The organism is Deltaproteobacteria bacterium, assembly GCA_005879535.1.
GTDB lineage: Bacteria > Myxococcota > Myxococcia > Myxococcales > 40CM-4-68-19 > 40CM-4-68-19.
This window is the reverse complement of sequence record VBKI01000080.1, coordinates 1-54,404: the sequence shown is the minus strand read 5'-3', so window position 1 is coordinate 54,404 and position 54,404 is coordinate 1. Positions and strand designations below refer to the sequence as shown.

Annotated in this window: 53 protein-coding genes; 25 read left to right on the top strand and 28 right to left on the bottom strand. The window is 69.1% G+C overall.

Annotation, left to right across the window (positions count from 1 at the left end; genetic code table 11):
- Window positions 1-318: 318 nt before the first annotated feature.
- Genes E6J58_18755 through E6J58_18720 form a run of 8 tightly spaced genes read right to left on the bottom strand, consistent with a single transcriptional unit; the run spans window position 319 to window position 6,969 of the window.
- Window positions 319-675, bottom strand: a complete 357-nt coding sequence (locus tag E6J58_18755; protein ID TMB34458.1) for a hypothetical protein — start codon at window positions 673-675, stop codon at window positions 319-321.
- Complete coding sequence (locus E6J58_18750; GenBank protein ID TMB34457.1) at window positions 668-1,066, bottom strand: hypothetical protein; 399 nt, start codon at window positions 1,064-1,066, stop codon at window positions 668-670. The genes E6J58_18755 and E6J58_18750 overlap by 8 nt, the downstream gene beginning before the upstream one ends.
- Before the next feature lie 29 nt (window positions 1,067-1,095).
- Window positions 1,096-1,554 (bottom strand): cupin domain-containing protein, encoded by a 459-nt coding sequence (locus E6J58_18745; protein ID TMB34456.1) that lies wholly within the window; start codon window positions 1,552-1,554, stop codon window positions 1,096-1,098.
- The gene (locus tag E6J58_18740; protein TMB34455.1) at window positions 1,551-2,657 is read right to left on the bottom strand and encodes an Mrp/NBP35 family ATP-binding protein; all 1,107 of its coding nucleotides are present in this window, start codon (window positions 2,655-2,657) and stop codon (window positions 1,551-1,553) included. The genes E6J58_18745 and E6J58_18740 overlap by 4 nt, the downstream gene beginning before the upstream one ends.
- Before the next feature lie 35 nt (window positions 2,658-2,692).
- Window positions 2,693-4,288 carry a D-aminoacylase gene (locus E6J58_18735; GenBank protein ID TMB34454.1) on the bottom strand — a complete coding sequence of 532 codons (1,596 nt, stop codon included), beginning with the start codon at window positions 4,286-4,288 and terminating at the stop codon, window positions 2,693-2,695.
- Window positions 4,285-5,343 carry an RNA 3'-terminal phosphate cyclase gene (locus E6J58_18730; protein TMB34453.1) on the bottom strand — a complete coding sequence of 353 codons (1,059 nt, stop codon included), beginning with the start codon at window positions 5,341-5,343 and terminating at the stop codon, window positions 4,285-4,287. Before E6J58_18730 ends, E6J58_18735 begins: the two co-directional genes overlap by 4 nt.
- A 40-nt stretch (window positions 5,344-5,383) precedes the next feature.
- Window positions 5,384-6,235, bottom strand: coding sequence for a radical SAM protein (locus E6J58_18725; GenBank protein ID TMB34452.1), 852 nt, complete (start codon window positions 6,233-6,235; stop codon window positions 5,384-5,386).
- On the bottom strand, window positions 6,232-6,969 hold the full coding sequence (locus tag E6J58_18720) for an SDR family oxidoreductase (protein TMB34451.1): 738 nt from the start codon (window positions 6,967-6,969) through the stop codon (window positions 6,232-6,234). The genes E6J58_18725 and E6J58_18720 overlap by 4 nt, the downstream gene beginning before the upstream one ends.
- A gap of 18 nt (window positions 6,970-6,987) precedes the next feature.
- Here E6J58_18720 and E6J58_18715 point away from each other — a divergent pair, with 18 nt between their 5' ends.
- The 6 genes from E6J58_18715 to E6J58_18690 all read left to right on the top strand — a co-directional run bounded on the left by E6J58_18715 (window position 6,988) and on the right by E6J58_18690 (window position 12,590).
- Window positions 6,988-8,238, top strand: a complete 1,251-nt coding sequence (locus E6J58_18715) for an anion transporter (GenBank protein TMB34450.1) — start codon at window positions 6,988-6,990, stop codon at window positions 8,236-8,238.
- A 92-nt stretch (window positions 8,239-8,330) separates the two neighbouring features.
- Window positions 8,331-8,924: a sigma-70 family RNA polymerase sigma factor gene (locus E6J58_18710; GenBank protein ID TMB34463.1), complete on the top strand. Its 594-nt coding sequence runs from the start codon at window positions 8,331-8,333 to the stop codon at window positions 8,922-8,924.
- Window positions 8,921-9,415, top strand: a complete 495-nt coding sequence (locus E6J58_18705; GenBank protein ID TMB34449.1) for a hypothetical protein — start codon at window positions 8,921-8,923, stop codon at window positions 9,413-9,415. The genes E6J58_18710 and E6J58_18705 overlap by 4 nt, the downstream gene beginning before the upstream one ends.
- Before the next feature lie 3 nt (window positions 9,416-9,418).
- The gene (locus E6J58_18700) at window positions 9,419-10,816 is read left to right on the top strand and encodes a hypothetical protein (protein ID TMB34448.1); all 1,398 of its coding nucleotides are present in this window, start codon (window positions 9,419-9,421) and stop codon (window positions 10,814-10,816) included.
- A 53-nt stretch (window positions 10,817-10,869) separates the two neighbouring features.
- A complete protein-coding gene (locus E6J58_18695; protein ID TMB34447.1) occupies window positions 10,870-11,838 on the top strand; it encodes a hypothetical protein in 969 nt (322 codons plus the stop codon).
- Window positions 11,835-12,590, top strand: a complete 756-nt coding sequence (locus E6J58_18690; protein ID TMB34446.1) for a hypothetical protein — start codon at window positions 11,835-11,837, stop codon at window positions 12,588-12,590. Before E6J58_18695 ends, E6J58_18690 begins: the two co-directional genes overlap by 4 nt.
- 77 nt (window positions 12,591-12,667) lie before the next feature.
- Here E6J58_18690 and E6J58_18685 read toward each other — a convergent pair whose 3' ends face one another.
- The 15 genes from E6J58_18685 to mutS all read right to left on the bottom strand — a co-directional run bounded on the left by E6J58_18685 (window position 12,668) and on the right by mutS (window position 29,085).
- Window positions 12,668-14,509, bottom strand: a complete 1,842-nt coding sequence (locus E6J58_18685; GenBank protein TMB34445.1) for a cyclic nucleotide-binding domain-containing protein — start codon at window positions 14,507-14,509, stop codon at window positions 12,668-12,670.
- 40 nt (window positions 14,510-14,549) lie between these two features.
- Entirely contained in the window at window positions 14,550-15,386 is an 837-nt protein-coding gene (locus E6J58_18680; GenBank protein TMB34444.1) for an rRNA pseudouridine synthase, read from the bottom strand.
- Entirely contained in the window at window positions 15,387-16,292 is a 906-nt protein-coding gene (gene scpB, locus E6J58_18675; protein TMB34443.1) for an SMC-Scp complex subunit ScpB, read from the bottom strand. It abuts the gene before it with no gap.
- Window positions 16,276-17,085, bottom strand: coding sequence for a segregation/condensation protein A (locus E6J58_18670; GenBank protein TMB34442.1), 810 nt, complete (start codon window positions 17,083-17,085; stop codon window positions 16,276-16,278). Before E6J58_18670 ends, scpB begins: the two co-directional genes overlap by 17 nt.
- Complete coding sequence (gene trpS / locus E6J58_18665; GenBank protein TMB34441.1) at window positions 17,082-18,110, bottom strand: tryptophan--tRNA ligase; 1,029 nt, start codon at window positions 18,108-18,110, stop codon at window positions 17,082-17,084. Before trpS ends, E6J58_18670 begins: the two co-directional genes overlap by 4 nt.
- A gap of 87 nt (window positions 18,111-18,197) precedes the next feature.
- Window positions 18,198-19,082 (bottom strand): site-specific tyrosine recombinase XerD, encoded by an 885-nt coding sequence (gene xerD / locus E6J58_18660; GenBank protein TMB34462.1) that lies wholly within the window; start codon window positions 19,080-19,082, stop codon window positions 18,198-18,200.
- A gap of 29 nt (window positions 19,083-19,111) precedes the next feature.
- Window positions 19,112-19,747 carry a threonylcarbamoyl-AMP synthase gene (locus tag E6J58_18655; GenBank protein ID TMB34440.1) on the bottom strand — a complete coding sequence of 212 codons (636 nt, stop codon included), beginning with the start codon at window positions 19,745-19,747 and terminating at the stop codon, window positions 19,112-19,114.
- A 161-nt stretch (window positions 19,748-19,908) separates the two neighbouring features.
- Window positions 19,909-20,265 (bottom strand): general stress protein B, encoded by a 357-nt coding sequence (locus tag E6J58_18650; protein TMB34439.1) that lies wholly within the window; start codon window positions 20,263-20,265, stop codon window positions 19,909-19,911.
- Between the two features lie 73 nt (window positions 20,266-20,338).
- Complete coding sequence (locus E6J58_18645; GenBank protein ID TMB34438.1) at window positions 20,339-20,596, bottom strand: hypothetical protein; 258 nt, start codon at window positions 20,594-20,596, stop codon at window positions 20,339-20,341.
- A gap of 20 nt (window positions 20,597-20,616) precedes the next feature.
- A complete protein-coding gene (locus tag E6J58_18640) occupies window positions 20,617-21,045 on the bottom strand; it encodes a general stress protein B (GenBank protein TMB34437.1) in 429 nt (142 codons plus the stop codon).
- An 11-nt stretch (window positions 21,046-21,056) separates the two neighbouring features.
- Window positions 21,057-21,302, bottom strand: a complete 246-nt coding sequence (locus E6J58_18635) for a hypothetical protein (protein TMB34436.1) — start codon at window positions 21,300-21,302, stop codon at window positions 21,057-21,059.
- 206 nt (window positions 21,303-21,508) lie between these two features.
- Complete coding sequence (gene glnD / locus E6J58_18630) at window positions 21,509-24,187, bottom strand: [protein-PII] uridylyltransferase (GenBank protein TMB34435.1); 2,679 nt, start codon at window positions 24,185-24,187, stop codon at window positions 21,509-21,511.
- A 222-nt stretch (window positions 24,188-24,409) separates the two neighbouring features.
- On the bottom strand, window positions 24,410-25,495 hold the full coding sequence (locus E6J58_18625; protein TMB34461.1) for an N-acetylmuramoyl-L-alanine amidase: 1,086 nt from the start codon (window positions 25,493-25,495) through the stop codon (window positions 24,410-24,412).
- Between the two features lie 619 nt (window positions 25,496-26,114).
- The gene (locus tag E6J58_18620; GenBank protein ID TMB34434.1) at window positions 26,115-26,387 is read right to left on the bottom strand and encodes a hypothetical protein; all 273 of its coding nucleotides are present in this window, start codon (window positions 26,385-26,387) and stop codon (window positions 26,115-26,117) included.
- Window positions 26,388-26,502: 115 nt separating this feature from the next.
- Complete coding sequence (gene mutS / locus E6J58_18615; protein ID TMB34460.1) at window positions 26,503-29,085, bottom strand: DNA mismatch repair protein MutS; 2,583 nt, start codon at window positions 29,083-29,085, stop codon at window positions 26,503-26,505.
- Window positions 29,086-29,188: 103 nt separating this feature from the next.
- Here mutS and E6J58_18610 point away from each other — a divergent pair, with 103 nt between their 5' ends.
- Genes E6J58_18610 through E6J58_18600 form a run of 3 tightly spaced genes read left to right on the top strand, consistent with a single transcriptional unit; the run spans window position 29,189 to window position 34,141 of the window.
- Window positions 29,189-31,879: a hypothetical protein gene (locus E6J58_18610; GenBank protein ID TMB34433.1), complete on the top strand. Its 2,691-nt coding sequence runs from the start codon at window positions 29,189-29,191 to the stop codon at window positions 31,877-31,879.
- Window positions 31,880-31,891: 12 nt separating this feature from the next.
- Window positions 31,892-33,592, top strand: coding sequence for an AarF/ABC1/UbiB kinase family protein (locus E6J58_18605; protein TMB34432.1), 1,701 nt, complete (start codon window positions 31,892-31,894; stop codon window positions 33,590-33,592).
- Between the two features lie 12 nt (window positions 33,593-33,604).
- Window positions 33,605-34,141, top strand: coding sequence for a redoxin domain-containing protein (locus E6J58_18600; GenBank protein TMB34431.1), 537 nt, complete (start codon window positions 33,605-33,607; stop codon window positions 34,139-34,141).
- A gap of 75 nt (window positions 34,142-34,216) precedes the next feature.
- On the opposite strand, the gene E6J58_18595 is transcribed toward E6J58_18600, so the two are convergent.
- Window positions 34,217-35,017, bottom strand: a complete 801-nt coding sequence (locus tag E6J58_18595) for a hypothetical protein (protein ID TMB34430.1) — start codon at window positions 35,015-35,017, stop codon at window positions 34,217-34,219.
- Window positions 35,018-35,100: 83 nt separating this feature from the next.
- Between E6J58_18595 and E6J58_18590 the strand changes: the two genes are divergently transcribed.
- From E6J58_18590 to E6J58_18555, 8 genes are all read left to right on the top strand, one after another.
- Window positions 35,101-35,844: a response regulator gene (locus E6J58_18590; GenBank protein TMB34429.1), complete on the top strand. Its 744-nt coding sequence runs from the start codon at window positions 35,101-35,103 to the stop codon at window positions 35,842-35,844.
- Window positions 35,845-35,949: 105 nt separating this feature from the next.
- Window positions 35,950-37,719, top strand: a complete 1,770-nt coding sequence (locus E6J58_18585) for a sensor histidine kinase (protein ID TMB34428.1) — start codon at window positions 35,950-35,952, stop codon at window positions 37,717-37,719.
- The gene (locus E6J58_18580) at window positions 37,716-38,441 is read left to right on the top strand and encodes a HAMP domain-containing histidine kinase (protein ID TMB34427.1); all 726 of its coding nucleotides are present in this window, start codon (window positions 37,716-37,718) and stop codon (window positions 38,439-38,441) included. The genes E6J58_18585 and E6J58_18580 overlap by 4 nt, the downstream gene beginning before the upstream one ends.
- Window positions 38,438-39,376, top strand: a complete 939-nt coding sequence (locus tag E6J58_18575) for a FecR domain-containing protein (GenBank protein ID TMB34426.1) — start codon at window positions 38,438-38,440, stop codon at window positions 39,374-39,376. Before E6J58_18580 ends, E6J58_18575 begins: the two co-directional genes overlap by 4 nt.
- Window positions 39,373-41,196 carry a hypothetical protein gene (locus E6J58_18570; GenBank protein TMB34425.1) on the top strand — a complete coding sequence of 608 codons (1,824 nt, stop codon included), beginning with the start codon at window positions 39,373-39,375 and terminating at the stop codon, window positions 41,194-41,196. The genes E6J58_18575 and E6J58_18570 overlap by 4 nt, the downstream gene beginning before the upstream one ends.
- Window positions 41,183-43,798: a hypothetical protein gene (locus E6J58_18565; protein TMB34424.1), complete on the top strand. Its 2,616-nt coding sequence runs from the start codon at window positions 41,183-41,185 to the stop codon at window positions 43,796-43,798. The genes E6J58_18570 and E6J58_18565 overlap by 14 nt, the downstream gene beginning before the upstream one ends.
- A gap of 50 nt (window positions 43,799-43,848) precedes the next feature.
- The gene (gene lexA, locus E6J58_18560; protein ID TMB34423.1) at window positions 43,849-44,529 is read left to right on the top strand and encodes a transcriptional repressor LexA; all 681 of its coding nucleotides are present in this window, start codon (window positions 43,849-43,851) and stop codon (window positions 44,527-44,529) included.
- A gap of 39 nt (window positions 44,530-44,568) precedes the next feature.
- Window positions 44,569-44,781, top strand: a complete 213-nt coding sequence (locus E6J58_18555; GenBank protein TMB34422.1) for a hypothetical protein — start codon at window positions 44,569-44,571, stop codon at window positions 44,779-44,781.
- Window positions 44,782-44,793: 12 nt separating this feature from the next.
- Here E6J58_18555 and E6J58_18550 read toward each other — a convergent pair whose 3' ends face one another.
- The 3 genes from E6J58_18550 to E6J58_18540 form a co-directional block, all read right to left on the bottom strand.
- Window positions 44,794-44,976 (bottom strand): hypothetical protein, encoded by a 183-nt coding sequence (locus tag E6J58_18550; protein ID TMB34459.1) that lies wholly within the window; start codon window positions 44,974-44,976, stop codon window positions 44,794-44,796.
- A 14-nt stretch (window positions 44,977-44,990) separates the two neighbouring features.
- On the bottom strand, window positions 44,991-45,248 hold the full coding sequence (locus E6J58_18545) for a hypothetical protein (GenBank protein ID TMB34421.1): 258 nt from the start codon (window positions 45,246-45,248) through the stop codon (window positions 44,991-44,993).
- Window positions 45,249-45,350: 102 nt separating this feature from the next.
- The gene (locus E6J58_18540; protein TMB34420.1) at window positions 45,351-45,836 is read right to left on the bottom strand and encodes a response regulator; all 486 of its coding nucleotides are present in this window, start codon (window positions 45,834-45,836) and stop codon (window positions 45,351-45,353) included.
- Between the two features lie 76 nt (window positions 45,837-45,912).
- Here E6J58_18540 and E6J58_18535 point away from each other — a divergent pair, with 76 nt between their 5' ends.
- The 6 genes from E6J58_18535 to E6J58_18510 all read left to right on the top strand — a co-directional run bounded on the left by E6J58_18535 (window position 45,913) and on the right by E6J58_18510 (window position 51,623).
- On the top strand, window positions 45,913-47,010 hold the full coding sequence (locus E6J58_18535; protein ID TMB34419.1) for a helix-turn-helix domain-containing protein: 1,098 nt from the start codon (window positions 45,913-45,915) through the stop codon (window positions 47,008-47,010).
- 44 nt (window positions 47,011-47,054) lie between these two features.
- Window positions 47,055-47,771 (top strand): molybdate ABC transporter substrate-binding protein, encoded by a 717-nt coding sequence (gene modA / locus E6J58_18530; GenBank protein ID TMB34418.1) that lies wholly within the window; start codon window positions 47,055-47,057, stop codon window positions 47,769-47,771.
- Window positions 47,768-48,556 carry a molybdate ABC transporter permease subunit gene (modB, locus tag E6J58_18525; protein TMB34417.1) on the top strand — a complete coding sequence of 263 codons (789 nt, stop codon included), beginning with the start codon at window positions 47,768-47,770 and terminating at the stop codon, window positions 48,554-48,556. Before modA ends, modB begins: the two co-directional genes overlap by 4 nt.
- Complete coding sequence (locus E6J58_18520) at window positions 48,549-49,256, top strand: ABC transporter ATP-binding protein (protein TMB34416.1); 708 nt, start codon at window positions 48,549-48,551, stop codon at window positions 49,254-49,256. Before modB ends, E6J58_18520 begins: the two co-directional genes overlap by 8 nt.
- A gap of 70 nt (window positions 49,257-49,326) precedes the next feature.
- A complete protein-coding gene (locus E6J58_18515) occupies window positions 49,327-51,240 on the top strand; it encodes a PAS domain-containing sensor histidine kinase (protein TMB34415.1) in 1,914 nt (637 codons plus the stop codon).
- Window positions 51,237-51,623 carry a response regulator gene (locus E6J58_18510; GenBank protein ID TMB34414.1) on the top strand — a complete coding sequence of 129 codons (387 nt, stop codon included), beginning with the start codon at window positions 51,237-51,239 and terminating at the stop codon, window positions 51,621-51,623. The genes E6J58_18515 and E6J58_18510 overlap by 4 nt, the downstream gene beginning before the upstream one ends.
- Here E6J58_18510 and E6J58_18505 read toward each other — a convergent pair.
- Window positions 51,580-52,557, bottom strand: a complete 978-nt coding sequence (locus tag E6J58_18505) for a TerC family protein (GenBank protein TMB34413.1) — start codon at window positions 52,555-52,557, stop codon at window positions 51,580-51,582. The genes E6J58_18510 and E6J58_18505 overlap by 44 nt on opposite strands.
- A gap of 122 nt (window positions 52,558-52,679) precedes the next feature.
- On the opposite strand from E6J58_18505, the gene ychF reads away from it, so the two are divergent.
- Both ychF and E6J58_18495 read left to right on the top strand, forming a co-directional pair.
- The gene (gene ychF / locus E6J58_18500) at window positions 52,680-53,705 is read left to right on the top strand and encodes a redox-regulated ATPase YchF (protein ID TMB34412.1); all 1,026 of its coding nucleotides are present in this window, start codon (window positions 52,680-52,682) and stop codon (window positions 53,703-53,705) included.
- A 114-nt stretch (window positions 53,706-53,819) separates the two neighbouring features.
- A partial coding sequence (locus tag E6J58_18495) for a hypothetical protein (protein TMB34411.1) occupies window positions 53,820-54,404 on the top strand: 585 nt, incomplete at its 3' end.

Genomic DNA, 54,404 nt, shown 5'->3' with positions numbered 1-54,404 from the left:
TGAACCACATCATGCGGCGACGCGGCAGCGTGTTCGACGACCATTATCACTCGCGCCTGCTGCGATCGCCGACCGAGTTGGTGAGCGCGATCGCATACGTTGTTGGAAACCACGAGCATCATTACGGCCCTTCCCGCGGCGTCGACCCGTACTCGTCCCTCGCCTGCGATCCAGCCCGAGTTCTCGCAAAGCCCAAGACATGGCTGATCCGCACCGGCTGGCGGCGCGCCCGGGTGAGGTCGCCGTGGCTGCAACGCTGGCGCACAATCCGCGAAACGGCCGATTTCTCGGACGTCCTCAGCGCCGCAGCTTGACGCGTTACTCCGCCCGCACCCGCGCTGGCGACTCCGTCGCCAGCTGCACTCGCGCCACGCTGCGCCTCGAAGGCTGCTTCGCGTACGCGAGGTTCGTCTCCACCTCCGCTTCGCCGGGCGCCGCGTGGACGATGAGCTCCACGGTCGCCGGCGCGCCTTCCGCTCCATACCGAACTTCATGCCGCGCCAACGCGTGACCGCCGCGGCGGACGATCACGTCGACTTCAGTGACGTCGCCTGGCATCACCGCTGTCAGGTCAACGGCCAGCCTGAGGTCGCGCGGGCGCCGGAGCTGTGACCACAACAGAAGGCCGCCACCCAACACCGCAAGGAAGAGCAGGCGCGGAGCGAGCTTACGCATCGCCTCCTTCGGGCTCCTTCTTCCTCGATTTCACCTTCGCCTTCAGCGCCGCATCGCCGCTCGGCTTGAGCTGGATGGTGGCGTTCACCTCCAGCGTGACGCCGTTGAGCAGCTTCCAGATCTCCCGGCGCAGCGTCTCGCTCTCCAGGAACCGGCGGACTTCGTGCGTGACCACCCGCGCTACCTCGCTGCGCGTCTTGTCCGCCTGGGCGATGAGGAAGGCCAGGGCGTCCTTGGGCATCTTCATGTCGCCGACGAGGTTGCGGATCCCCTCCTCGGTCATGAACAACGCACCCACGCCGGTGAGGACCGCGCGGCGCACGATGTCGGGAACGATGCCGGACAACTTCTTCATCTCCTCGGGTGGGAGATCGTCATCCTCTTCCGGCATGCTCGGCCCTCCGAAATGCGTCGCGCCCATCACTTCTCGCCATCGTAGTAGTCGACGGCGTCGCCTTGGCGGTGCACCGACATGATCCCATGACCGCGGGCCAGGACGCCGACCTTCCGCGAATCCGGATAGACGGCTACTTCGGGTTCCCGCATGGTGGAGATCGCGAGGTACCGCAACGGGGCCTGCGAGCGGTTGATGATCTGGTGCCCCGGAGGCCCCGGTGGAAACGTGACGTAGTCCCCCGCGCGCAGTGAATGCTCCTCCTCGCCCAACCGCAGAGTGCCTTCGCCCTCGAGGACGAACACGGCCTCGTCGTTCGCGAGATGGAAATGGAACGGAAATGCCTTCTGGCCCGGCTGCAACTCGAACCAGCTCGCGCCGATGCCCTTTCCACCGGCGGCTGCGCCGAGCCGCTTTCGCCGGAAGGCGAAGCCGCCCTGCTCCACGATCTGGTCGTCGCACTGCACCAGCGAGGTCTTGTTCACGCTTTCTTCCCCAGTTGCACGAGAGGTTTCTGCCCGCGCGGGACCGCGGTCATGTTCGCGAGCGCGACCCGGTCGGCAACGTTCTGCGCGATCCGCGTGAGCGCCTGGGCTTCGGGAAGACCGGGGTCGGCGGCGACCACGGGCCGCCCGTCGTCGCTTCCGACACGGATCGCCGGATTGATGGGAACTCGCCCGAGGAACGGCACTCCCAGCTTGGCGGCGGCCTGCTCCGCGCCACCCTTGGAAAAGATGTCGGTCTCATGGTGGCAATGGGGACAGACGAACCCGCTCATGTTCTCCACGAACCCCAGCACCGGGATGTTCACCTTGTCGAACATCGTCTTCGCCTTGATGGCGTCGGCCAGGGCCACGTCCTGCGGCGTGGTCACTACCACCGCGCCGCTGACGCTGACCTGTTGCGCGATGGTGAGCTGGATGTCGCCGGTGCCGGGCGGCAGATCGAGGATCAGGTAGTCCAGGTCACCCCAGCGCACGTCGCGCAACAACTGCACCAGGGCGCCGTGCAGCATCGGGCCCCGCCAGATCATCGCCTGATCGGGATCGACGAAGAACCCGATGCTGATCACCTTCACACCGAACGCGGTGAGCGGGACGACGCTCTTGCCGTCTTCGCTGGTCGGACGCGCGCCGAACAGGCCCATCATCAGAGGCAGCGACGGGCCGTAGATGTCGGCGTCCAGCAAGCCGACCTTGCACCCCAGATTCGCCAGCGCGACGGCGACGTTGGCGGAGACCGTGCTCTTTCCCACCCCGCCCTTGCCGGAGCCGACCAGGACGACGTTCTTCACCGAAGGGACGAGATCGTTGGGATTGTGCTGCTTGGCGGGCGAGGGGCGGACGTTCGCTCCGAACGCCACCTCCACGCGCGGAAGCTGCAGCGGCGAGAGCATGGCCCGCACCGCTTCCTCGATCCGCGCCTTGTGCGGCGAGGCCGGCGTCGGCAGCTCGACGCGCACCCGCACGCCTCCGCCGTCGAGCATCTCGGGATGCTTGAAGTACCCGAGCTCGGACATCGGCCGGCCGGACGAGGGGTCCTTGAGATCCTTCAGCGCTGAAAGAACCTGCTCCGCCGTTACGCCCATAGGGCGCCGGAATGTGCGCGGCGCGCCGGGTCAAGTCAAGGCGAGTGGAGGAGCGGCCGGCCGGGACGTTCCTTCGTGCGCTTCCCGTTGTCGAGGACGAGCCGTCCGTTCACCGCCACGTACGGAATACCTTCCGGATACGCCATCGGTTTCTCGAACGTGGCGGTATCCCGGATGGTCGCGGGATCGAACACGACCAGGTCCGCCTTCATGCCCACCCGGATCAACCCGCGATCCTGCAGCCCCAGCCGGCGCGCCGGCAGGGAGGTCATTTTCCGGACCGCCTCCTCGACCGTGAACAAGCGCTCGTCGCGCGCGTAGTGGCCGAGGATCCGGGCGGTGCTGGCGAACGCGCGCGGATGGGCGCTTCCTTCGGCCGCGAACGGACCGTCGATCCCCATCCCGCCGTAGTCGGTGTCCATGGCCACCCAGGGTTGCGAAAGGCCGACCTTCACGTCGTCCTCGCTCATGCCGAAGCGCGCCACGCCGATGGAGGCCCGATCCAGCGCGACGAGGTCGACGAGCGCCTCGGCAGGCGTCTTTCCCAGATCGCGCGCAGCCGCGTCCAGCCGCTTGCCGACGTGCTTCTTCACCTCCGGGTTGACGGCGGAGAGCAGAAGGATGTCCTCCGGGTGGAGATCGGGCTCGATCTCCGCGATCATCTTCGCCCGCTGAGCCGGATCGCGGATGCGCGCCAACATCGCGTCCACTCCGCCCTCGTGCGCCCAGTCCGGGATCGTCGCGTCCAGCCCGTTCGCGCTCGCGATCCAGGGATACATGTCGGCGGTGACGTCGAGCCCGGCTGCCCGCGCCGCCTCGATCCGGCCTACGACCTCCTTCATCCGGCCCCAGTTGGCGCGCCCGGAGACCTTGAGATGCCAGATCTCCACCGGCACTCGCGCCTCGCGGGCAATGGTGAACGCCTCGTCGAGCGCGTCGCCGATCCTCTTCGACTCGCTCCGGATGTGACTCGCGTAGATCCCGCGGTGCTTCGCCGCCACCTTGGCGAGGGCGATCAGCTCCGGAGTACGGGCGAAGCTTCCCGGCTGGTAGATGAGGCCGGTCGAGACGCCGAACGCGCCCTGCCGCATCGCTGTCTGCACCAGCCTCTGCATCCTCGCCAGCTGCTTCTCGTCGGGCTGCACGTCCTTGAATCCGAGGACGATCCCGCGCACCTGCCCCGCGCCGACCAGCACCGCTTCGTTGATGCTCGGGCGGGCCTTGCGCAGCCGTCGGAAGTATCCGGAAAGATCCGTCCAGTCGATCTTCAGCTTGTACTTGCGGAGCCAGGGCTCCTGCTCGTGGATCCAGGCGGCATTCATCGGCGCCGGCGAGATGCCTTCGCCGGTCAGCTCGGTGGTGATCCCCTGGCGGACCTTCGACTCCTCGCGGGGATCGATCAGCACGTTGAGCTCGCTCTGCCCGAGGAGATCTATGAACCCGGGCGCGATCGCCAGATCCCGCAGCTCGACCCGCCGTTTCGTCTTTTCCCGAGAAAGATCGCCGACGGCGGCGATGCTGTCGCCGCGGATCCCGACGTCCGCCCGGAACCACGGCGACCCGGTCCCGTCGACGACGCGCCCGCCGGAGAGGATCAGATCGAAGACCGCCGCGCAGAGCAGCGCGATCATGCCTGCGGCGCCACCGCCACCACACCCTCTTCTCCCTCGGCTCCGTCCACCACGGCGCGCACCGGCAGCGCCTGGCGCACCGTGGTGGCGAGCTGCAGCAGCGAGCCGGTCACCTCGCTGGTCGTGTAATGACAGCTCGGCGGCGTTCCGGCGCGGGCGCCCAATCCTCCGGCGCAGAGAACTGCGGGAAGCAGCAGCCTCTCCGCCATCACGGAGTCCAGCGCCCCGCGCCGCTCGAGGAAGCGCGACAGCCGCTCCGCGACCCGGTCGCCCTGCTCCGGTCCAACCAGCGCCGGCGCCTGACCGAGCGCGGAAACGGTGACCACGCTGTTCTCGAACTCCGCAGTCGCCGTGATGGCCCAGCGGCTGCGCGCCGTCGAAGACGACGGCAGGGGCAACGGGACCCGCTCCGCCTCGGCGATGACGCCCCGGCGCCGCATCGCGCGCACGACCTGCTGCGCCGCTTCCTGCGCCGCCTCGTAGCGTCCGCCACCCACGGCCGCCACCACGGTGACCTGGCGGAGAATTCCGCGATGCACCGCGCGGAATGCGGTGAGCGCGGGCGCGGGATCGAGCAACGCGACGATCTCGCCTTCGTCGGTCCCGAATCCTGCCTGGGTAAGCTCCAGGCGGATCTTCAGACCGAAGCGCGCCGCACACGGCGCCCATCCGAGCCGCAGATCGTGGAAGGTGGGAGCGCCCTCGCCGTGGTTCGGTCCGCGCAGGCGAAGCTCGCTCGGCTTGCCGAGGAGCGCAAGGGGCCAGGAGAGCGTCCAGAGAGCGCGGGCGACGGCGCCGGCATGCGGCAGCTCGAGCAGGTGGACCCCGGCGCGCGGACGCGGCAGCGTCAGCTCGATCTCGCCCTCGGCGGAGAGCTGCTCGCGCGCCGGTTCGCCGTCGCCGCCGAGCTTCACCGCCGCTACCGCCAGAGCCAGGTCCGCGTCGGTCAAGGGACCGCGCAGCCGCAGCGGAACACCCGTCGCCAGCGCGAGGCCAATCGCACCGTCGAACACCGCCTGCGCCGGACGTTCGCCGAGCTCCAACGTGCCCCGCATTCAGACGGACTCTATCGCGCCTTGCGCAATCGACAAGGCGTCAAACCGGCCTGCCGTCCATCAGGATGTGGCGCAGGCCGGCGGATCGGGCCGCTTCAATCGCGCCAGAAACTTCCCGGTCGGTCACTCCGCGGGCAATGACCGGGAAGCGCGAGCCGCGATACAGAGGACGATACTGCGAAAGGACGTTGACGCAGATCGCCTTTGACACGGCGGCGATGCGCGGCATCAGCTTTTCCGGTGCCGCCACGCCGGCGGGCAGGACGAGATGGCGCACGATCACCTTGGTTTGCCGGTGCATCTCGCGCAGCGACGCCTCCAGGGCGGCGGTGTATCGGGTACAACCCGAGAGCTCGTAAGCCGCGGCATCGTCACCATATTTTGCGTCGGGGAGATAGACGTCGACGACGCCGTCCAGGAGCCGCAGCGCCTCGACGCTCTCGTATCCACCGCAGTTCCACACCACGGGCAGCGAAAAGCCGTGCTCTGCGGCGATTGCGAGCCCTTCCAGCAACACCGGCAGGACATGCGTGGGCGTGACGAAGTTCGCGTTCGCGGCCCCGGCCTTCTGCAGATCGAGGAGGATCGCGGCGAGCTGCGCGGGAGAAGCGCGCACCGCGTCGCGCCTCTCCAACGAGAACGACCAGGTCTCGCAGGTCTGGCAGGCGAGGTTGCAGCCTGCGATCAGGACCACCCCGGATGGAACCAGCTCGGGCTCTTCTCCGTAATGGACCCCGGCGCCGGCGAGCGAAAGCCCGTCGTCCTCCTGGCAGACGCCGGCAGGGGCCGAGGTCCGATCGACGCCGCAGAGATGGGCGCAGAGATCGCAGCGCGCGTAGTGCCGGCGGGCTTCCGCGGCGCGAACGCGCAGCTCCTTGGACGAGAGCCTCACGTCGGCCTCATCTGGCCCCGAGGAACGACCAACAGCGCTCCGCCGGAGATGCAGAGATCCTGTCCGATGCAGTGCGAGGAGGCATCGCTCGCCAGCCAGAGCGCGGCGTTGACCACGTCGTCCACTTCCGCGACCCGGTGGTTCGGGATCGTCGGCACCAGCGCGGGCCCGATCCGCCGCAGGGAATCCTCCGCCATCGGCGTGCGCACCCATCCGGGAGACACGAGGTTGACGCGCACCTTCGGCGCCAGCTCGACGGCGATGGACATCATCATCGACTGCAGCGCGCCTTTCGACGCGGCGTAGTGCGAGTGGCCGGGCTCGCCGCGTTGTCCGGCGGTGCTGCCGATGAAGACGACGTTCTTCAGGCCGGCCGGGAGCAGCTCGCGCACCAGGTAGAAAGCCGAGAACACGTTGACGCGAAACATCTCCTCGAGCGTCACCGCCTGGATCCTGCCGATCGCGCCCCCGTTGTAGATGCCGGCCGAGTGCACGAGCAGGTTCACCTCGCCGAGCTTCTCGCGGGCGGCGCGGACAGCATCGACGCAGCCCTGCTCGGTGCCGAGATCGGCACGCACGGCGAACGTTCTGGCAGGCGGCTCGTGCGTCCGGTGGTGCGCCGCGACGCGCGCGCCCTGCGCCACCAGCGCCTCGGCGATGCCGCGGCCGATGCCGCTGGAGGCGCCGGTGACCAGCGCCGTCCGCCCCGCCAGGTCCGGGTACGTCGGAAACATTGCCCATTCTTCGCACACATGGTTCAGCTACGCGAGGTGCTCGCAGCGCTGATCATCTTCGTCGCGACGTACCTGTTCCTCGCCGGCGCGGAGCTGCCGTTCCTGAAGCTCGATCGGCCCGGAGGAGCAGTCGCCGGCGGGGTGGCGATGGTCGCGCTCGGCGTCCTCACGCCGGCACAGGTCTACCGGGACGCGATCTCCTGGGACACGCTCGTCCTGCTGCTCGGCATGATGGTGATCACCAGCGTGATGGCGCGCGCAGGAATCTTTCGCTGGATCGCCTGGGTCGCGCTGCGCCGCGCGCACGGTCCCCGCGCGCTGCTCGCGGTGCTCGTGCTGGTCGCGGGAACGCTCTCGGCGCTGCTGGTGAACGATACCGTCTGCGTGATGTGCACGCCGTTGGTGGTCGCCCTCGTCGAGGCGGCGGCCCTTCCCGCGCTCCCCTATTTGCTCGGGCTTGCGTTTTCGTCCAACGCAGGATCCGTCGCGACGCTCACCGGCAATCCGCAGAACATGCTGATCGGCACCCTGAGCGGCATTTCCTACGCGCAGTTCAGCAAAGCGCTGCTGCTCCCGGCGCTGCTCTCGCTCGCCGCCGTTCTCGCTGTGCTGCTGGTCGCGTTCCGGCGGGACCTTTCCTGGAAGCGCATCTCCGTCGACGTGCCGGCGCCGCCGCTCGATCGAAAGCTGGCGCTGCTCTGCACCGCCGGACTCGCGTTCGTTCTCGCCGGCTTCCTGCTCGGGTACGACCTCGCCTGGACCGCGATGACGGGAGCCGCGCTCCTGCTCGCGCTCTCCCGCCAGCCGCCGAAGGAAATGTTCGCGCAGGTCGACGGGACCCTCTTGCTGTTCTTCGCCGGACTCTTCGTGGTCACCCACGGCGTTGCCCAGGCAGGGATCGCCGAGCGTATCCATTCGGCTCTTGCGCCCGCGCTCGGCTCTGACGCGACGCAGCAGACGGTCCGCTTCGGAGTGTTCACCGTGGCCGCCTGCCAGATCGTCAGCAACGTGCCCTTCGTTCTCCTCGCGGCGCAGTGGGTGCGGAAGCTCGCCGATCCGCATCTCGGCTGGCTGTCGCTCGCGCTGGTCTCGACGCTCGCCGGCAACCTCACTCCCGTGGCCTCGGTCGCGAACCTGATCGTCCTCGAACTTGCGGGAGACAAAGGGAAAATCCCGTTCTTGCGCTTCCTCTGGCTGGGTGCGTTATGCACCTTCATCCCGCTGGCGGTGGGGGTCGGTTGCCTGCTGGTCGAGCGGGGTTACTTCTGAAGTGAAATACTCCCCTCCTGACGGCCGTAGAAGGCCCTGTGGACACGGCACTCGCGCTTCCCTTGCCCTTGACCTTGGCGCCCGGAACTGAGCTGGTCCGCTCCGCCTGCCCCGCCGACGAGGCGGAGTGGGCGCGCGCCGCCGCCGGCGGTGACAAGGCCGCGTTTGCGCGCCTGGTGGAGAAGCACAAGCAGTCCATCCACGGTCTCTGCTTCCGGCTCCTCGGCGGAGGCGAAGAGGCGCGCGACGCTGCCCAGGAGGCGTTCGTCCGCGCCTACACCGGCATCCGCGATTTCGATCCGCGCCAGCCCTTCGCCGCCTGGGTCCTGCGAATCGCGCGGAACCACTGCATCGATCTCCTCCGCCGCCGCCGGCCGATGCTGACGCTGGCCGCGGAAGGCCGGAGCGACGAGGGACCCGAGACCGGCGTCGCTCCGGAGCTTCCCGACCACTTCGCCGTCTCCGGCGAGCAGCGGGTCCAGGAAGAGGAAGCGCAGCGCGACCTGGAGCGCGCCGTCGCCGCGCTGCCGCCGCGCTACCGCGAGGTGATTGCGCTCTTTCACATCCAGCATAAAAGCTACGTCGAGATCGCGCAGGCGCTGGGGGTGCCGATGGGCACCGTCATGACCTGGTTGCACCGCGCGCGCAAGGAGCTGAAGGCGCAGCTGTCGGAGCACCTCTCATGAATCACCTCACCGACAATCAGCTCCAGTCGCTTGCCGACGGCACGCTGCGCGGGCCCGAGGGCTTCGCCGCGCGTGAGCACTGCGACGCTTGCGAGCAGTGCGGCGCGGAGCTGTCCGTCTACTCTGCGCTCACCACCCGGCTCTCCGCGCTGACGGACCCCGAGGTGCCGGCAGACTTCACCGCCACCGTCCTCGCCGCCGTGGAAATGCGCGAGGCGCAGCTCGTCACCCGCCGCCACACGCTGCTCGCCGCCATCCCGGCGTTCGCGCTCGCCCTCTTCGCCATCGTGGGGTGGGCCCTGAACGCCCAGGTCAATCATCTGATCGACGGCGTTTCCGCGGCTCGCACCATCTGGGTCGCGCTGAGCCCGGTCTTCGACGCCGTCCGCGTGCCGCTCGGGATCGGCGCTTTCGTGTTCCTGGCCGTGGTGCTCACCGCCCTCTCGCGGACGCTCAAGCCGGCCTACGCGCGCATTGCCGCGAAGTCCTGATCGATGACCGGACTTTTGCTCAGCGTTCTCCTGGCCCACGGCGGGTTCTTTGTCGAGCATTTCGGAGACCGTGCCGTCGGACGGGTGGTAGGCCGGATCGCGGACCGCGTGCTCACCGTCCACGTCACCAGCCCTGACGAGGAAGCCTCCGGAGACGCGGAAGCGGAAGCCGACGCGGAAGCGGATTCCGACGACCTGGAAGTCCTGCCTCCCGTTCCGCCGGTCCCTCCCGTTCCGCCGGTCCCGCCGGTACCTCCGCGCGTCAAGAGGTTCTCCCCCCAAAGCGCGCGTGAGCTTCCCCACTTCACGGAGAAAGGCCGCAACGTCCCCACGGCGCAACTGCTGCACCGCATCGCGGAGACCGCGGGCTGGACGATGACCCTGGTGGGGTCTCCCAAGGATCGCATCGACGTCGACATCCAGGACGCCGATCCGCGCGAGGCGCTGCGCCAGGTGCTGAAGCAGAGCGGCGCGATGGGCGTCCTCAAGAACGACAAGCTGGTGGTGGTGGCCACGCCCGACGCTGGCGGCGCCGCCGGGATGCTGATCGAGAAGATGTCATCGCGGCAGCGCGTGCTCGGCGAGCATCGGGGCATCGTGAAAGGCGGCAAGCGGAACAGCCGCGACGTGGTCCGCGTGTTCCAAGGCGACATCGCTGTCCAGCAAGGGCAGATCGTCCAAGGCGACGTCGTCTGCGTGGGCGGTTCCATCGAGTTGGAACCCGGCAGCGTGGTCCAGGGCGATGCGGTCGCCGTTGGCGGCAGCGTCACCGTCAACCAGGGCGCGCTGGTGATGGGCCAGGCGGTGGCGGTGCTCGGATCCGTCGACGTGGAGCGCGGCGGCCAGGTGATGGGCGAGCACGTCCAGGTAGGGCTCGGGAAGATGCTTTCCGGCTCCCGTCATCGGGGATGGCGGACCGGACTTGGGCCGTTCGGGTTCTTCCCCACGATCGCGTTGTTCGCGCTCATATACCTGATCGGGCTCGTGGTCCTGCGGATGTGGCCGGAGCGGATCCGCAACGTCGGGTTTGCCATGTTCGAAAGCCCGGTGCGCAGCTTCACCGTCGGCTTCCTCTGCTGGCTGCTGCTTCTCCCGCTCATCGTGCTGCTCGCGATCAGCATCGTCGGGATTCCGCTGATCCCGTTGCTTCCGGTGATCATCTTCCTCAGCATCGTGATGGGGCTGTCTTCGTTCGCCCTGCGAATCGGCGAGTCCCTGCCCGCAGGCCCCGGCCAGCGGTTCGTGGCTCCTGCCGCGCTCGGAATGGGAATGGCAGTGCTGCTCCTCGTTGCCTTCGTTCCCTGGCTGGGCGTCTCCATCCTCGCGCTGTTGCAGTTCTTCGCCCTGGGCGCCGCAGTCGGTTCGCGCTTCGGCCGCGCCCTCCCACCCCACACTGCCTGAAAACCAAAAACCTTCATTGATCTGAAGCCGTAGAGCGCCGAAACTGCGCGTGGATGCGCTCCAGAATCTCCGGATTGATCCTCCTTGCGATGATGGCATGTCGCGAGAAGGTGGTCGCTCCTGTTGCGCCGCCGACGACGCCTGTTCCGGGACGGCAGGTGTCGGCGCTGCGGAGCGACCCGGCCTGCGCGGCGCCCTTCGATGCTCCCGGCGCGCGCGAGAAGCTCCGGACCGCGACCGGTGAGCTGAAGATCGGCGTGCTGGCTGGCCTGAAGGATGCGGACGAGGAGAACGTCGCCTTCATCCGCAAGCTCGTCGCCGAGCTGAAACGGCGAGGTGCCGAGGCGCTGATCGCCGACGGCGACCTGGGCGACAATCCGGACGAACAGGAGACCCTTCTCGGATCCCTGGCGGAGAGCGGGCTCCCCGTCCTTGCCATCGCGGGCAACCGCGAGGTGCGCTCCGAGCTCGATGCGGTCGAGGCCGAGCTGCGCAAGAAAGGCTCGCGCATCGTCGACCTCTCCCATACGCGGATCGCCGATCTGGGAGATGCGACCGTCGTCGGCCTCCCCGGAGCGTTCGAGCGGCGTCAGCTGCACTCCGAGGGCGCCTGCGTGTACGTGCAGAAGGACATCGAAGCGGTTTCCGCCGCCCTGGACCGCGTCACCGCTCCCGCGATCTTCGTGGCATCGATTCCGCCGCGCGGGCAGGACGTGCGCGCGCTCGACGTCAGCGACGGCCAGAATCTTGGCGACCCCCGGCTCTCGCAGCTCCTGCAAAAGGCGCAGTTCGGCATCTTCGGACAGGTTTGGGAATCCGGCGGTCGCGCCGTCGACGGGCGCGGCGCCCCGGTGCCACCGAAGACCGAGGTTGCGCAGCTCTACCTGAACCCGGGCGCCGCGGACCGGACGCCCTGGCCGATGGCCGACGGCTCGACCGTGGCAGGCCAGGCGGCGCTGTTGACCGTGCACGGGCGCAAGGCCGCCTGGGAGCCGGTGCGCATCGCGGAGGAAAAGCGATGAGCGGGAAGCTCGGCGACATCCTCATCTCGCGCGGAGTGATCGACTCGGAGAAGCTGATCGCCGCCCTCAGCGACCAGCGCGCTTTCGGCGGGAAGCTGGGGCAGACGCTTGTCGATCTCGGCTACGTCAGCGAGGACGACTTGATGATCGCCCTCTCCGAGCAGCTCGGGCTCGACGTCGTCGACCTCGACGGCACCGAGGTTCCTTCCCGCGCCCTGCGCTGCTTGCCGGTCGACGCCTGCGAGCGGTACGGCGTTTTTCCCCTCGAAGTGAACGAGCGCGAGCGCGTCCTGCGCGTCGCCACGGCGGAGCCCGATCGGCAGGCCCTGCAGGAAGTGGCGCGGATCTGCGGTTACGCGCTGGAGCCGGCACTCGCCTCGATGAGCAGCATCGAGCGCGCGATGCGCAGGTATTACTTCGGCGAGCGGGTCCCGCGCCCGCGCCTCGGCGAGCCGCTCTCGGCGATTCCCGACATCCCGCTGGGCGCGCCGCGGCCGCGATCGGTGCCGGACCGCACGGCCGAGGCGGAGTTTCCGGAAGCGATGCTGGAGCCGGACGACGAGGATCAGATCGCGATCATCGCTCCGGACGGCGCGTCGCAGAACGCGCTGGAGGAGCTGAAGGCGCTGATCATCCGGTTGGAGCGGACGATCAACGCCCAGAGCCGCGCCTTCCGCGCGCTGGTCGACCTGCTCCAGGACAAGGGCGTCGTCCGCCGCGGCGAGCTCGGGCAACGCGCGGCGAGGAAATAGCCTTTTCAAGGCTGTTTCCGCCTTCGCGGAAACAGCCAGAAACTGCGTAGGCGCTAACCCGCCTGCGGCGGGCGCGCCTAGACGAAGCTCATTCCGTCGTGGCCTTCGCCCTGGCCCTCGAGGATCGCCTCGATGGCGCTGCGGCGCTTCTCCGTCAGCTCGCTCACCAGCGCGAGGATCTGCGGATGCGTGACCACCAGCTCCTGGAAGCTGTCCCGCGGGAGTCGCAGGAGGATGGAATTGGTCTGTGCGCTCACGGTCGCGGCGGCCGGCTCCCGGGTGAGGAGCGACATCTCCCCGAAGATCTCGCCTTCCTTGAGGACCGCCACCTGTCGCTGCTGGGTGGAGACCTCCACGATGCCGTGGAGCACCACATAGAGGCCGTCCGAGCTCTTCCCCTCGACGATGATCTTCTCCTGTGGAGCAGCCTGACGCATGCGGAACTTCTCCACGATGGCCTTGCGCTGCGAGGGATCGAAGTCCTTGAACAACGGCGAAATGGCCATCACGTTGTTCAGGAGCCGCTGCCGATAGAAGTTCTTCAGCGACGAGATCACCTGGGGATACTTGCCGGCCAGCTCGCGCAGCATGTTGTCGGTCACCTCGAGGACCTCGGTGTCCTCCTCCGAGATGACGTTCGCCGTGCGCGGCGCGCCCGAGAGCAGCGCCATCTCGCCGAAGAACGCGCCCTCGCCGAGGTGCGCGAGCGTGAGCTCCTTCCCGTCGGGGGCGCTCTTGCAGACCCGGACCCTCCCTTCGACGATGATGAAAAAGCTCCGTCCGGGGTCGCCCTCGCGAATGATGATCTGGCCGGGAACGTGGCGGTGGTAGCTCAGCCGGTTCACCAGGGCGACGAAGGCGTCCTGCGGAAGGTCGTCGAACAGCGGCACCTTCTTCGCGTTCATCTTCGACGCGCGCTCTTCGGGCGGGGCGGCGATGTTGCCGAAAGCGCGATCGAAGTCCTCGTCCTCGGCGGACACGGCAGGCGCGGCGGTAGGCCTCGCACCTGCCAACTCCTCGTCGGCGGTGATGGAGAGCAGCTCGACTTCCTCTTCGACGCCGCTGGAAAGCAGGTCCGCGATGGGACCTGTCTGGCGTACGAACTCCTCGCCCGAGATGACCTCTTCGTCGTGCGGCGCTGCGACCAGGTCCTCCGCCTGGAGGGTGAGGATGGCGTCATCGGGCAGCGCCTCCGCCTGCGGCGGCGGCAGAAGCGGATCGAGATCGATCCCCGCCTGCGGCTGGGGCGCCAGCGGAGCGATCGCGCGCTGCTTGCCGCGCGGAGGCGGCGGAGGAGGCTCGTCGGGGATCTCCGCTTCCAGCTCGCCGCCGCTCAATGCCACGCCGCCGCTCAAGGCCTGCGCGCGGCTGCTCAATGTCTGCGGGCGACCGCGCGGAGGCGGCGTGGCCGCCATCCCATGGTCGAGCTCGAGCGGCTCGTCGTCTCCGATCTCCGGCAGCTCGATGTGTCCCGTCGTGTCGACGACCCGGGCTGACTGCGGGGCGGTCACGGGCTTCGCGGCGGCGGGGCGAGGCGCCGGCGGCGGTGCCTTCTTCAGGCCGGTCCGCCCCAGCGACACCTTCCCGATCCGGCGCTCGTTCATCGCCGCGAGCTGCCTCTGCGCCTCGGCGTTGCGCGGATCGATCTCCAGGATGATCTTGACCGCCCCGATGGCCTTGATCAGCTGGCCTTCGTCCCCGAAGAATTTCGCCGCGTGCTGGTAGGCCTGGATGGCCAGTTGTGGCTGATCCATCCGGCGGTATGTTTCGCCCAGCCTGAGCCGCTGGGCCATGTCCTTGGGCTCCAGGGCGACGAGCTGCTCGAGGACCTCGGCCGCCTTCTCCCACCTCGACTTCTTGAGGTGCTCGGCGACCTCGTCCTTCAGCCCGCGGATGTCGATCTGCGGCTTTTTCGCCATCCGCCCCCTTTCTAACCTTGCTTGCGGGGGCCTGTCAGGTTCAGCGCCTGCTGTGGCGGCCGCGGCGCGTCCTACCCCCTGGGCTCGGCGGCCCATGGCCGTGCCGCCGGGCGGGGAGCGCTACCGGCGCACGACGGTCGCTCGCCTCGGCCTTCTTTCCCGCCTGGGCGCGCAGCGACTGCACTTCCGCGCGAGTCAGTTCGCGCACTTCGCCGGGTCGCATGCCCCCCACCCCGATGCCGCCGTAGTCCGCCCGGTGCAGCTTCTGCACAGGCGCGCCCACCGCTTCCATCAGCCTCTTGACGAGGTGTTGCCGGCCCTCCGCCACGACCACCCGCACCCAGGTGTTCTTCGGCGTGCGCGAGTGCAGGTCGGCCTCCAGCGCGCGGGCGCGGCCGTCCTCCAGTCTCACTCCGCGGCGGAGTCGCTCGAGCTGCTCCGCCGCCGGAACGCCGTGCACTTTCGCCAGGTAGGTGCGGCGGACGCCGAACCGCGGATGCATCATCGAGAAGGCGAGATCGCCGTCGTTGGTGACGATCAGCGCTCCCTCGACGTCGTAGTCCAGCCTCCCGACCGGATACACGCGCTCGGGGATCTCCTCGAGGTACGCCTTGATGGTCGGGCGATTCTCCGGATCGCTCAGCGTCGTCACGCAGCCCGCCGGCTTGTAGAGCACGTAGTAGACCTTGTCCTGCGTCTCGCGAATGGTGCGGCCGTCGACCTGGATGAGGTCCTGATCCAGATCCGCCTTGCTGCCCAGCTCCCGCACCACCTTGCCGTTGACGCTGACGTGTCCGGCCTCGATCAGCTCCTCGGCCTTGCGCCGCGAGGCGACGCCCGCGTGAGCGAGGATCTTCTGCAGCCTCTCGGCGCTCATCTACTCAGCCTTCGGCGGCTCTGGAACCGGCGGCGGCGCCAGCACCGTCGCCGTGCTCTTCGACGACTCGTCGGCGCGGTCGATGGCGTTTTCCAGCTGCTCGAGCGCGCTCTCGCTCTCGGCAGTCGACTGGATCATCCGCTCTTCGGCCGCCGGATCCTGCGCCAGATCCGCGAGGCCCGCCGCCACAGGCCGCGGCGCTTCGTCCTCGACGATCTTGCGCGACTCCTCCGACAGCTCCTGGAACTCGCGCAGCGTGGGGAGCTGGGTCAGGTCGCGGAGGTTGAACAGCTCGAGGAACTCCTTGGTGGTGCCGAAGATGAGCGGCCGGCCTGGCTCGTCCTTCTTTCCCAGGATGCGGATCAGCTTCCGCTCCAGGAGGGCCTTGGTCACCGCGCCGCAATCGACGCCCCGGAGGTCCTCCATCTCCGGCCGCGTGATCGGCTGCCGGTAGGCGATGATCGCCAGCGTTTCCAGCGCGGCCCGGGTGAGGCGCAGCGGCTTCACCTGCAGCATGCGGCGCACGTACATGGCCACCTGGGGCTCGGTCCGCAGCTGCCACCGTCCGCCGAGATCGACGAGGATCACTCCCCGGCTTCCCGCGGCATACGCGCTCTGCAGCGACGCCAGCGCGCTTTCGAGCAGCTCCCGGGAGAACTGCGTCGCTTCCTCCAGCATGGCGAGATCGAGCGGCTTCTCCGCTGCGAAGAGGAGCGCCTCCACGACCATCGCTGCCCGCTCGGGGGTCGCGAATCGGGCTGCCTCCTTCAACTGCTGCAGCTCGGTGCGCGCCGCCTCCTCGCCCGGCTCGTCCCCGGCGCCCGCCCGCTCGACGGCGCCCTCCGCGTCCGGCGACGCGAGCTCGGAGATCGGCAGATCCGGCTGCTTCTCACCCTCGGTAGTCAAGCGACGCTCCTTCCGCGGACGAGGTGAGGAGCGCCTCCGTCCGCCCGATGTAGATCTCGGCGTGACGTTCGGGCTGGTGGACGCGGATCAGCTTCAGCCTCGCCATCTCCAGCAGGGCGAGGAAGGTGGGAACGATGCGATGGCGGTCGCGATCGCCCAGATCGGCGAACAGCGAGGTGAAGGTGATGCGATCGAGATCGCGCAGCCGATCGGTGATCACCGAGATCCGATCGCCGATCGAGAGGCGCTCGATGAACACTTCGTGCGGGATCTCGATCTTCCGCTCTTTGAGCACCCGGTCCATCAGCTCGATCAGGCGGTAGACGGAGAGATCGGGCGGCCTCAGGTACGCGACTGCGCCCGCGGCGAGGGGCAGGTCCTCCTTGGCGCGGCGCACGAACACGTCGCGACCGAGCTGCGGGAGCGCGCCGATCCGTAGCGCGACGTCCTTGTACTTCTGATACTCGAGCAGCCTGCGGACCAGCTCCTCGCGCGGATCCGGCCCGAGCTCCCCTTCGGGAGCGTCCGCCGCCTCCTCGCGCGGCAGCAGCATGCGCGACTTGATGTGCGCGAGCGTCGCCGCCATCAGGAGGTACTCGGCCGCCAGATCGATGTTCAGCGCCTGCGCCGCGTTCATGTACTCGAGGTAGCGGTCGGTGACGAAGCTGATGGGGATGTCGAAGATGTCGAGCTTGTGGTCCTGGATGAGCGAGAGCAGCAGATCCAGCGGCCCTTCGAAGACGGGCAGCTCGACGGCGAAAGCGCCGTTCTGGGCGGCCTGCACCTCCATCATGTCAGCTTCACCGCGTCGCGCACCGCGGCCATGGTCTGTTCCGCCACCGCGGTGGCCTTGCGGGTTCCGAGCTGCACCAGCTCTTCGATGCGGCCCGGCGTCTGGTCCAGCTCGGCTCGCGCGGAGCGGTGCTTCTCCAGCGCGGGAAGGAGGCTTTCCAGCAGCATCTTCTTGCAGTCGACGCAGCCGATGCCCGCGCTGCGGCATTCCCGATCGACCAGCTCGACCCGCTCCGGAGTGCTGTAGGCGCGGTGCAGCCAGTAGATGGGACAGACCTCGGGATGGCCGGGATCGTGGCGCCGCTTCCGCGCCGGATCGGTGACCGCCACCATGACCCGCTTGCGGGCGCTCTCCGGATCTTCGCCCAGCTCGACGGCGTTGCCGTAGCTCTTGCTCATCTTGCGGCCGTCGAGCCCGAGGATCTTCGGAACGTCGGTGAGATACGGGTGCGGCTCGACCAGCACCGGCTTCTGCGGGGAGCCGAAGTGGAAGTTGAACTTGCGCACGATCTCGCGGGCGAGCTCGAGGTGTGAGACCTGGTCCTGTCCCACCGGCACCGCGTCGGCGCCGTAGAGCGCCACGTCCGCGGTCTGCAGCAGCGGGTATCCGAGGAACCCGTAGGTATTGAGGTCCTTCTCCTTGAGCTGCTCCTGCTGCTCCTTGTACGTAGGCACGCGCTCGAGCCACCCGAGCGGCGCGACCATCGCCAGGAGCAGATAGAGCTCTGCGTGCTGCTTGACGTGGCTCTGGATGAACAGCGTGCAGCGCTCGGGATCGAGCCCGGCGGCGACCCAGTCGGCGAACATCTCGCGCTGCGCCTCGCCGATCCCGGACGTGTCCTTGTACTCGCTGGTGAGCGCATGCCAATCGGCGGAGAAGAAGAAGCATTCCGCCTTCCGGCTGATCTCGATCCAGTTCTTCACGGCGCCATGGTAGTGGCCGAGATGGAGGCGCCCGGTGGGGCGCATGCCGGAGACGACGCGGCGCGGCTGGCGCTGTGGGGGCTTCTGGGCGGCTTCGCTCATTTCGGGGCTGCTCGTCCGGGCGGCTCACGCCGCGCGTGGCCCGGACTGTAGCGGATCGCCCGGGGGTCAGGCCATGAAAACCGCGGCTTATGCCCGGGGGTGCTTGGCGATGACCGCCTTGAGGCGCTCGCGGTCCACATGCGTGTAGATCTGCGTCGTCGCGATGTCCGCGTGGCCGAGCATCGCCTGCACGGCGCGCAGGTCGGCGCCGCGCTCGAGCAGATGGGTGGCGAAGCTGTGGCGCAGCGTGTGCGGGTAGACGCGCTGCTCGATGCCTGCCGCGCGCGCGTATCTGCCGAGCAGCTTCCAGAATCCCTGCCGGGTCATGTGGCCGCCGCGCGGGGTGACGAAGAGGTCGGAGGAGTGGCGAGTCCCGAGCAGCTTCTGGCGCGGCCCCCCGAGATAGACGTCGAGCGCCTCGCGGGCGCGAGCGCCGACGGGAACGATGCGTTCCTTGCCGCCCTTGCCGCGCACCCGTACCACGCCGATCATGGAGTCGATGCCGCCGAGGGGAAGCCCGACCAGCTCCGAGACGCGCAGCCCGCTCGCGTAGAGCACTTCCAGCATCGCCTTGTCACGTGCGCCGGTCGCCGTCGAGGAAGTGGGCTGCGCGAGCAGCCGGTCGACGTCGTCGATTCCGAGAAAATGCGGCAGGGGGCGCGACCCGCGGGTGGCTTCCACTCCCTCCGAGGGATCGCTGGGCGCGAGGCCCTCGGCGTTCGCGAACTTGTGCAGGCCCCGCACCGCGGCCAGGTGCCGCGCCTGCGACGCGCGCGAGAGGCCGCGAATCTGGAGAGCGCCGAGGTGCTGGAGGACGGTGGGCTCCGTCACCTCCGACAGCCGCGCGATCCCGCTCGCCGAGAGCCAGTCCACGTATTCGCGCAGGTCGCGAGCGTAGGCCTCGAGGGTCGCGTCGAGCAGCCCGCGCTCGACGCGCAGGTGCGCCAGATACCGATCCACGGCTTCGTCCAGCGCCGAGGGCGCGTTGTGCACCGCTTCGGTCACGCCACCACTCCTTCGAGCCGGCCTTTGCCTTCGCGCAGCACGACCGGGGCCGGACCGGTCAGATCGAGCACGGTAGAGGGCTCGTTCAGCGTCACGCCGCCGTCGAGGATCAGGTCGATTCCGTGACCGAGATGCTCCTGGATGTCGGCCGCGTCGGTCAGCGGCTCCTGATCGGGGAGCGCGGCGCTGGTGGTCGCCAGCGGATGTCCAAGCGCGCGAACCAGCGCGGTGGCCACCGGAGCATCGGGCACGCGCACTCCCACCTGCCGCTGCCGGGTGAGCGCCGTGCGCGGCACGAGCCTGGTCGCATCGAGCACGATGGTGTACGGACCGGGCAAGAGCCGCCGCATCAGGCGGAAACTCTCGTTGGAGACGATCGCGTACTTCGCAACGTCCCCGAGGTCCGCGCAGAGAAACGCGAACGGCTTCTTCCCGTCGCGGCGCTTCAAGAGGGCGAGGCGCTCCATCGCCTTTTTCTGGAACGCATCGCAGCCGAGCGCGTAGTAGGTATCGGTGGGGTAGGAGACGATCCCGCCGTCCTGCAGCACGGTTTTGGCGCGCTGGATGTGACGCGGCTGCGGATGCCGCGGGTCGACGGGCTGGATGGGAGCGCGCTTCGCCACGCGGTCCATGTTCCGCCGCCGCGCGCATCAGCGCAAAAATTCGGCAGAAAACCGCCGAAGCACGCGGAGGCGGGGCCCTCGCGGGCCGCCGCCTCCGTCAGAGAACCCCCGGAAGCTAGCCGCTCCCGCGCCGAAGGCGCGGGTTTGCGGCTACGTTGTAGGCTGTTCCGTCATTCTTCGTCGCGCCGGCCACCCTTCAAGTTGCCCATCTCGTCCAGGCCGCCTTCCTTCTTGGCGGCGGCCTCGCGGGCCATTCTCTTCCCCTGCTCGATCAGCTCGCGGACCTTCTGCCCGCCCTTGTGACCGATCTGGGAGTAGAACTCCGGACCGCGCGCGGCACGGACGGACTCGCCGCCCTTCTTGCCGATCTGCTCGTAGAACTCGTGCCCGCGCTCCGCCTTCACCGTCTCGCCGCCCTTGCGGCCGATCTGTTCGTAGAACGCACGGCCGCGCTCCTGGGCGACTTTTACGCCGCCTTTGCGTCCGGCCTCGGCCACGGTCATTCCGCCCTTCTTCTCCTCCGCCATTTCCCTGCCTCCGGTGGTTGGAAGGAACCCCCCTCCCGTCCCCCTTCGGCCCCTTCGGTTTTCAAGAAGCGCATCAGAGGATGCGCTTCTTGCCCTGCTCGATGAGCTCGCGGACCTTCTGGCCGCCCTTGCGGCCGATCTCCTCGTAGAACGAGGGACCGTACTTGTCGCGGACGGCCTCACCGCCCTTTCTCCCCCCGAGCTCACCACCCTTGCGGCCGATCTCCTGGTAGAACTCGACGCCCCGCTCGTCGCGGACGCGCTCGCCGCCTTTCCTGCCGGCTTCGGAGACCGTCATGCCGCCTTTTCCATTGCCGCGGGTCTTGATCATCTAACGTTCCTTTCCCGCAGCTACTCCTGCGCGGGCTCCGGCACGACCTCGCCGCCCGGCGCCGGCGTCTTGTCCTCGGAGGACCTGGCGCTCTCGCTTGCCGCCTTCTTGCCCTCCTCGATCAGCGTCCGGACGCGATGCCCGCCCTTCTTGCCGATCTCCTCGTAGAAGGGCGTGCCGCGCTCTGCCTTCACCGCCTCGCCGCCCTTCTTGCCAATCTGCTCGTAGAAGCCGGCCCCCCGCTCGGCCTTGACCGTGTCGCCGCCCTTCTTGCCGATCTGCTCGTAGAAGGCCCGGCCGCGCTCCGCCTTCACCGTTTCTCCGCCCTTGCGGCCAATCTCCTCATAGAAGGAATGCCCGTATTTGTCGCGCACCGTCTGGCCTCCCTTGCGGCCCGCCTCCGATACGCTCATCGAGCCCTTCTTCTTGCCCGTGCTCTCATCAGCCATTCCCGCCCCCCTCACACGCCCCGTTCCGGAGCAAACTGGTTATGTCCGCGCCGCGCCGACCCCCGGCGAGGACCCCGCTCGGCTTTGCGCCCCGCCGCGATCAAATCGCGCACGCGCTGCCCGCCGAGCTTTCCGATCTCCTGGTAGAACTCGATCCCCCGCTCGGCCTTCACGGTCAGGCCACCCTTCCGGCCGCCGATCAGGCCCCCCAGCCGTCCCGCCTCGCGGACGGTCATCCCCCCCTGGCGTCGCGGCATTTTCAATTTGGATGCCGGCCGCTTGCCCGTCCGATTGCCATCCTTCCGTCGTCCCGCCCCACGCGACTTGCTCTGCAACCGACCTGCCACTTGCACCTACCTTTGCGCACGTTGGATGTCGTGCACCTCACATTGACGAACGGAAGCTAGGTCGGCGAGCGCAGCCCCGCAAGCTGCCAACCGTCCGGGACCGCTGGGGAAATGGCTCAGCCCCCTCCCGCGAGGGAAGCGATCGCCGTCTGGACGGCTTCTACGACGGCCTCCCGCCGCGATGCGTCCATAATTTTGCCGCTGGCCTTTCCAAGCCGGCCGGCGAGGTCACGCAGGTAGAAGGCATCGGTAGCGCGGTTCCCTTCCGTGGCGATTCGAGCGACTTCGATGCTCACGCCTGCCCTGTGTAAAGCATCGGCAATCGTGTGCAAAAGGCCAGGACGGTCCTGCGTGAGCACGTCGAGGATGGTCATCGCATCGCTGCTCACGTCGTCGACGCGGACCTTCGTTTGGACCGAAGGCGCCGCCGAGCTCGCCCACGTCGCGCGCCGTAGCCGCTTCTGCACCAGTCGATGCGGATCGTCGGCGCCCGAGAGGAGCCGCAGCAGATCGTTGCGCGCCGCTTCCCAGCGCGCCGGCGATGGGGCGCCGCCACCGGCCTCGCGGACGACGAACGTGTCGAGCGCGATCCCGCCTGCGAGCGAGTTCACCTCGGCTCCGAGGATGTCGATGCCGTTCGCCGCGAGGGCCGCGGTGAAGAGAGCAAGCAGACCTGGGCGATCGGTCGCGAGCAGCGTCAGGTCGGCTTCGCCGACCGCCGATCGGTGCAGCTCTCCGGCAAATCCGGCCTTGCGCGCGTTGGTCCACAGCCGGAGATGGCGCGCGGCCGTCTCGGGAAGCGCAGTCGCGAGATACCGCTCCGGCAGCTCCCGTGCGAACTCGAGCGCGAGCGAGGCCTGCTCGCCTGCCAGTGGTGCGAGCCGGTCGGCGAGCCTCTGCCGCCGTGCCTCGATCGACTGGGCGTGCTCCGGCGCGCCGAGACCCTCGGCGAGCATGGTGGCGTGCGTCTTCTCGTAGAGCGTTCGCAACAGATTCGCCTTCCAGCGCGTCCAGTTCTCGGGCGACACGCAAGCCATGTCCGCGTAGGTGAGCAGATAGAGCATCGCCAGTCGTTCCGCCGTCTCCACTTCGCGGCCGAACGCCTCGATCAGGGCGGCGTCCTCGAGGTCGCGACGTTGCGAGAGATGGCTCATGCGCAGGTGCGCGAGCACAAGCCACTCGACGTCGCGGGCATCGGCGGGATCGAGGCCGATCCGCTGCGCGTATCCGCGGACCAGCTCCGCGCCGCGGGCCGAGTGATCCGGTCCCATCCCCTTGCCGAGATCGTGGAACAGCAGCCCGAGCATGAGCGCCAGCGGACGCTGCTGCGCGCGCGCGACGCGGGTCAGCTCCGGCTCGGCGTCCGCCAGCGCGCCGGAGCGGAGCCGCATCATGTGCGCCAGCGCGAACACGGTGTGCGTGTCGACGGTGTAGACATGGTAGAGGCTGTGCTGCGCGCGGGCGCGCAGCCTGGCGATCTCGGGGAAGAGCGCGCCCAGGACCCCCAACTCGTGCAAGGGGACCAGGGCGCTGCCGTCACCGCCGTCGCGAACGAGAAGTTGCCAGAGCTCGAAGTGCGCCTCGCGGTCGGTGGCGAGCTGAGGACCGATGCGCTGCAGCTCCTGCACCAGCAGATCGCGCGCGTAGCTGTACACCGGCAGCGCCCAGGTCTCGGCGACCGCGTAGAGCCGGACCATGTCCGCGGGACGGCGGGCAAAGACTTCCTTGTCGTTGACGGTGATGCGGCCGTTCCAGACCTTGAAGGCGTCATCGATCGGCTTGGGGCGCGGCACGCGCTTGAGCAGGCTGCGCGGTGCATCCTCGATGGCGCAGCGATTGATCAGCGCGTCGGAGGCGCGGGCGATCTCCTGCAGCGCGATGTACGTGTCGCGCATCAGCTTCTCGACGCCCAGCTCGCCGCCGGGATCGTCGCCGTACCCGAGCGCCTGCGCCAGCCGCCGCTGGTTGTCGAACGTCAGGCGGTCGTCGCGGCGCCCGGTCGCGTAATGGAGCTCGTTGCGCAGGCGCCAGAGCAGGTCGCGGGCGGCGCGCGCGGCGGTGACCTCCCGATGCGGCAACAGGCCGCGCTCCCCTGCCTCGCCCAGTCCGGCGACCTTGTGCCGCACGCGTGCGATCCAGAGAGCGGCCTGGAGATCGCGCAGGCCGCCCTTCCCCTGCTTCAGGTGCGGTTCGAGCAGCCAGACCGATCCGCCGTAGCGGCGGCGCCGCTCGTTGAACTCCTCCAGCTTGTCGCCGATGAACTCCTCCACGCGGCGCTGCTCGAGCTCGGTGACGGTGGCGCGCTCGAGGCCTTTGAAGAGCTGCGCGTCGCCGGCGACCAACCGGCCGTCGAGCAGCGCGGTCCGGATGGTGTGGTCCTCGCGCGCGAGCTGGACGCACTGCTCCAGCGTGCGCGCCGCGTAGCCGGCCTCGAGCCCGATGTCCCAGAGGGCGCGGTGGAGTTGCTCGGCGACCGAGTTCGCCCGCGCGCGGCCGGGATCGCGTTCGCCCGGGAGCAGCGCAAGGAGGTCGATGTCCGAGCGCGGAGCGAGCTCGCGTCGGCCGTAGCCACCGGTCGCGACCAGCGAGAGAGGTACGGAGTCGGGACGGGAGATCTGCGCGAGGATGGCGCGGAACAGCTCCGAGATGACTTCGTCGGTGAGCGCGGAGCTGGCGCGGACCACCTCCTGTCCGCCCGCTCCGGCTCGGTGGCGCGCCAGGATCTGCTCGCGACCTTCCGCCATCCTCGCCTTGGCCCGCGCGACCGCCACCTCATTGGCCATGCCCCGCAACATAACAAGATGGCAGACGGATCAGTCTTCGGATCGACCGCCAAGCACGCCAAGTTGTTTTTTGGGGACGGGCGCACGCATCGGAGGATCGCCCTGCGGAGGCGCACTTGGCGGTGGCTCCCGACGCGGCGGTTCCTTCGACGGCGGATCCCGACGTTTTGGTTCCTTTGGCTTCGGGTCTTTCGCGGGCGCAGGTTTCGGATCGTTTTCGGGCATCGGCGCAGACTACGGGGCGCGGGCGAGGCGGCGGCGTGAGTCGACGAAGTCCTTGACCCCGCGGGCGATGGCCTCTGCCGTGCCGTCCTGGAACCGCCCGCTCTTCAGCCGGACCTCCTCCGCCGGATTGGAAATGAATCCGGTCTCCACGAGGATGGACGGCATCCGCGTTCCGAGGAGCACGTAGAACAGCGCCTGCTTCACGCCGTGGTCGCGCACCGGGCCGACGCGGCTGCGCAGCGTCCGCACCAGCGACGACTGCACCGACTGCGCCAGGTCGCGCGCATCGCTCGCGTTTGCCTTGGTCGCCAGGTCCGCGAGGATCAGACGGAGATCGCTCACCGTGCGATCCGCCTCGGCGTTCTCGAATGCCGCGAGCCGCGCCGCGTAGCGGTTGCTGGCCACGTTCAACGTCCAGGTCTCCACTCCCTCCAGCCTGCGCCGCCGGGCGGCGTTGCAGTGGATGGACACGAAGAGGTCGGCGCGAGCCTCGTTGGCGATGCGCGTCCGATCGTCGAGAGAGACGAAGACGTCCCTGGTGCGCGTCATCACCACCTGGAAACCGAGCGCCTTGAGCCGCGCCGCGACCTTCTTCGCAATCGCCAGCGCGAGGTCCTTCTCGCGGACGCCCCGCGCCCCGATGGCCCCGGTGTCGCGGCCGCCATGGCCTGCGTCGACGACCACGCGTCGGACCTTGAGGCCGAGCTGTGCCGCCAGGGACGTTCCCGACCCGAGCGCAACCGAGCGCATCTCCCGGGCCTTCGCCGCACGGGCCGGAGCATCTTCGGGCTCGGTCAGCGCGGCAACCGCGCTCTTCACCGCGCGGACGAGGGGGGTCGAGCGCATCGGTGGGTCGGCCGGCGCCTCCGGCTCCGGTGGCCCGTCTTCCGTTTCCTCTTCTTCCTCGCCGCTCTCATCGCCGGAGCGGACGGTCGCGCGAGCCTTGGCGTCCTCGACAATCTGTTCGACGGCCTTCGAGGCCTGGGCATCCACCTCCGCGTCGCCTTCGTTGCCCGCATCGTCGTGCGACTCCGTCGCTGGAGGCGGAGAGTGCTCCGGACCCTCGCGGTGCAGGGACCGTGCGGCAATCCGCATCGCAATCTCGGCCCGTTCCTTCGTTTCGTCCGCGCCGGTCGCAACGCGACTGGCGAGCGCAAGCGCCTCCGCTCCCGGGGGACCGGCATAATCCCCGTCCACCTTCCGCAGCGCGGAGATCGCGGCGCGGGCGTCGCGACGCGATCGCGAGACTTCCCACAGCTCGGCCCGTGCGCGCCCCGCCAAGAGGGCCGCTTCTGCAGCTCGGGGTCCCCGCGGCGCCACCTTCACCGACGCGTCGAGCGTTCGCAGCACCGCCTCCCATCCCTCGCGGTAGCGCCGCCGCCGCGGGTCGGCCCTGAGTCTCTCGAGCGCGCTTTTTCCCGCCTCCAGCTTGCGCGCCTGCACCGCGCCCGCCGGAATGGCTCTGGCCGCGTCTGGGAGGACGGCAAGAACGCCGGCGAGGAGGAGCGCGCGCACGCCCGCACGCTGGCACAGGCGATCGATCCGTCAATTTTTGCTCCCACCCCACCGTACGCTCACCGATACCTGCGCATGCCCGCCGCTGCGAACAGACAGCGCGAGAGCCGCTCCGCCTCCCGCCACCGTCGCCTGCGCGCCGCCTCCCGCGCGACCGACCAGGCCAGGAGCGCAATAGCCGCGATGAACACGAGCGCGCTCATTGCAGCACCACCGCGTCGACCTGCAGGTCGAGCTGGCCGCGGCCCGCGGTTTCCGGAACGGCCTTGAGCCGCTGCCGGCTCCCGCAGCGGCAGCGCCTCAGCGAGGCCAGGTATGCGGGCCAGGTTGCCTCGCGCACGAATTCCAGGGACGCCCCGCGCGTGCGCGCCAGCATCTCCGCGTGGCGCGCCTTCGCGTAGTCCACGGTCTTCTCCACGAGAAGGCGGTTGCACGAGGGGCACCGCCAGATCTTCTTCGAGTCCGCCGTCATGACTCCTCCTCCATCCATGCGCAAAGCCTAAGGAGGGGGTCTGACAATCCGTTCAGTGCCACGCTAAAAACGGCCTTGTTTTCGGCGATTTGTAGCGGAACCGCAGCGCCGTCCGTCAGCGCAGCTTCTTCTGCTGTTCGTGGAGCCAGACGAGCGCGTCCATCGGCGTCGTTCGCGACAGATCGAGCGCGCGCAACGCTCCTTCCAGCGCAGGCACCGGCGGCGGCGGAGCCGGCTCGGCTGGCGCCGCTTCGAACAGTCCCAGCTGCTTCCGCCGCTTGCCCCGTCCCGCCGCGAGCGCGGGCCGCCCCGCCTCGTCGAGCTCCTGCGCCTCGAGGTTCGCGAGGATCTCCCGTGCTCGCCGCAGGACGGAGTCGGGGAGTCCGGCCAGCTTCGCCACCTGGATGCCATAGCTGCGCGAGGCGGCCCCTGCGAGGATCTTTCGCAGGAACACGACGCGCCCGTCGACCTCGGTGACGGCCATGGTGAGGTTCACCGTCCGCGGCCTCTCCCGGGCGAGGTCGCAGAGCTCGTGGTAGTGCGTTGCGAACAGGGTCCGCGCACCGACCTGGTCGTGCAGGTGCTCCGCGATGGCCCACGCCAGCGCCAGCCCGTCGAAGGTGCTGGTCCCGCGGCCCACCTCGTCGAGGATGAGCAGCGAGCGCGGCGTGGCCTGGTTGAGGATGCGGGCGCATTCCGCCATCTCGACCATGAACGTGCTCTGCCCGCGCGCGAGATCGTCGGCCGCTCCGACGCGGGTAAAGAGCCGATCGACGATCCCGATCCGCGCCCGCGACGCCGGGACGAACGAGCCTGTCTGCGCGAGCACGGCGATGAGCGCCACCTGCCGCATGGCGGTGCTCTTGCCCGCCATGTTCGGCCCGGTCAGCACGATCAGCCGGCGCTCGGTATCGAGCTGGACGTCGTTGGGTACGAACGGGCCGTCGCCGGATTGCGCGAGCGCGCGCTCGACCACCGGATGCCGCCCGCCCTCGATCGCGATCGAGTCACCCTCGTCCACTACCGGCCGCACCCAGCCGGAGTCGGCCGCGACGCGCGCGAAAGAGAGCAGCGCATCCACCTGCGCTGCGGCAGCGGCGCACGCGCGCAGCCCGGCGCTCTGGCCGAGGACCGACTGTCGCAGCTCCTCGAAGATCTGCTGCTCGAGCGCGTTGCGGCGCTCCTCGGCGGAGAGCACCCGCGCCTCGTGATCGGTGAGAGCGGGCGTGACGAATCGCTCGGCCCCCACGGTGCTCGACTTCCGCTGGTAGTCTTGCGGGACGAGGTGCAAGTTCGGCTTCGTCACCTCGATGTAGAACCCGAAGATCCGGTTGTAGCGGACCTTGAGACTCTGGATTCCCGTGCGCTGCTTCTCCGCCGCCTCCATCGCCGCGATGGCGGCGCGACCCCCTTGCGCCAGATCCGTCAGATCGTCGAGGTCCGGCCGAAAGCCGGGACGCACGAAACCGGGCTCGCGACCCGCGGGCACCTCGTCGATCAGCGCGCGCTGGAGCAGCTCCGCCAGCGCGGCCGGCGCCCGCAACGGGGCCCCGAGCTCGCGCAACAGCGGTGCGGCGCACCCTTCGAGCCGGGCCGCGAGCGGGGGCATCTCGCGCAAGGAGCCGCGCAGGCCGGCGAGATCCCGCGGCGTTCCCTGGCCCATGGCGAGACGGCCGAGAAGGCGCTCCACGTCCAGCACCCGGCGCAGCCGCTCCGCGATCTCCTCACGCAGAACGGCGGCCTGCGACAGCTCCTCGACGGCGTCCTGGCGCGCACGGATCTCCGCCAGATCGAGCAGCGGCGACGCCAGCCAGCGCGCCACCAGCCTTCCTCCCGCCGCCGTCAGCGTCCGATCGACGACCGACAGCAGCGTCCCGCCGCGGCGCCCGTCGGGCCCATGGAACAATTCCAGATTTTGCGCTGCGGTCGGGTCGATCCAGAGGTGGCGCGCGGGCTGCTCGACCGCGACGCGGACCACGTGCTTTGCCGCGGAGCGCTGCGTCTCCTGCAGATACGCCAACGCCTCCGCCGCCGCCTCGATGCAGAGCGCATCCCTCAGGCCGAAGCCATCCAGGGTGGCGACGCCGAGGTGTCGCTTCAGCAACTGCTCCGCGCCTTGCGCATCGCGGAACGCGCGCGCCTCGACCCGCACGGCGCCACTGGCGCGGCGCACCGCCTCGGAGAGCCGCTCGTCCCCGACCAGCACCTCGCGCGGACGGACGCGCGCCAGCTCGTCGAGGGCCTCTTGCGCGCTTCCGACCGGCAGCGCCCGCAGCTCGCCGGTCGAGGCCTCCAGCAGCGCGACCGCGGCGCTCTCCTCGGCGACGGCGACCGCAGCGAGCCAGAGCGGCTCGCGGGCGTCGAGCGCCTCCTCGTCGACGAGGGTGCCGGGCGTGACCAGCCGCACGATCTCGCGCCGCACCAGCTGCTTTCCGGGACCGGGAACCTCCATCTGATCGCAGATGGCCACCTTGTGCCCGGCGGCGACGAGGCGGGCGATGTACCCGCGCGCCGCGTGATGCGGGACTCCCGCCATGGGAACCCGGTCTTCTCCCTTGGCGCGGGACGTCAAAGTGATACCGAGCAATTGCGCCGCGAGGCGCGCGTCGTCGTAGAAGAGCTCGTAGAAATCGCCGAGGCGGAAGAAGAGGAGCGCATCGCGCGCCTGCGCCTTGGCCTCGTGGTACTGGCGGAGCATCGGCGTGACCGGCGCCGACGCCTCGGCGGGGAGATGTGAAACCGGCTCGGCCACCGCGTCACAGATACCACGGACGCATGCGCCGGGACCCGCGGGAACGACCGTGAAATGTTCCTCCGGCTCCGCCGTTCTGTCCATCCAGATGCGGGCAACCCTGCTGCTCCTCGCGGCGGCAGCGCCGGCCGTCGCGCAGGCGCAGAAGGAGCTGCCGCCGGAGTCGACGTTCATCCGCACCGCGCATGCCGCGCGGCGGACGGGACCGCGCATCGAGATCGACGGCCGCATGGACGAGCCCGCGTGGCAGGCGGCTCCGCTCCACGACGGCTTCACGCAAGTGACGCCCGACGAGGGACGCCCGGCGACCGTCCGCACTGCCTTCCGCGTCCTCTGGGACGACGAGTACCTCTATTTCGGCGCCGTCTGCGACGACCCGGAGGGCGCCACCGCCACCCTCAGCCGCCGCGACCGGTTCATCGAGGGCGACTCGGTGCAGTTCGACCTCGACACCACGTTCGATCGGCGGACCGCCTACCACTTCCAGGTCTACGCCGCCGGCCAACAGCTCGACGCCATCCACTTCAACGACACCGACATGACTACCGACTGGGACGCGGCCTGGGACTCCGCGGTGGCTCAAACGCCGAACGGCTGGTCGGTGGAGATGAGGATCCCCCTGCGCGTCATGCGCATCCCCGAAAGCGCGAAGATCATGGGCTTCAACGTCTACCGGATCCTCTCCCGGCGGAAGGAGGAGGACCAGTGGCGCTTTCGCCCGCAAGGGCGGCAGGGCGACATCAGCCGGCTGGGCCTGATCGACGGCATCGAAGGAATCCGGCCAGTGCGCGAGCTGGAGCTCCGGCCTTATGTCGGGTTCAAGGCGGTGCGCAACGTCCCGACCTACGCGACGCCCCGGTCCGAGCTGGGGAGCTGCGCGACGCTGGCCTTCGACCGGCAGCGTCAGGGCGGCGTCTGCGCCGGGCTCGACTTTCGCTACAACCTCGCGAGCGATCTGGCGCTGGTGGGAACGGTGAATCCGGACTTCGGCCAGGTGGAAGCCGACCAGCGCGTCCTCAATCTCACCACCTTCGAGACGTTCTTTCCGGAGAAGCGGCCGTTCTTCCTCGAGGGCCTCGATCTGTTCAAGCCGGCGCTGCGCGCCGATCTGGGCGGCCCGAACGGCGGCGACGTGTACCAGATCTTCTACTCGCGTCGCATCGGCCGGGGGACGCCGACGCGCGACGACCTCGACCTCGCCGACGAGCAGAAGATCGTCTACCAGCAGCCGTTCGTCCCCGTTCTCGGCGCCGTCAAGATGACGGGCACGGTCGGATCGGCCAGCGTCGGCCTGCTCACCGCCTTCGAGCCGCGCGTGTTCGCGCAAGTGCTGCAGCCGGGGACGCCCTGCGATTCTTCGGGCACCGCTTGCCTTCCCGAGCGGGTCGACAACATGCGCTCGACGGAGGCGCGCTTCACTTCGGTGGCGCGGGCGCGAACCCCGCTCGGGGACTACGGCCTCGCCGGCGTCACCGCGACCGCCGCCGAGCCGGTGTTCACCAGCCCCAGCCTGCGGCTCACGGACCGCCGCCACGCGCATGTCGGCGAAGGCGACCTCACCCTCTATACCTCCGACCGCGTCTGGGAAACCGACCTGCAGGGCGTGGCCTCGACACTGCACGGCGCCAATGCCGCGCTCCTGCGCGACGGCACGCTGCGGGGATCGACGTCCAGCGGCTACGCGCTCTCCGGCAAGCTCCGCCGCTTCGGAGAGCACGGGATCTTCGGCGTGCAGGGCGATCTGCTCTCGCCGGAGTTCAACGTGAACGACCTCGGCTTCATGCAGCGCGCCAACCTTTTCCGCGGCATGGCGTTCGCCGGCTGGCGAGATCCGCATCCCGGGCCGAACTGGCAAGCGGCGCAACTGATCCTGGGGATCCGCGAGCTACACGACTATTCCTTCGCCCACCGCCTCAACCGCGACGTGTTCGTGGACGGCTGGGTGAACACCAACTCCTTCTGGTTCTGGGAAACCGGCTTCGACGTCTGGTCGCCCTTCGTCGACGACCGCGAGCTCGAGGACGGAACGCCCATCGAGCGCCAGGCGAATTGGCAATGGTTTGGATATCTCTCGACCGACTCGCGCAAGCCGCTGCAGGTCCAGTTCTACTGGACCGAGGGCCGTTCCTTTCCCCGCTTCGAGCGGCTGAACCAGCTCGGCGGCACGCTCGTGTTCCGGCCCATGCCCCGGCTCGATGGGACGCTCGACCTCGCCTACAACGAAAACGCCGGCACCATCCGGCAGATCGCGACGCCGGCGCTACTGCCCGGCGAATTGGACCCGACCCGCCGCGCGCGCTCGTACGTGCTCGCGCCGCAGCAAGCGCGCAGCCTGAGCGCCACGCTGCGCGCGACATACTCCTTCACCCCGCACCTCACGCTGCAGGCGTACGGGCAGCTCTTCACCGCGGGGATCTCCTACGGCAACCAGCTCGGCGCGACCGTCGCTCGAGCGGGGAGACCGACCGTCAAGCTGGACCAGCTCGTTCCGCTTCCCCCGGACCAATATGTCGACGCCAACGAACGGCAGGTCGGATTGAACCTGAACCTGATCCTTCGCTGGGAATGGCGCACAGGTTCGACCTTCTATCTGGTGTACGCGCACCAGAGCTCGAACGACCTCACCAGCGGCGTTCCGAGAGGGCTCGATTACACCGGCGAGCTTTCCGCGCTCAGCGCCACGGGCGTGGCGCACGGAGACACCCTCCTGGTGAAGGTGGATCTGCTGTCGGCGCTGTGAGAGAAGCGGCAAGTGATCCAGGCCGTCCAGGACCTCAAGCGTTTGCGCGAGATCAGCGCCGTCGTCGTGCGCCACGGCTTCGGCGAGCTCTGGGATCGCGCGAAGATCTGGGACGTGCTCGGGCGCCGCGAGGACGGCCAGCGGCCCTCGCGCGAAGAGGTGCGGGCCACCACCGCGCGAAGGTTCCGGGAGACGCTCGCCGAGCTGGGCCCCACCTTCATCAAGCTCGGACAGATCCTCTCCTCCCGCCCGGACATCCTGCCGCACGACTTCATCGCCGAGCTCTCGCACCTCCAGGATCGCGCCGCTCCCATGCCGGTGGAGACGGTGTTCCAGCTGATCGAAAAGGGCCTGGGCAGGCCTGCGCACGCGGTTTTCGCCTCCATCGATGCGGAGCCGATGGCCAGCGCTTCCATCGCGCAGGTGCACCGGGCGCGGCTCGCGAGCGGCGAGGACGTGGTGGTGAAGGTGCAGCGCCCCGGGATCGAGGAACAGATCCGCAGCGACACCGACCTGCTCTTCTACCTCGCGCGCTTCCTCGAGGGAGTGATCGAGGAGACCGGCATCTACACTCCCACCGGCATCGTCACCGAGTTCCGCAACGCGATGCTGCTGGAGCTGGACTTCGAAAACGAGGCGCGGAACATCGAGGAATTCGCCCGCAACCACGAGGGCCGGCCCTACGTCGTGATCCCGAAGCTGTACGGCGACCTCTCCAGCCGCACCGTGATCACGCTGCAGGAGCTGAAGGGCGTGAAGCTGAAGACGGTGCTCGAATCGGGCGAGTCCGCCGGCATCGATCGCAAGCAGCTGGCCCGCAACGTTCTGGAGGCGAGCTTCCAGCAGCTCTTCCGCGACGGCCTCTTCCACGGCGACCCGCATCCCGGCAATGTGATCGTGCTGGAGGGCAACCGGATCGGCCTGCTCGACTTCGGCCTGGTCGGGCGGATGACCCGGCAGATGCAGGAGTCGATCATCGTGCTCGTGCTCGCGACCTCCTTGCGGGACCCCGACACGGTGGCGCGGCTCCTCTACAAGGTCGGCGTCCCCGATCAGCGCATCAACCTCCAGCAGTTCCGGCACGAGATCCACGACATCCTCGATCGCTACATGGGCCTCAAGCTCGCCGAGGTCGACTCCGGCGTCCTGATGAGCGAGCTCGTCGACCTGGCGATGAAATACCGGATCAAGATCCCGAAGGAGTACGCGGTCCTCTCCAAGGCGTCCGCGACCACCGAGGGCATCGTCCGTCAGCTCGATCCCGAGCTCGACGTCACGCAGGTGGCGCTGCCCTACGCCAAGCAGCTCCTCTACGACCGCTACAGCCCGGGATCGATGAGCGGCGGCTTCTTGCGCCTGCTGCTCCAGCTGCAGGGCTTCTTGCAGGACACGCCACAGCAGCTTTCGCAGATCCTGATGGATCTCGAAGGCGGCAAGTTCAACGTCAACGTCCGCAGCGAGGAGCTTTCCCGGCTGAACATGAACGTCAAGGCGCTCGGTATCCTGCTCTTCGCCGGGATGCTCGCCTCGGGCCTGATCGTCGGCGCGTTCTCGCTGGTCGGGCGCGCGTCCGAGGGCGCGGGACAGACGGTATGGCCGCTGGCGGCGCTGATCGGGCTCGCTCTTGCGGCAATGCTCTTCGGCGCCGCGCTCACCTGGACGCTGCTCGGCGGCCGGCTGAAAAAGATCAGCGTGCGCCGCTTCCTCAAGTGACTACGTTCTTCCATGCCGGCATGGGATCTTCGCGCTCCGAAGGTCGGGGAGCAGGCGACCGACCTCGACCTGCTCGACGAGTCGGGGCGGCCGGTGCACCTTTCTGCCCTGGCGCGCCGGTCGCCGATCCTGGTGCTCGTCTTCGGCGGGCTGGACGACGCGGCAGGGATCAGGCTGCTGCGCGATTACCGCGACGCGACGCTGCCGGTGGTGCGGGCCGGCGCTTTCATCTGCGCGATCGGTCCCGCCGAACCGGCGGCCCTCAGGTACTTGCGATCGCAGTGCGGATTCGCGTTCCCGATGCTGTCGGACGCGGACGGCACCGCGCTGTCGCGCTGGGGGATGCTGGATCGCGCGGGACTGTTTCTCCTCGACCGCGGCCTCGTCGTGCGCCAGCGTGCGCTCGGGGCGACCCTGGCTCCCGATGCGATTCTCAGTTTCTTGCGCCGCGGAGGCGCCCGCCGCGCGAAGGTGAACCTGCGCGACCGCGCCCTGCACTTCCTCCAGGCGATCCAGCACGCATTCCGTCCGCTGCGCCCTGTCCGCTGACCTATTCTTCGACGGTCAGGGCCTCCACGACCAGCTCGGCGACGGGTGCCGGCTCGGGTGGAGCTTCGGGCGCGATCAGCCCTTCCGCATCCGCGGCGAGCGCGGCGAACGCTCCCATGCGAGCGACCTCGAGCCGAAGAACGTCGCGCCGGAAAGAACACCCGTGACTCCGGCGGCGGCGCTGGCAACGATCAGCTCAAGGCCGACGAACACGACGGTGATCAGCATTGCCGCGCCCAGCCGTGCGCCGAGCAACGAAGTCGCCTTCCCGAACGCGGCGGTCCCGGGATCGCCGAAGGCCGCTGCGCGCACGATCGTGAGGCGCGCGAGCGCGTCGAGCAGAAACATCCCTGTCACCGCCACCGAGATGAGAAGCGCGAACGCGGCGAACAAGTGTGGCGACGGACGCAAGAGCACGGCGGAGATTCCAAGAACCGCCGCCGCCTCGCAGACGAGCGTGAAAAGCACGGCGAGCCCCCACCCGAGCGCTCCGGACACGATCGTTCGCGCCGCTCCGCGCGACAGCAGCACGACGAAGTTGCCGGGCGGTGGGCGCCGGTCCAGCTCCGCGTCTGCGGCGAGGAGCGGCGCGGCCCCGGCCCAGAAAAGCATGCTGCCGGCGAACGCGATCACGAGCGCCGTGGCGATTCCGCCCAGCACCGGCCAGCGCAGGGCGAGAATGGCGCGCAGCGCTGCCGTGGCCGCTCGCAGGAGTTCGCCACGGGCGACGGCGGCCAACAGCACGGCGCCGAGAGCCAAAGGCAGGATCGCGAGCAGGTTCCCACCCTGGTCGACGAGGGCCTTCGCGAAGGAAAGCTCCGGATTCCGCGAGGCGGCGCGAAAGCCGAGACGAACCGCCTGACTCGCGCGCAGCATTGCCCCCGCTATACCCCAAGTGGACCCGGGGTGGGTGCAGCGTTGCTTGAACTCTACAGGAAGCCGCCTCTAGGATTCGGGCAATGCCGCCTGCTCCGACCTTCTCCTCCGTGCTGGTGATCGACGACGAGCCCGTCGTCCTCGATGTCTTCCAGCGCGTTCTCGGCGAGAAGGGCCTCTCGACGCGCCTGGCGCGCAACGCCGAAGAGGCCTTGGCGTTCATCGAGCGCGAGGAGTTCGGTTGCGTGCTCGCGGACAAGAACCTGCCCGGCCTCGACGGGATTGAGATCGTCCGCCGCGTGCGTCAGTCGCAGCCGCATTGCGCCTGCATCGTCATGACCGCTTACGCGACGACGGAGAGCGCGGTGGAGGCGCTTCGCCTCGGAGCGGTCGACTACATTGCGAAGCCGTTCGACGATCTCGACCGCATCGCGGCGCGCATCGACGATGCGCTCCGCCAGATGAAGGCGCAGTACGAGAGGCGCAGCGCCGCCCCGCAGCTGCGGCTGGTGGGGAGCGAAGCGGCAAACGATCCGCCGGACGACGAGGTCGCCGCCGCAGGACATGAACAGGCGACGCCGCTCGAGGTCCTCCAGGCGCGGGTGCGACACGCGACTTCCGACTTGCGCCGGCGCTCGCTGCATCTGCTTTCCAGGCTCGTCGCCAGCAAGGCCGCGGGCCGCGAGGTCCTTCTTTCCGGCGAGGCGCTGCTCGACGACCTCCGCCACATTCGCGGCGCCGGCGGCGCCGACCGCGGCGAGCTGCGGCGCATCGAGGAAAAGCTGGAGGAGCATCTGGCATTGGCGCGTCACGCGCAGAGCCGCTGAGGTAGGACTTTTCCCTGAATTTCCGCGGCCGGACGTACCCGCCCCTTTCTTGCTGCGACTTTGAAGCGAGCCCTATGCTCGACGGTCGCGAGGGGGCGCGCCGACGTGCAATTTCGCAGCAAGATTTTCGCCATGCTGGCCCTCGTCGGCGTGGTGCCGGCAGCGGTGGTCGGATCGCTGTCGTTCTCCGTCAACCGCGCCGAAGTGGAGCGCACCGTTGCCTCGGCTCAGGCCCGGGTGGCGGAGGAGGCGGCTCGCGCCTGCGAGCGGTTCGTCGCGCAGGCCGCGGAGAGCCTGCGCCTGTCGGCCACCATCTTGCCACTTCGCGATCTCTCGGGCGACGAGCTCGCGAGCGTGCTGCGCATTCCGTACCGGCAGCTCGAATTCGTCGACGCCGTCTGGATCCCCGGCGGTCCCGCGGTCTACGAAACCGGCAACGGCCGTCCGGTCCCCGAGCTGGAGATCCTCGAGCGAGAGGCGCCGGTGCGCCTCGCCGTCCAGGTCGGCACCGCCATCGGCGCTCCGTACGCAGCGCGCGACGGATCGATGCGCCTTCCCATCGCGCTGCGTCTCGCCGGCGACCGAATCCTGGCGGCGGAGCTTTCCCTCGCCCAGCTCGGCCGCCAGATGCGGCAGACTTCACAGGGTGGCACCTTCGCATACGTCGCCACGCGCGGCGGCACCGTCCTCGCCCAGCCGTATCACGTCGAGCTGTCGGCGGACGAGCGCGATCTCCTCTCCGGCGGAGCCGCGGCCCGCGTGATCGTCCGAGCCGACGGCGAACGCTGGCTGGCCAGCGCCGCGCCCGTCGGTACCCTCGGGTGGATGGTGGTGGTCGCCCAGCGCGCCGAGATGGCGCTGCGCCCGGCGGCGGTGGTGCGGCAGTACACGCTCTTCTGGGTCGCGGTCTCGCTGCTCCTCGTGCTGACGCTCGGCGTGCTCTTCTCCCGTCGCGTCACCGAGCCGGTCAACCGGCTGCGCGAAGGCGTGCAGGCGCTCCGGCTCGGCCGTGCCCAGGCCGCGGAGGTGGACAGCGACGACGAGATCGGCGAGCTGGCGCGCTCGTTCAACCAGATGGCGGGCGAGATCGTGCGGCGCGACGAGGAGATCCGCCGCTGGAACGGCGAGCTTCAACAGCGCGTCGACGAGCGGACCGCCGAGCTCAAGGTGGCGCAGGATCAGATCCTCCGCGCCCGGCGCCTCGCCGCGCTCGGCTCGCTGGGCGCCGGAATGGCGCACGAGCTGAACAATCCGATCACCGCCATCACCGGCATCGCGGCGCTGCTTCGCAAGGAGCTCGAGGGAACTCCCCACGAAGAGCAGCTCCGCACCCTGCAGGAGCAGGCGCGCAGGATCTCCAGCATCGTCGGCAACCTGCGAACGTTCGCCGATCAGGAGCGCACGCAGCCGGGGCGTCGCTTTCCCCTCCACTCCTCGGTGCTCGCCGCCCTCGATCTCTACGAACGGCAAATGCGCGAGAAGGGGATCGAGCTCGCCACCGAGATCAAGAGCTGCGATGCGCAGGGCGATCCGGCGCAGATGCAGGAGGCGATCGCGCACATCGTGCAGAACGCGATCTCGGCGATGCCGGAGGGAGGAAGGCTCAAGGTCACGCTCAGCGACGTGAACGGCGATGCGCTCAAGCTCTCCGTGACCGACACGGGCAGGGGAATCCCCAAGGCGATGCGCGACCGGATCTTCGACCCGTTCTTCACGACCAAGGAGGGCCCGGGGGGAGTCGGGCTCGGGCTCTCCATCTCGCACAGCATCGTGGAAGCCCACCACGGCAAGCTTCTCGTCGATAGCGCCGAAGGACAGGGCGCGACGTTCACCATCGTCCTCCCCGCGGCGGCGGCGGCGGCGCACCTGCGATGAACCGGCCCAAGCGGACAGGGACCGCCGTGAGCGAGCGGGCGCGAATCGAGGAGGCAGAGCTCCTCGGGCCGGGCCTCATCCACGAGATGCGCCATCCGCTGGTCGGCATCAAGGCGGGACTGGAGCTGATCTCCCGCCGTGTCGGCTCCGAGGTCACCGATCTGGACGACTGGCAGATGGTGGCCACGCAGGTCGTGCGGCTCGAGGAGCTGTTCCGCAGCTATCAGCAGCTCTTCGCTCCGGAGCCCGCGGCAGCGTCGAAATTTGCCGTCGAGAGCGTGGTGCAGCGCGCCGTCGATCTGGTGGCGTGGCGCGTGCGGCGTCTCGGTCCGCGGTTCGAGTGGCAGCGCGAGGCCCCCCATCACGCGCTCGGATCCACGACGGCGCTGCTGCACGCGCTGATCAACGTGCTGGTCAATGCCGTGGACGCCGTCGAGGACGCCGGAGGCGGCAACCGCCGGGTGGCCGTCCGGGTGCTCCGCGGTCCACTGCAGGTCCGGATCAGCGACGAAGGATGTGGAATCGCGCCGGAGCACGCGGCGCGGGTGTTCGACGCGCGCTTCACCACCAAAGCGCCGGGGCGCGGGACGGGGTTGGGGCTGCACATCGCGCGGCAGGCGATGCAGCGGACCGGCGGCGACGTGCGCCTCGTGGAGCCGGGCGAGGCGCGGCGACTGCCGTGGGCGGTCACCGAATTCGCGATCGAGATGGCGGAGGGATGATGGCGCGGCGCGGACCCGTCCGGACGATCGTCGAGGCGGCGGCCGTTCTCGCCGTCCTGCTCGGCAGCGCCTGGCTGGTGTTCCGCGGGACGCTGTATCGCCCTCCTGCCGGCGCGGCGCTGGCGCACGCGGCGGAGGATCCGAAGGTCGACGAGGCCATCGTCGTCGCGGTGGCCGGCGACGTCGTCCGCTTGTCGCCGACCGGCGGCACTTCCGCCCTCGCCGTCGGCCAGCGCCTGCGCGCCGACGATTCGGTCCGCACCGGACGCGGTGGCCGGACGGACCTGCAACTGGGCGCGCGCAGCCGCCTCACCATCGCCGAGGGAACGCAGCTGACGGTGCGCGAGATCACCGAGAAAGTGCACCGGTTCAAGCTGACGCGCGGCCGCATCGCCGTCGACTACCAGGCGGACGGAGCCCGCCTGCTCCGCATCGAGAGCGCCGATGGCGGAGCGGTGGCGGAGACGCAAGGGGCGCGGTTCGGCGTCCTCTCCACTGGCACGGCCGTAGCGATCGCGACCGAGACCGGCGCGGTCAACCTGAGCTCCCACGGCAAGACCATCGAGGTCCGGGCCGGCACGCAGTCCATCGCCGTCGCGGGAAAGCCGCCGTCCGGAGCAGAGCCGATTGCCGCCCGGCTGCTGCTCAAGGTGGCGGATGCCGCCGCTGCGCAGGAGCGCGAGGGATTGTGCGCGGAAGTCGAAGGGACCTCGCCGTCCGGAGCGGAAGTCCTCGTGGATGGCGCCCCGGCGGCAGTGGCGGAGGACGGACGCTTCCGCGTGCGTGTTCCTGCCGCACCGGACAAGACCAGCGTGGTGGTCTCCATCCGGGATGCCGGCGGACGGGAAACCACGAAGATGGTGCCCTGCGGGCCTGGCGGAAGCGTGGCCCGCATCAAGGACTTCGCCATCCGCTGGAGGAAGAAGGGACCGTGACGGGAGCGGCCCTCCTCGCCCTGGCGCTCTCAGTGGAGCCCTCGTTGATGAGGCTCGGCAGCGACGCGCGCGCGGCGGTGCGGGTGCAGGCGGACGCAAAGCCCGCAATCGCCGCCAGCGTGGGAACGATCGAGGGCCTGCATCGCGCCCGGGATGGCATCTGGGAAGCGCAGTACGTGCCGCCGGACGACGCGATTCCGCAGGTGGCGATCTTGACGGCGGCGGCCGGCGGTGAAGTGGCGTGGCTGGCGATCCCGCTGTGGGCTGAAGGAGACGCCGTGGTCAAGACGCGGCCGCGCGGGCGGATCAGCGTCGACATCGGCTCGCAGACGTTCGGGCCGGTGGTCGCGGATGCGCATGGAAACGCGGTCGTCCCCGTCGTCGTGCCACCCGGCGTGTACGAAGCGCACCACGGAAAGCGCATCATTCCCCTGCGCGTGCCGCCCTCGCGCACCATCCATATTGCCTTCGGCCAGACCACCCTCACCGCGGACCGTGCCCAGACCGCCATCGTCTACGTGGTGGTGGTGAATCCGCAGGGTGCGCCCCGCTCGGGAGCGGCGGTGAGGTTGCGCGCGACGCGGGGCGATCTCTCGGCACTCCGCGAGCGCGCATCCGGACTCTACGAGGCATGGCTCTCGCTGGCTGCCGGGGCGCCAGGGGACGTCCGCGTCAGCGCCGCCCTCGACGATGCGCCCGGTTTCGTCGCCGAGGCCGCGCTCATCCTCGGAGGAGGGCCCGCATCCCGCATCGCCATCTCCGCCGATCGCGAGCGGATCCGCGCCGACGATCCGCGCGCGCACCTCCACGTGAGCGCGCGTGACGCAGCGGGGAATCCACCGGGCGAAGACGTCGCGTTCGAAACGAGTGCCGGCCAGCTGACCGCGACCGCATCGGCACCCGGGGAGTGGGATCTTTCGCTGTCGCTGGAGCCCGCGTTCGGCGAGCGCAAGGCGGTGGAAGTGCGTGCGCGCGGCGCCGGGGCATCGGTGGCGCGGACGCTTCCCCTCGTCCCCGGCCCTTTGGAGTCGATCTCGTTCGATCGCCCCAACGAGGCCATCGTCGCTGACGGTTTGACCGCGCTGCGGCTTGCCGTCCACCTCCGCGACAAGTACGGAAATTCCGTCTCGGGAGTGCAGTCGGAGCTGTCCGCAGGCCAGGGACACGCCGAGCTCGAAGAGCGCGACGGGACGCTGTACGCGAGCTACGTGCCGCCGCTGCTGCGCGCGCCGGCCGAGACGGAGCTCGCGTTGCGCGTCGGCCCCACCGTCGGCCGGGCGCAAGTGACGCTGATCCCGAATCTCACTTCCGGCGCCGTGAGCGCGAAGGTGGGGATGTTCTCCAATTTCTCGGGATTCTCGACCCCGTTGATCGGGGTGGCGGCGGCGCTGCGAACCGACCGGCTGGGCCCGCAGCTGCAGCTGGCCGCCGAGCTGGACTACGCGCATCGCAGCCAGTCGGATCTGGTGAGCGCCGGCGGGACGAACCTGGCCGCCGATTCCTCCCTGGATCTCGTGCTGCTGCACCTGACGGCCTCGTGGCGACGGCAGCTCGGCGAAGAGAACGCGATCTGGGTCGGCGGAGGACCTTCGGCCGCCGCCTACTGGACACGCGTCAGGGTAGCCGACGCCGGTACCCGCCGCGGATTCGCCTTCGCTCCGGGCTTGCACGCCGCCGTCGGCGCGGAACGCCGGATGGGTCGGCTCATCCCGTTCCTCGAAGCCCGGGCAGGCTGGATCACGAGCCCCGGCCTGTCGATCCTCTCCGGTCCGCTGCGGACAGTGTCGCTCTTCGCGGGGGTGCGCCTTGAGACGCGCTAGCGCCCTGTTCCTCGCGGCCGCCTGCACGCGCATCTCCGCCTCGCCGTCTCCGCCCGCACCGTCCGCGGTGGACCCACCCGCGGCCTACGCCGGCCGCGATACCCCGGTGCTGCTCCACGGCGACGGGTTCACACCTTCGGTGGCGCAGCAGCTCGGCAGCGGAAGCCGGATCGAAGTCGATGCCGGTTTCCGTGCATTCCTCGGCGCCGTGGAGCTCCGCGACGTGCGCTGGGTGGATACGCACACCATCTCCGCGACCGTCCCCGGCGCCCTGGCGCCCGGCATGTACGGCCTGTCGCTGGAAGGGCCGTACGGCCGTGGCTCCATCGATGGCGTCTTCCAGGTAGACGCCGCCCAGCCCGCCTCGCTCGCTGCGACGGCCAGTGCTCCGGCGCGCGTTCTCGTCGGCGACGACGTGACGGTCAACGTGACCGTTTCGAACCCGGGCGGGATGTCGGCGCTCGCCGTCAGCGCGGGCCCCGCGATCGTCTCCGGACCGCCGGCTACGCTGCAGCCGCCGCCCGAAACCGTCGACATCCAGGGAGGCGCGTCCCACCCCTTCACCTGGCACGCGCAGGCGAGCGCGCCCGGAGTCCTCGACCTGACGCTCCCGTTCGCCGGCACGGACGAGGTCGACCACAGCATCGTCAGCGCCGAGGCGAACGCGTCGGTGCGCGTCGTCACCCCGGCCCACCTGACGATCGTTTCGCTAACCGCGCCTCCCAGCCAACCCGCCGGTCCGACCTTCGACATCTCCGCCGACATCATGAACGACGGCGGTTCGGACGCGCTCGCCGTGCAATTCGATCCCCTCACCGCGCCCGCCTTCGTCACCGTCGTCTCGCCGCCCGATCCGCAGGACATCCCCGCGGGCGCGACCCGGAAGCTCGTCTGGACCGTTCAAGGGACGGACGAAGGAACGGCAACGCTCGGATCCTCTGGCGCCGGAACAGACTCGACCGGCGGAGCGGCGGTGTCCGTCGGTCCGATGCAGTGGACCGTCATCATCTTCAGGGCCGTCGCCCTGCTCATTCCCTCGCTGTCGATTCCTCCCGGCGCGCTGCCCAACGAGACGTTCACGGTCTCGCTGCAGCTCGACAACCCCGGGATCGTCGACGCCCTCTCGGTGCAGCCTTCGATCGCGGTATCGGGAACTGGCGGGGTGACGCTGCAGTCGACGCCTCCGTCCGCTGCCGACGTTCTGGCGGGACAAACCGTCATGTTCAGCTGGACGTATACGGCTTCCGCGCGCGGAGACGTGCAGTTCGACGTCTCCGCTACCGGGACCGACGCGCGATCCGGCAACCCGGTCACGGCGAGCGCGAGCGGCGCCACGCAGATCGGCGATGCCGTGCCGGTCTCGTCCGACCCGTTCGCCGACGGCTCCTCCTTCGCCTACGTTTTCTCCTACGCCGGCCGCGTCTATCTCGGCCCCAGCGGCGACGGCGCGACCGCGGTGCGGATGAAGTATGACGGCACGGCGACGGAAACCGTGCGGTTCGGATTCGAAACCGATTTCGGGAACATCAAGAACTCCGTCTCGCCGACGCCGACGGCCTTTCCCTCGCTCGGTTCACTCGGGTGCACGCCGGACACCCTGGAGTGCGGACCGGACGACGAGGACGGTCGCGGTCTCTTCAGTTCCGTGGTCCTGAGCGGAAGAGAATGGCTCTTCGCTGCCGGCGCGCGCCAGAGCAGCCTGCTCAAGCACATCTACCTGACGACCGATACCGGAACCACGCCGCAGTTCCCGTTCGTCGCTGTGAATGCGGGCGGAGGGACGCGCGGGACGACGGCTGTCGCGGCGCTGGGAACCGCCTTGTACGTCGGCTTCGTAGACGGGGGCGGCTCGGGAAGTCCCGTCCTCCTGAAGATGACCGGTCTTCCGACGGACTCGACGCAGCCCCTCAATCCCTCGCTCGCGATCGTGCCCACGCCGCAAGCGCTCAAGTCGATCAGCACCGGCATGATCGACTCCATGATCGCGTTCAGCGGCTGGCTTTACGCCGCGAACGATGGGTCTTTCAACGGCGGCGGCTGCTCGCGGTACAACGGATCGACGTGGGTCGCGTGCGCGCCGACCAACCCGGAATGGACGGCGAAATCGCCCGTCGTCGTGACGCCGGTCGGCAAGTCCTCCGACTTCGTTCCCTCCGACAAGGCGATCCCGCAGATGACCGCCTCCGGAGGAAGGCTCTACCTGGCGCGGAACACCACAGCGGGCCCGCAACTCTGGGGCTGCAATCCCAGTTCCAACGTGTGCGGTCCTTCCGATTGGAGCCTCATCGCCCGCAACTCGTCCGGCGATCCCCAGCTGTCGCAGATGAACATCGGCACGCTCACGACGGTATCGTTGCTGGTTGCGACCTCCCAGCACGTCTACGTCGGCTACGACTCTCCGGGCGGCATCCGGATCTACGGGTCCACGGATCCGACGCCCTCGCAGATCCCGGATTTCACGCTCGTCGCTCCGGCCGGGCTGGGAGCCGGCTTGACCCACATCGTCGACGCGCATGGGCTTTCCATGAGCAGCAAGGAGTTCCTCTACATCGCCGCCCGCCCGGACACCGGACCCGTGCGCGTGTACCGCGTCGCCCCCTGAGGGCTGAAAACTTGACCAGTGGTGCACATGTTCAGTACCGTGCGCGGGCCATGACGGAATCGCTGACCGATCGCCAGGAAAAAATCCTCTCCTTCATCAAGAAGAGCATCCAGGACCAGGGCTATCCGCCCACCATCCGGGAGATCGGCGAGCACTTCGGCATCCGCTCGACGAACGGCGTGAACGACCACCTCAAGGCCCTCGAGCGCAAGGGATACCTGCTGCGGGGCGAGCTGAAGAGCCGCGCGCTCAGCGTCATCGAGGGCGGCCGATCGCAGGCCGGTCGCTTCCCCCGCCTTGCCCGGCGTGAGCTTTCCGCCGTCGGCGACGGCGACGTCGTCGAGGTCCCGGTGGTCGGCAAGGTCGCCGCAGGCGAGCCCATCCTGGCCCAGGAGAACATCACCGATCACGTGCGCATCGACAGCGTCCTGCTGGGCGACGGGGGAAGGAAGGTCTTTGCCCTGCGCGTGTCGGGCGACTCGATGATCGGCGACGGGATCTTCGACGGCGATTACATCTTCGTGCGCAAGCAGCTTCACGCCGGGGCTGGCGAGATCGTCGTCGCCATGATCGAGGACGAGGCCACGGTCAAGCGCTTCTATCCCGAGGGCGATCGGGTCCGGTTCCAGCCCTCCAACCCCCGCCTCAAGCCCATCTACGTCAGCAGGGAGGATTTCCGCGAGACGCAGATCATCGGCGTGGTCGTCGGCGTCTACCGCAAGATGCAGTAGTTTTCTGGCGCTCGCGGGGCGGTCGCCTACAGTGGTGCCGTGGAGATCTGGAGCGTCTATGACCATCCTGTCGATCACCCGGACGGCTGTGCCGTCCGCAAGGTCCTGGTCGAGGACGATGGTCTCCTTCCCGCGGAGTGGCAGCTCTTCCAAAACCTGCACGATGCGCGTGCAGCACTTGCGCGCCGCGGTTTGATCCGCGTTCCCCGCGCAGCAGAGGACGATCCGGCGCTGGTCGAGACCTGGCTGTAGAGCCTTCGCGGATCAGGTGTCGGCTTTCGGCCGGAACCAGGCGCACTCGCGCACCGGCTGGCGCGGGTATCGCTCAGGAACCAGGGGGCAGAAGATGAAGACGCTCGTGCGCGTGCGGATGTAGCGCGGCGGCGCAGCGCAGCGGTGGCAGAGGCTGTCCGGAAACGGCAATTCGAGGGGGCCTGGTTTGTCCAGAACCCTCGCGGATATCAGGGTTCCGGAATCAGGTCGATGTCGTTTCCCGTCTGCGATCCCTGCGTCTGATCCTGCGAGCCGCGCGAATTGTCGGCCTGGTTCAGGTCCGGATTGCGCGACAGTTCGTCCCGCTCCGTACGCGAACGATGCGGCCGCCCGGTCTCGTTGAGATCGGTCTCGTTTTCGCGATCCGGCGCTCCGCCCTGCCTGCTTCCGATGGGCGCTCCGCCCGGTTGTCCCTGGTTCACGCCGCGATTCTTGATGTCCGCCATCCGGGAAGATTGCGCATCGGGCCGGGAGCGCGCCCGAAGCGGCCGCCAGGAAGGAGGTGGGGCAGGCGCCCGCGGAGCGCGTCCGCGCGCTGCGGGCCTGAGTCAGCTCGGAGCGACCGCCGAAAGAGCGATCAATTCGCGGACGGAATCGACCAGGACGTCGGCGCGGAAGGGCTTGGTCATGTATTCGTCGGCGCCGGCCACTTCCGCCTGCGCCCGGTCGATCGGCCGCGTCAGCGCGGTGATGACCACGACCGGGACGTCGCGCAGCCGCGGCGTGGCCCGGATGTGCTCGCACAGGGTCAGGCCGCTCGCGTCCGGAAGACGCAGATCGAGGCAGATCAGGTCCGGGATCGCCCGCTCGAGCAGGACTTGCGCCTCGGCGCCGCTGGCCGCCTCATGCACGCGCAGCCCGAGCCGGCGCAGGCACGTCGCGACCAGCCGCCGCGCGTCCGGATCGTCCTCGACGACCACGGCTTCCTGATCCGCGTGGAGTTGCGGCGCATTTGGCACCCCTGCATTGACGCGCAACACCCGAGGTGGCGCAACTTCCTGCGGGTGGGGGCAGGGACGGGAAAGCAGGTCCACACCGCACGCCGCGTTTCACGGGGGAGGCAGCAGCGAGGCGTTGACATCCAGCAGCCGGGCGCGTCACACGTCGTGCATGCCGACGCTCGAGAGCGGCCTGCGGCGCGCGCGCCAGCGGAGTGGCCTGAAGCAGGGGGAGGTGGCCGCACGGGCCGGGATCAGCCGGCAGACTCTGAGCGCGCTCGAAGCCGGACGTGCCCAGCCTTCCACGGCCATCGCGCTGAACCTCGCGCGCACCCTCGGTTGCCGCGTCGAGGACCTCTTCTGGCTGCGGGAGGAGGGCGACGTGATCCGCTCCGGGCTCGCGTCGCCGGCCCGGGGATCGCGGCGGGCGCTGGCAGGGAGAGTCGCTGGCCGCTGGATCGCGCACCCTCTGCGCCTCGACGATCCCCTCGCCGTCATCACTGCCGCCGACGCCGTGCTGGTCCACGGCCGGCTCCGACTTCTTCGCCCGCGGGAGGCGGTGGAAGCCAACGTGTTGCTCACCGGATGCGATCCTGGCCTCGCCGTGCTCTGTGGACACGTCGCGGACCGCTGGACCGGACAGAGGGTCTGCTGGATTCCCGCCTCCAGCGATGCCGCCCTCGCCAGCCTGGGACGCGGTGAGGCGCACGTCGCCGGCGCACACCTCTTCGACGAGGAGGCGCGAGACTTCAACGTCCCGTTCGTGCGCCGCGCTCTCGCCGGCAGGCCGATGGTCGTAGTGACCTTCGCGCACCTCGAAGAAGGTTTCGCGGTCGCTCCGGGAAACCCGCGTCGGATCCGCAAGCCGGCGGACATCGCCCGGCCCGGCGTCCGCATCGTGAACCGCGAGCCGGGCGCCGGAGCGCGCAGGCTCCTCGATCGCCTTCTCCGGAAGGCTGGAGTTCCCCCCTCCGACGTGCAGGGCTACGATCGCCTTCTCGGCGGTCACCTCCAGGTGGCGCAGGCCGTGGCGATGGGAGCCGCCGATGCCGGGGTGGTCGCGCGCAGCGCGGCGGTCGCCCACGGACTGCACTTCGTTCCGCTTTCGGAAGAGCGGTTCGACCTGGTCTTTCCCAAGGAGTGGAGCAGCGATCCGCGGGCTGCCCGAATCGTCGAGACCCTGGAAGGGCGCGCCTTCCGCCGCGAGCTGGCGACTCTCGGCGGCTACGACACGCGCCGGTCCGGACATCTGGTCACCGAATTGCCGTAATGTGCGCTTGACACGATGTCGTGATTACGCGACATCGGTGCCGAATGACGGCCTTCGCATCCATCGCCGCGGCCGAACTGGTCGTCTTTGCCGCCAGCTCGCTCCGCGATGCGTTCGAGGAATTGGGCCGCCGCTTCGAGAGCTCCCAGCCTGCCGCGAAGGTCGTCTTCAACTTCGCGGGCTCGCAGGAGCTGCGTACCCAGATCGAGCACGGCGCCGGAGCCGATGTCTTCGCGTCGGCGGACGGAGGGCAGCTTCGCCCGTTGGAGGCGGCGGGTCTCATCGACGCGCCGCGGATTTTCGCCCGCAACGAGCCGGTCATCGTGGTCCCCGCAGGCAATCCGGCGGGAATCGGCGGCTTGCAGGATCTTCCGCGGGCGCAACGGATCGTGCTCGGAGCGCCGGAGGTCCCGATCGGGTCGTATGCGCTTCGAATCCTCGATGCCGCGTCGGCGCTGTACGGTCCTGCTTTCGCGAAAGCCGTCGGCGCCCATGTCGCGTCCCGCGAGCTGAACGTGCGCCAGGTCCTGGCGAAGGTGAGGCTCGGCGAGGCAGACGCCGCGATCGTCTATCGCACCGATGCGCTCGCCGCCCGCGACACCGTCGAGGCCATCTCCATCCCCAGGCAGGTGAACGCCCTCGCGGAATACCCGATCGCGGCGCTTCGGGGCGCGCGCGACCCGGCCATGGCGCGCGCCTTCGTGGAGCTCGTCCTTTCGCCCGGCGGCCGCGCGATCCTGTCTCGTTTCGGGTTCCAGTGAGCCGCCGGGCCTGGAACCTCGTCCAGATCGGCGCAACGGCGCTGCTGGTGACCTTCCTTCTCCTGCCGGTCGCGGCGCTCGCCCTGACACTCGGCTGGCGCGACTTCCTCGCCGGCATCCGCCATCCTCTCCTCGCTCCGGCGCTGCGCCTTTCGCTGACGACGAGCAGCAGCAGCCTGATGCTGGTGGTGGTTCTCGGATCCCTGGTGGCGTGGTGGGTGGCGCGGCATCGGGGTCCGCTCGCGAGGGCGATCGAGACAGTGACGCAATTGCCGGCGGTGATCCCGCCTGCCGTGGCGGGCGTCGGGCTCCTGCTCGCGTTCGGGCGCCGCGGGCTGGTCGGAGCCTTCCTCGCGCGCGAAGGTTACGGCCTCGCCTTCACCACTCCGGCGGTGGTGCTCGCGGAGGCGTTCGTCTCGGCTCCCTTTTTCATCCAGGCGGCGATCGCCGCCTTTCGCCGCGTCGACGAAAACCTGCTCATCGTGGCCCGCACCCTGGGCGCGACTCCTTTCCGCACCTTCGTCCGCGTCGCGCTTCCGCTTTCCGCGCCGACGCTGATCGCGGGTGCCGCCATGAGCTGGGCCCGCTCGCTGGGCGAGTTCGGGGCGACCCTTCTCTTCGCCGGCAATCTGACGGGACGCACGCAGACCCTGCCGCTGGCGGTCTACACGGCGATGGAGACCGATCTGCGCGCGGCGCAGGCGCTGGCGCTGATCATGGTCGTGGTCGCATTCGCCGTGCTCCTCGTGCTCCGGCGCATGGCACGCGAGGCCCTCGGTGCTTGAGGCGCGGGTCGCAAAGCGCCTCGGCACGCTCGACCTCGCGTTCGAGCTGTCGGTGGGCAAGGAGACGCTGGTCGTCGCCGGTCCCAACGGAGCCGGAAAGTCGTCCATGCTGCGCCTGCTGTTGGGCTCGATCCGTCCCGACAACGGACGGATCGCGTTGGACGGCAGGACCCTCTACGCGGAGCGCATCGACGTTCCCCCCGAGGAGCGACACATCGGATACGTTCCCCAGGACTACGCGCTGTTTCCGCACCTCGACGGGATCGGAAACGTCGCCTTCGGACTCGCACATCTTCCCCGGCGGGAACGGCGCGCGCACGCCGCGGCCTGGCTCGAGCGCCTCGCAGCCTCCCATCTCGCCCATCGGCGAATCGACGCGCTCTCCGGCGGTGAGCGCCAGCGGCTGGCGCTGGCGCGGGCGCTGGCGCGCGAGCCCCGGGCACTGCTTCTCGACGAGCCGTTCGCTTCGCTGGATCCCTCCGCCCGGCGCGAGCTGCGCGCGAACCTCCGCACGTCGCTGCAGCAGTGGCGCCTGCCGGCGCTGATCGTCTCGCACGATCCACAGGACGCGATGCTCGCCGACCGCGTTGCCGTGGTGGAGGGGGGCCGCATCGTGCAGCAGGGCACGCCGGAAGAGCTTCGCAGAGCGCCTGCGTCGCCGTTCGTGGCCGCCTTTCACCAGCGACCTCCGATCGACTGAGCGAAAGTCTGCCTGCAATGTATGGAATTTGACTGCATTCTTACCGTAGAGAGGTTACCTCTGACGCTCCGTGGAGAATGCCGGCGTGCCTTTAGAACTGCAGTCGCTCGAAGGCTCGGCAGAGTTGCGGGCAGTCACCGATAGCATTCGCGACTACGCCATTTTCCTGCTCGATCCGTCCGGTCGCGTCCTGACCTGGAACACCGGCGCGCGGCAGCTGAAGGGATATGCGCCCGGCGAGATCATCGGACAAAGCTTCCATCGCTTCTACACCGAGGAGGATCGGCTCGCCGGCCGCCCGCAACGGCTGCTGCGGATTGCCGCGACCGAGGGCCGCGTCGAGGACGAGGGTTGGCGCGTGCGCAAGGACGGGTCGCACTTCTGGGCCGACGTCGTGCTGTCCGCCATCTTCGGGGCCCACGGCGAGGTCCGTGGCTATGTCAAGGTCACCCGCGATCTCACGGACCGCCGCCGCGTGGAGGAGCAGCTCAAGCAGAGCGAAGAGCGGCTCCGCCTGATGATCCACAGCGTGAAGGACTACGCGATCTTTCTCCTCGACCGCGGCGGCCACGTTGTGAGCTGGAACAGCGGCGCCGAGCGTCTGAAGGGTTATTCGGCCGGGGAAATCATCGGACGCCACTTCTCCATCTTTTATCCCCGTGACGACGTCGAGTCGGGCAGGCCGCAACGCGAGCTCGAGATCGCAGCGACCACCGGCCGCTTCGAGGAAGAGGGTTTTCGCCTGCGCAAGGACGGCAGTCGCTTCTGGGCCAGCGTGGTGCTCACGGCCGTGCGAACTCCGCAGGGCGAGCTGGTCGGCTTCACCAAGGTGACGCGCGACGTGACCGAGCGCAAGCGCGCGGCTCAGCAGCTGGAGGAGCGCGCACGGCAGCAGACGGCGATTTCGAACCTCGGGCTTCATGCGCTGCAAACGCGAGAGCTCGACGAAGTGGTGGAAGCGGCGCTGCGGACAATCCGCGAGTCCCTCCAGGTCGAAGACGTCCGGCTCCTTCGCGGCGGGCAAGTGCCCTCCGACGGATCGGCGACCGTCGCCGTCCATGGACCCGACCGAGGGTCCGAGCCGTACGGCCTGCTGACGGTGCGCGCCTCGCCGCAACTGACGGGGAACGACGTCATCTTCCTGGAGGCAGTTGCCAACGTGGTCGCCTCGGCCGTGGCTCGCAGCCACGTGGAGGAGCAGCTCCGCGACGCGGAGCTGGAAGCTTTCGAGGAACGGGGCAGGACGCAACAGGCGCAGACTGCGCTGCGCGAGCGCGACGAATTCATCTCCGTCGCCGCGCACGAGCTGCGCACTCCGCTCACCGCCCTGCAGCTCAAGCTGCAGGGGCTGGAGCGCGGCATGGTGCGGGACGCAGACAAGAAAACCGAGCGCCTGGAAGGGGCCGTTCGCCAGACCGAGCGTCTCGCGCGCTTGATCGATCGCCTCCTCGACGTATCGCGGATCGCGCAAGGGCGACTGGAGTTGTCGCCGGAGGAGTTCGATCTGTCCACGCTCGTGCGCCAGGTCGCCGACGACTTCCGGGACCCGGCGGCGAACGCGCGCGTGCTGCTGGAGTTGGAGCTGCCCGAGAAGGCGGAAGGAACCTGGGACCGTCTGCGGATCGAGCAGATCCTCGTCAACCTCTTGTCCAACGCCCTGAAGTACGGAGCGGGCAAACCGGTGACCGTGAAACTGGAGGTCAAGGAGGACGTCGTGCGGCTCGCCATCGCCGATCGGGGAATCGGAATCGGCGCGCAGGACGTCAATCGCATCTTCGGCCGCTTCCAGCGCGCCGCGCCCACTCGTCACTATGGCGGAATGGGTCTGGGGCTCTACATCACCCGGCACATCGTCGAAGCGCACCAGGGAACGATTTCCGTCGACAGCGCCGCGGGCGAGGGCGCCACTTTCGTCGTCGAGCTCCCCCGTTTCACCGTTCCATCGGTGGCGGGCCTGCACCGCGTCCCGCAGGCGCGGATGTGAGCGCGTCGGCGTGCGCCAGGACCGTTCTCATCGTCGAGGACGACGCAGACACCCGGGACGCCATCGTCGAGGTGCTGACCGACCGCAACTACCGCGCGCTCGAGGCGTCGAACGGCGTGGATGCGCTCGACGAGCTACGCGGCGCCGCGCCTCGGCCCTGCGTGATCCTGCTCGACATGATGATGCCGGTGATGGACGGCAAGGAATTCCGCAACTTGCAGCGGCTCGACGAAGCGCTTCGTGAGATCCCGGTGGTAGTCCTGAGCGCTCACGCAGACGCGACCGGCCTTGCCGAGCAGATGGAGGCGGCGGGATTCCTGAGGAAGCCGGTCGACCTGGTCACGCTGTTGCAGACCGTCGAGCAGTTCTGCGCTCGCGATTGAGGACGGCACGCGAACGGAGCAACGAGGCGATCACCGCCGCGGCAAGGATGGCGGCGATGACCGCCAGCGAGGCGACGACGGGGACCTCGTAGACGTCGGCGAGGACCATCTTCGCGCCGACGAAGACCAGCACCACGGACAGCCCGACGGTCAGGTACCGGAACCTGGTCACCACCCCGGCGAGGAGGAAGTAGAGCGAGCGCATCCCGAGGATGGCGAAGATGTTCGAGGTGAAGACGATGAAGGGATCGGTGGTGACCGCGAAGATCGCCGGGATGGAATCCACGGCGAAGACGACGTCCGTGACCTCGACGGTGATCAACGCGATGAACAGCGGGGTGGCAAAGCGCCGCCCATCCTTGATGATGGTGAAGCGCGGCCCATGGTTTTCGCTGCTGACCGGAAGGATCTTCCGGAATGTCCGCACCACCGGGTTTTGCTCGGGGTGAGGCTCCTTGTTCCTGTCGATGAAGAGCTTCACGCCGGTGGCGATCAGCAGCCCACCGAACAGGTACATGGCCCAGTGGAACCGCTGCAGGAATGTGCCGCCGGCGAGAATGAAGGCCGCGCGCATGATCAGCGCGCCGACGATGCCCCAGAAGAGCACGCGGTGCTGGTAGGCGGCGGCGACGCCGAAGGTCGCGAAGATGACGACGAACACGAAGATGTTGTCGATCGCCAGCGCCTTCTCGATGAGGTAGCCGGTCGTGAACTCCAGTGCTCGCTCCGGCCCGAACCAGGCGTAGACGGCGGCCGCGAACAACGCCGCGAGGCCCACCCAGACGACGCTCCAGACGCCGGCCTCCTTGAGCGAGACCGCATGTGCCTTGCGGTGGAAGATGCCGAGATCGAGGGCGAGCATCCCGAGCACGAGCGCGATGAACCCGAGCCACAGGGCCGGGCTGCCCACGGTTTCCATGCCGAACAGTTCCATGTCCAGGTTCTAGTTCGCGCCCGACGCGTCCGCCGGCGCTTCGGCGTCGGCTGGCCATCGCAGGATGCCGTCGTGATAGGCTTGTTCGGCAGCTTGGTTCCGTCGTTGTGGCGGGGGCCGCCATGCGCGCTGGTCTCGCGGGATTTTCGAGGTCGGGCAAGACTACCCTCTTCAATGCGCTCACCGGCCTCAAACGAGGACCGGAAGCCAAGCTGCACCTCGGCGCCATCAAGGTCCCGGATGGGCGTCTCGACCGGCTCAGCGCGATGTTCAAGCCACGCAAGACGACGCCCGCCGAGGTGCTGCTCGCCGACCTGCCCGGACCGCGGAGCAAGGGAGTGTCGCTCGAGGCGGAAGCCCTGCAGGCGCTGCGCGAGGTCGACGCGCTCTGCCTCGTGATCAGGGCTTTCGAGGCGGATGCCGATGCGCTCCGCGATCTGCGCGACTACGACTCCGAGCTGATCCTCTCCGACCTGCAGGTGGCGGAGAAGCGCCTCCAGCGCCTGCGGCAGGAGAGAAACTCCGGAGGCGAGACGCAGGAGCTGCAGCGGGTGGCCCGGCACCTGGAAGGGGGCGCCTCGCTGCGGACCCTGACGATGAGCGACGCGGAGGAACAAGCGCTCGCCCATTTCGGATTTCTCTCCCGCAGGCCGCTTCTCGTGGTCGTCAACGTGCCGGAATCGGAAGCGGCGGCGGAGGTGCCGGGCGCCCTTCGGGAAGCGGCCGCGGCGCTGGGCGCAGAAGCGATTGCGCTCTCCGCCGAGGTGGAGGCGGAGATCGCCGAGCTGCCCGCCGACGAGCAGCCCGATTACCTCGGCTCGCTGGGCCTGACCGAGACCGCGCGCGCGCGGTTCCTCCGCGCCGTCTATGCGCTGCTGCACCAGATCTCCTTCTTCACCGTCGGGGAGGACGAAGTGCGCGCCTGGACCGTGCGCAAGGGCGATCGCGCGGTGCGGGCGGCGGGAAAGATCCATTCCGACCTGGAGAAGAACTTCGTGCGGGCCGAAGTGGTTCACTACGAGGACTTCATCGCCGCCGGCAGCGAGCATCGGGCCCGCGAGACGGGGAAGCTGCGCCTCGAGGGGAAAGACTACGTGGTGCAGGATGGCGACATCCTGCACGTCCGCGCCGGCGGTGCGAAGCGGTAAGGCCCGCCGCGGGTCGACCAGCAAGCGCAGGGAGTGGGCGGTCCGGCGCCGGGGTGGGTGCGCAGGATCCGCCGGTTTCTTGGCAGCGTTTGCACGACACCGGACAATGGCGATGTGAGCGGGAACAAACCCCCTGACCCTTCGAATCCGGGGGGTTCGAAGAAGTCGGGCGTCGCGCTCCAGGTGAAGCTTCCCTGCGCGATTCTCGACGACGTTCGCACACGTCATCCCGAGTTGAGCACGCGCCGCTTCTTCCTTCGGACGGCCAATCCGCGTCCGATCGAAACGCCCATCCGCCTCATCGCCACTCTCTCCGACGGCAAGCATTGCTTCCGCGCCAACGCAATCGTGGAGAAAGTCCACGCGGCTGGAGAAGGCCCGGTACGCGACTCGGGGATGACGCTGTGGCTCGCGCGCATGGACGATCCCGGTCGCGAGCTCGTGGCCTGGATGGGAGGGCAGCCGCCGCCGCTGCTGAAGCAGCCGGCCGCGCCGGAAGCGGCCGTACTGGCCCCACCGGCTCCGCCGCCGCCGCCGCCGAAGAAACCGGCTCAGGCATCTGACACTCTGCCGCCGCCGAAGAGCGCTCGGCCCGCGCCGAAGCCACCGGCTCCGCCGCCGACGCCGCATGCGGCGGCGCCTGCAACCGTCGCGAAGACGATCGTCGAAGACCATGTCGAGGTGATGCTCGATGACGCG

Coding starts and splice junctions, on each gene's coding strand:
- lexA (TMB34423.1), top strand. CDS start 43,849: ATGACGGAATCGCTGACCGATCGCCAGGAAAAAATCCTCTCCTTCATC.
- E6J58_18715 (TMB34450.1), top strand. CDS start 6,988: ATGGTTCAGCTACGCGAGGTGCTCGCAGCGCTGATCATCTTCGTCGCG.
- E6J58_18735 (TMB34454.1), bottom strand. CDS start 4,288: ATGATCGCGCTGCTCTGCGCGGCGGTCTTCGATCTGATCCTCTCCGGC.
- E6J58_18705 (TMB34449.1), top strand. CDS start 8,921: ATGAATCACCTCACCGACAATCAGCTCCAGTCGCTTGCCGACGGCACG.
- E6J58_18655 (TMB34440.1), bottom strand. CDS start 19,747: ATGGACCGCGTGGCGAAGCGCGCTCCCATCCAGCCCGTCGACCCGCGG.
- E6J58_18730 (TMB34453.1), bottom strand. CDS start 5,343: ATGCGGGGCACGTTGGAGCTCGGCGAACGTCCGGCGCAGGCGGTGTTC.
- E6J58_18690 (TMB34446.1), top strand. CDS start 11,835: ATGAGCGGGAAGCTCGGCGACATCCTCATCTCGCGCGGAGTGATCGAC.
- E6J58_18595 (TMB34430.1), bottom strand. CDS start 35,017: ATGCTGCGCGCGAGTCAGGCGGTTCGTCTCGGCTTTCGCGCCGCCTCG.
- E6J58_18535 (TMB34419.1), top strand. CDS start 45,913: ATGCCGACGCTCGAGAGCGGCCTGCGGCGCGCGCGCCAGCGGAGTGGC.
- E6J58_18645 (TMB34438.1), bottom strand. CDS start 20,596: ATGATCAAGACCCGCGGCAATGGAAAAGGCGGCATGACGGTCTCCGAA.
- E6J58_18755 (TMB34458.1), bottom strand. CDS start 675: ATGCGTAAGCTCGCTCCGCGCCTGCTCTTCCTTGCGGTGTTGGGTGGC.
- E6J58_18505 (TMB34413.1), bottom strand. CDS start 52,557: ATGGAACTGTTCGGCATGGAAACCGTGGGCAGCCCGGCCCTGTGGCTC.
- E6J58_18620 (TMB34434.1), bottom strand. CDS start 26,387: ATGACGGCGGACTCGAAGAAGATCTGGCGGTGCCCCTCGTGCAACCGC.
- E6J58_18600 (TMB34431.1), top strand. CDS start 33,605: ATGCCGGCATGGGATCTTCGCGCTCCGAAGGTCGGGGAGCAGGCGACC.
- E6J58_18750 (TMB34457.1), bottom strand. CDS start 1,066: ATGCCGGAAGAGGATGACGATCTCCCACCCGAGGAGATGAAGAAGTTG.
- E6J58_18545 (TMB34421.1), bottom strand. CDS start 45,248: ATGGCGGACATCAAGAATCGCGGCGTGAACCAGGGACAACCGGGCGGA.
- E6J58_18580 (TMB34427.1), top strand. CDS start 37,716: ATGAACCGGCCCAAGCGGACAGGGACCGCCGTGAGCGAGCGGGCGCGA.
- E6J58_18685 (TMB34445.1), bottom strand. CDS start 14,509: ATGGCGAAAAAGCCGCAGATCGACATCCGCGGGCTGAAGGACGAGGTC.
- E6J58_18625 (TMB34461.1), bottom strand. CDS start 25,495: ATGCGGATTGCCGCACGGTCCCTGCACCGCGAGGGTCCGGAGCACTCT.
- modA (TMB34418.1), top strand. CDS start 47,055: ATGACGGCCTTCGCATCCATCGCCGCGGCCGAACTGGTCGTCTTTGCC.
- mutS (TMB34460.1), bottom strand. CDS start 29,085: ATGCTCCGCCAGTACCACGAGGCCAAGGCGCAGGCGCGCGATGCGCTC.
- E6J58_18575 (TMB34426.1), top strand. CDS start 38,438: ATGATGGCGCGGCGCGGACCCGTCCGGACGATCGTCGAGGCGGCGGCC.
- E6J58_18720 (TMB34451.1), bottom strand. CDS start 6,969: ATGTTTCCGACGTACCCGGACCTGGCGGGGCGGACGGCGCTGGTCACC.
- E6J58_18670 (TMB34442.1), bottom strand. CDS start 17,085: ATGATGGAGGTGCAGGCCGCCCAGAACGGCGCTTTCGCCGTCGAGCTG.
- E6J58_18700 (TMB34448.1), top strand. CDS start 9,419: ATGACCGGACTTTTGCTCAGCGTTCTCCTGGCCCACGGCGGGTTCTTT.
- E6J58_18635 (TMB34436.1), bottom strand. CDS start 21,302: ATGCCGCGACGCCAGGGGGGGATGACCGTCCGCGAGGCGGGACGGCTG.
- E6J58_18680 (TMB34444.1), bottom strand. CDS start 15,386: ATGAGCGCCGAGAGGCTGCAGAAGATCCTCGCTCACGCGGGCGTCGCC.
- E6J58_18650 (TMB34439.1), bottom strand. CDS start 20,265: ATGGCGGAGGAGAAGAAGGGCGGAATGACCGTGGCCGAGGCCGGACGC.
- E6J58_18590 (TMB34429.1), top strand. CDS start 35,101: ATGCCGCCTGCTCCGACCTTCTCCTCCGTGCTGGTGATCGACGACGAG.
- E6J58_18640 (TMB34437.1), bottom strand. CDS start 21,045: ATGGCTGATGAGAGCACGGGCAAGAAGAAGGGCTCGATGAGCGTATCG.
- E6J58_18740 (TMB34455.1), bottom strand. CDS start 2,657: ATGGGCGTAACGGCGGAGCAGGTTCTTTCAGCGCTGAAGGATCTCAAG.
- E6J58_18695 (TMB34447.1), top strand. CDS start 10,870: ATGCGCTCCAGAATCTCCGGATTGATCCTCCTTGCGATGATGGCATGT.
- trpS (TMB34441.1), bottom strand. CDS start 18,110: ATGAGCGAAGCCGCCCAGAAGCCCCCACAGCGCCAGCCGCGCCGCGTC.
- ychF (TMB34412.1), top strand. CDS start 52,680: ATGCGCGCTGGTCTCGCGGGATTTTCGAGGTCGGGCAAGACTACCCTC.
- glnD (TMB34435.1), bottom strand. CDS start 24,187: ATGTTGCGGGGCATGGCCAATGAGGTGGCGGTCGCGCGGGCCAAGGCG.